Consider the following 54,783-nt stretch of genomic DNA (forward strand, 5'->3'; position numbering starts at 1 on the left):
TCGGGGGCCCGTGGGGGGCTTCGGCGGGGGTCGGGTGGGGCTGCGACGCTCCGCGTCGCTGGTCTGTTGGTTTGTGGAGTTGGGGGTGGGCTTCCGCTTCGGGGGGGTGGGGGTGGTCCATCCCGTCGTATTGGTGGGGGTGAGTGGTGAGTTGGGGGTCGTGGGGTGGGGGGTGCTGTGTCGCTTCGTGGTGATGGTTTGGTGCTTTGGGTGGGTGGGGGTGGTTCGTCCCGTCGTGTTGCTGGGAGTGTGGGGTGGGGTGGCGTGTGCGGCGTTTTTCCTCGCGGTGGGAGCGCCAGCGGGCTACTCGGGTCATCGCTGCCAGCGTCAGGGTGAGGAGCACCATCAGTTGGCCGATGAACACGCCCCAGAACAGGCCCCAGCCCGAGAGGGCTTGACGGGGGGTGTTCGGCCAGGCTCCTGCCAGGTCGTGGGGTTCGCGCATCAGGGCGCTCATCGCCTCGGGGGTGTGGGCGAAGGAGATGCCTTCGGGCCAACTGCCGTGTGCCAGGAGGGCGGAGAGGCCCGTTGAGGACCACACCAGCAGCGCCAGGCCCAGGAGGAACGCGATCAGGCCCAGGAGCAGGGCATCCGGGATGCCCCGTTCGCGGGACGGGTTCTCGTACGGCATCTCAGGCCACCGTCGAGCGTCGGCCCGGGGTCTGCTCGTACTCCTCCTCCAGGTCCAGGTCCAGGTCTGCTGTGTCCGGGCTGGAGGATTCCGTCATCGCCCGGTCGGTGAAGACCAGGGGGCGTTCCGTCTCCGTCACCAGGTGTTTGACCACCTGGACGTTTCCGTTGACGTCCCAGACCGCGATGCCGGGGGTCAGGGTGGGGATGATCTCCACCGCCCAGCGGGGTAGGCCCAGGACCTTGCCCGTCGCTCTCGCCTCGTCCGCTTTCTGGGCGTAGATCGTGCGTGTCGAGGCCATCTTCAGGATCGCCGCCGCCTCCCGCGCCGCCGCGCCGTCCACCACGTCCGAGAGGTGGTGCACCACCGCCACGAACGACAGGCCCAGGCGGCGGCCGAACTTCAGCAGGCGCTGGAAGAGCTGTGCCACGAACGGGGAGTTGATGATGTGCCACGCCTCCTCCACCAGGAAGATGCGCTTGCGGCGGTCCGGGCGGATCCAGGTGTGCTCCAGCCAGACGCCCACGATCGCCATCAGGATCGGCATCGCGATCGAGTTGCGGTCGATGTGCGAGAGGTCGAAGACGATCAGCGGTGCGTCCAGGTCGATGCCGATCGTCGTCGGGCCGTCGAACATGCCGCGCAGGTCGCCGTCCACCAGGCGGTCCAGTACGAGGGCCACGTCCAGGCCCCAGTTGCGTACGTCGTCCGCCTCGACGTTCATCGCCGAGGCCGCCTCCGGGCGGGGATGGCGCAACTGCTCCACGATGTCCATCAGGACCGGTTGGCCGCCCGGCTCCACCGCCTCGGCCACCGAGGCGTGCGCCACCTTCAGGGCGAAGCCCGCCCGTTCGTCCAGTGCGTGGCCCGTGGCCACCTCGATGATCGTGCGCAGGAGCGCCAGCTGGCCCGTCGACGTGATCGACGGGTCCAGGGGGTTGAGTCTGATGCCGCTGTCCAGCGCCGCCATCGGGTCCAGGCGGATCGGGGTGATGCCCAACTGGTGGGCGATCAGCGCCCATTCGCCCACGCCGTCCTCGCCCTGGGCGTCCAGGACCACCACCTGGCGGTCGCGGAAGCGCAGTTGGCGCAGGACGTAGGTCTTCTCCAGGGCCGACTTGCCGTTTCCGGACTCGCCCAGGACCAGCCAGTGCGGCGCCGGCAGCTGCTGGCCGTAGAGCTGGAAGGGGTCGTAGATGTAGCCCTTGCCGCTGTAGACCTCGCGGCCGATGATCACGCCCGAGTCGCCCAGGCCGGGGGCGGCGGTGGGGAGGTAGACCGCCTGCGCCTGGTTGGTCGAGGTGCGGACCGGCAGTCTGCCCGTCTCCACCTTGCCGAAGAGCAGTCCGGTGAACGCCTGGGTGATCGCCTCCAGGGGGCTCTGCGGGCCGATCATCGGCGCAGTCCCGTCGCGAAGGGGAGCGTGTTGACGAAGGCCCGGTGGTGCTCGCGGTCGCACCACTCCAGCTTCAGGTACGACTTCCCCGCCGCCGCCCGGATCGTGCGCTTGTCACGGGCCAGCGTCTCCGGGGAGCGGGAGGAGACCGTGATCCAGCCGACCAGGTTGATGCCCGCCGCACCGCTCGCCAGATCGTCGCCGCGCTGGTCGATGCGCGAGTGGTGCGCCATGTCGCGCGGGTCCACCACCCGGTTCATCTTCGCCGCCCGCGACGCCTCCGCGTCGTCGTTGGTCTTCTCCGTCAGCATCCGCTCGATCGCCAGCTCGGTCGGCTCCAGGTCCATGCAGACCGACACCGTGCGGATCACGTCGGGCGTGTGCACCAGCAGCGGCGCCAGGAAGTTGACTCCCACCGGGGTCATCGGCCACTCCTTCACCCACGCCGTCGCGTGGCACCAGGGCTCCCGCGTCACCGACTCGCGCGTCTTCGCCTGCAGGTACGTCGCCTCCATCGCGTCCAACTCCGCCGGCCAGGCGTTGCGTTCGGTCATCGCCTGGATGTGGTCGATGGGGTGGTCCGGGTCGTACATCGCGTGGATGAGCGAGGACAGGCGCGCCTTGCCCAGCGGCTGGCGCACCCGGATGTCGGCCTCCGCCAGGCGGGCGCAGATGTCGCCCAGCTCGCGCACCATCACCGTGGCGATGCCCTGGTCGCGGTTGAGTCGCCCCGAGGAGGACGCCTTCGCGATGGCCTGCGCCTCCGCGCCCAGCTCGCGGCCGTAGCGCATGCACGCCACCAGATAGGCGCGGTGCTGCTCGGAGGAGGTGGAGACCATCGACTGCAACTGCTCGTAGGACTCCTTCAGCCACTCCGGCGCGCGCTCGTCCCCGCGCTGCGCCACGTCCTTGGCGTGCGCGTCGGGGTCGGCGGGCAGCGTACGGGCCAGCATCTGCAGCCGGGAGACGAAGCCGTCGCCGTTGGCCACGTGCTTGAGCAGCGTGCCGAAGCGGTCGACCAGGGCCTCCTGGTCCTCGCTGTCGCGCAGGCCGACGCCCGGGCCCTCGATCTCGATGGCGGCGGTGACCGTACGGCGGTCGGCGTGCAGCAGCACGGCCACCTCGTCCGGGCCGAAGGGCGCTGTCAGCCAGGTGATCCGGCCGATCCCCGGGGGCGGGCCGACCGCCACCTCGCGGCCGTCGAGGCTGATGCCGGCCTCGGCCACGGAGGAGCGGTACGTGGTGCCCCGGCGCAGGGTGCGCCGGTAACTGCGGTTGATCTCGAACCACTTGTAGAACGTGCGGCCCCGGTAGGGCACGTACACCGCCATCAGCGCCAGCAGCGGGAAGCCCATCAGCGTGACGATGCGCAGGGAGAGCACCGGCACCAGCAGGCCGCCCATCATGCCCAGGAAGGCGCCCGCGATGATCAGCGCGATCTCGCCGGTCTCGCGGTTGCGGCCGACGATCGCGTTGGGCCGGGAGCGGCCGATGAGGTACGTGCGCCGGGACGTGGGGCTGTGCGCTTCGGTGGTCATCGCCGGTCACTTCCTCGGGGGGTTGCTGGGACGGGCCGGCTGGTCGCGCGGGGTGGGGCCGGGGGCGCTGCGGGGGGCGCTCCGTGGGGCGGGAGTACGGGGAGCGGCGGGCTGGTTGCGGGTGCTGTGGGCCGCCACTCCGCCGGAGACCGAGCCGCCGGTCGGTGAACCGCCGCCGCTGTTCGACCCGTTGGAGCTGCCCCGGGAGCTGTGGGTCTTGATGCCCTGGGAGACCAGCGCCGCCGGCGTGGCCATGACGGCCGCCGCCGGGCTCGTACGGGAGGAGGTGCGGCCCTTGCGGGCGGCGGCCACCTCGTCGCCGAAGCCGGGGACGAAGCGGTAGATCATCGCGGAGGCGAAGATGGCGAGCAGGATGATCGCCAGGCCGCTGACCACGGCGGAGAAGGAGTCCGGGCCGTCGTCGGCGGAGAGCGCGCCGGCCAGGCCCAGGACGATCACGATCACCGGTTTGACCAGGATGACCGCGATCATGATGCCCGCCCAGCGGCGGACGTGGTGCCACATGTTCTTGTCGACCAGGCCCGCGTAGACGGCGGTGCCGAGCAGGGCGCCGACGTAGAGCAGGGCGGCGCGGATGACCAGCTCCAGCCAGAGCACGCCGGCGGCGAGGACGGAGACCAGGCTGACGACGATCAGCATGATGGGGCCGCCGCCGATGTCCGTGCCCTTGTCGAGGGCCTTGGAGAAGCCGCCGAAGAAGGTGTCGGTGTCGCCGGCGGTGCCGGAGGCGATCACTTCCGTCACGCCGTCGGTGGCGGCGACGACCGTGTAGAGGATCAGGGGGGTGAAGGCGGAGGCCAGCACGGTCAGCCAGAGGAAGCCGACGGCTTCCGTGAGCGCCTCGGTCAGGGGGACGCCGCGCACGGCGCGTTTGGCCACCGCGAGGAGCCACAGGACGAGGGTGAGGATGGTGGAGGCGGCGAAGACGACGGCGTACTGGCGGAGGAAGGTCGCGTTGGTGAAGTCCACGGTGGTGGTGGAGTTCACGGCGTCGCTGAGCTTGTCGATGGTCCAGGAGGCGGCTTTGGCGCAGCCCTTCGCGAGGGAGGCCAGGGGGTCGAGGGTTTCGCCTACGTCTGAGGTGGGGTTGGCGGGGGTGGACTTCGCGTCGTCGCCGTTTTCGCAGTAGTCCTTCGCCGGTCCGATAAGGAGGTCGCAGGGATTGTCACTGGGCTTCGGACTGGGGGCGGCCACAGCTTGGGTTGCGAGCAGGAGAGCGGCGGCATGGACCCCGGTCAGGGCCGATCCGAAGATCAGAACGTGACGGCGGCTACCTGGCATACGTGAAGCCTCCGAACTCTTCCACAGCCCCGCTGATCTCGGTGTCGGTGGCAGCCGGAACATCCCCAGGAACAGGCGCAGGTCCTTCCTGCTGATTGTCGTCCACGATCTTCCAGTCGGATCCGACGTAGCGGAGATCGAACGTCCACGTCATCCAGTTCGTGCGTACCGGGTCGGTCGAGCCACGCCCTGCCATGCCGATGAGGCCCGTGTACCAGACGGAGACCTTGGCTTTATCGCCGTTGAACTCCAACGTCTTGGTGCCGATGGGGACGGTGCGAGAGATGAAAGTCTTGCCGGAAGGCGGCTTACCGCTCGAGTCCAGACCCATGCGCTGAAGGAAAGCAGCCGAGTAAGCCTTGTCCTGCGCCGACTTGAGCTGTGCGGCTGCATCCGGTGTGTAGAGGGCATCCACGATGCTGTGCCGGGTCGGGGCGTTGAACATGCCTGTACCACCAAGCGCCACCGCGTAGTTCGCGGCGGCGGACTGTGCGCCCTGCTCGGTCTTGGGGAAGCCCGACGGGATACCCCCCGTGCTACCCGTGACCGGCCGCTCGCCCGACGGCGCCGTCGCGTTGCCCTTGCCCGGTGTGTCCGTCCTCGGGCCGGAGTCGTCGCGGTCCTGGTTCGCGAACGCTATCGCCGCGATCAGCAGCACCACGACGCCGACGATCGCGACGACCCCGCGGCCGGGGCCCGTTCCGCCGCCCCGCACAGGCCCGCGGCCCGCGTCGCCCTCGGGGAGGCGGGTGCGCGTCTGACGTCCGCCGCCGTACGCGGCGTCGTGGTTGCCGTAGTCGTCGCCCTGACTCATAAAGTTTCCGCCCCGGCCCCTGTCGGACCTTCCGATATCTCCGGCGTCCCGGCCGTCTCCACCGGGAGGGGCCGCACGGCGGGGATCAAACGGCCATCCCGTACACGATCGTGAAGACCGTGCCGAGCGAACCGATGATGAAGACGCCCGTCAGGCCCGCGACGATGAGGCCCTTGCCCTGCTCCGCGCTGAAGGTGTCGCGCAGGGCCGTCGCGCCGATCCGCTGCTTCGCCGCGCCCCAGATCGCGATGGCGAGGCAGAGCAGGATGGCGACGGCCATGACGACCTCGATCATCACGCGCGCCTCCTGCCCGAGGCTGCCGAACGGGCCCCAGTCGGGGGCGATTCCGCCGATGATGGTGTTGATGTCGCCTTTTTCGGCTGCGATGTTGGCGCTGCCGGTCGCCGGTCCCATGTCTACTCACCGCCCTTGGTGGCGTGCTCTGCGAGCTCCGTCAGGTTGACGTGGCTCAGCCTATCCTCCCCGAAGTCCCGGTCAGGGATGTCGATTTGACGCTATCCGCGTCCACGTCGAGGCGCGGTCGAGACCTTTCCGCGCCGCCTCGGCCATGGTCACTCCCGGTGGACTGCTTGTCACACAGTTGCGCTAACTGTGTGTATCATCGCTGATGACTCTCTGCAATGTTGGAGGCGTCCTGCGCAAGCATGCGCTCTCCCATGCCTGGGTATGATCGGGGTATGACAGTGAACATGACGATGTCCCTGCCGGATGACGTGGCCGAGTTCGTGAGGCAGCAGGGGAACGCCTCCGCGTACACGGCGCGGATACTGCGGCGGGAGATGCTGCGCCAGGCGCTGGCCGAGCGGGATCCCCGGGCGATCGAGGTGACCAAAGCCCTGGTCGGCGAGCCGGACGAGTCGGAGGAAGAGGCGCTGGCGCGCTGGGTCGAGGTGGGTCGCAGGTGAGGCGCGGGCACGTATACGAGATCGTTTTCAAGGGGTCGGCCGCCCACGTGCTGGTCGTCACCAGTGACAACGTCAACGAGCACACCGGGTCGGCCACGTGCGTGATGGTCTATCCCGCCACGGACATCAGCCCGAGCATCGTGGACGTACCGGTCGGGCGGCCGAGTCAGGGCACGGTGATACTGGGCGCCTTCAAGACCTTCTCGCGCCCGGTGTTCGCCGCCGGAACGGACCTGGGGGAGATCGATCCGCGCGCCATGGAGGCCGTCGAGATCGGACTGCGCGCGGTCTTCGACCTCTGACAACGGCTGCTCGGTAGCGCCCTGATGGGGATCCTGCGCTGCCAAGTGCTGAGGTCAGAGGTCTCGGTAGATGTCGCGGCGGTCGCCCACGTGGATGACGTAGATGACGAGTCGGTCGTCGATGACGCGGTAGACGGCGCGGTAGTCGCCGGAGCGGATGCGGTAGAGGCCGGGATGGCCGTTCAGGGGCTTGGCCGCCGGGTTCGGCGCGTAGGGGTCGTCTCCGAGCGTGGCCAGGGCCTGCAGGAGTCGCAGGGCCTCCGGTCGCGGGATGCTTCGCAGGTCCTTCTGCGCGCCGGGGCGGAAGTCGAAGGTGTACTTCACGCCGCGTGGTGCCGATCGTCGGGAGCGGCTTCGCCGACGATCTCGGCGAACATCTCGGACAGGGACAGGCCGGGGGCGCTGGCGTCGTCGGCCGCTTCGGCGGCCAGGGCGCGCTGGGCGAGCTGCTCGTCCTCCCATTCCTCCAGCTTTTCGAGCATGTAGGCGGGGACGAAGGCGCCTACGGACTGGCCGTGCCGGGTGACGACGGTGACGCGTCCCTCGTCTTCGGCGGCGCGGATGACCTGCGCGAGGTGGGCGCGGAAGTCGCGGACGGTCTCGGTGTGCTCCATCACGCAACGGTACAAGGATTGTGTACACATCTTCAAGGAGTGCTCTGACGAGGTGGGCGGGGCGGGGCCGTCCGTGGTGCGACTGGTCGGTGTCACGGGGTTTACCTGCGGGGGACGTAGGGCTTGCGGCGGTCGGTGGGGGAGGGGCGGTCGGCGGCTGCGGTGGTTGCGCGGAGGGCGGCGAGGCTCGCGCGGGCTACGGGGGAGAGGTCGTTGGCGGGGTGCGCCGGCGGCTGAGCGGTGGGGGTCTCGGCTTCGGGGGCTGCGTACGGGTGCGGGGAGCTTGCGGTGCAGTCCGGGCAGGTGCCCGGGTGGGGGCTGTGGAAGGGGCGGCCGCAGGTGCCGCAGGTTTGCACATGGGCGACCGTGGCGCGTGGGGGCGGTTCGGGGAGGGGGAGGGGCAGGTTTTTGAGGCGGTAGGCGAGGAGGCGGGCGGGGCGGAGGAGGGGTCGGGGGAGTCCGTTGGCGAGGAGGCCGGTGAGGTGGTGTTCGTCGACACCGGCCGCGAACCAGGCGGCGACCTGGGGGGCGAGGCTCGCGGCGTCGGCGGCGGTGAGGATCAGGCGCGGGTCGGTGCGGCGTAGCGCGGTGAGGAAGGCCAGGGCTGCCGGGTCGACGGGGGGCGGCGGTCCGGGGGGCTCGGCGGAGGTGGCGACGGCGGCCAGGGTGACAGGGCCGCGGGGGGCGTCGGGCTCGGTGGGAGCCGGGGGGTCGACAGGCTCGGCGGGCTCGGCAGGGGCCGGGGGTGCGGCGGGGGGCTCGTCAGGCTGGGGGCTTGCGAGCGGTGGGTCGGCTTCCTCGGTGTCCACGAGCGCGAGGACCGGGGCGTCGGGGGTGGGGAGGCCGCCGTACGCCTCGGGGACGTTGCGGATGTAGGTGCTGGTGCGGAAGCGGCCGCTGGGGAGGCGCTCGCGGCGGCGTACGAGATAGCCCTCTTCCTCCAGTCTGTGCAGCGCCCGGGCGATGCGGATCTCGCCTTCCTCGAAGTGCTCGCAGAGGGCGTCGATGCTGACGGGCGTGCCGGGAGGGCTGGAGAGCATGTAGGTCGCGATGGCGACCGCGAGTCCGTTGCGCAGGCGTTGGGCGAGGTGGTTGGGGATGATGACGAAGTTCGACCTGACCGGGACGGTCAAGTGGATCACGCCTGCTGTGAGGTTGCTGGGAAAGGGGGCGGGGGCAGTACTAGACTGGTAAGTAGCCATGAGGAAGGGTTCGCTTCCGACTTGGTCAGGCCCCTGCCCGGAGGTTCAGTCCTGGCGGGGGCCGACTTGGTTTCTGGGGTCGGTGCGACCGTATGCCCCGATTCCCGCGCTCTGCAAGCGCGTAGAGGCAGACCACTCGCACGGGTGAGCAGCGGTTTTGCGCGCGAACGCGCGCGTTCGCGTGTGCGGGGTGGGTGGGTGGGTAGTCCTTTCGCCGGTCCTTGGGAGAGTGCCGAGCGCACCGGGACCTGGAAACCCCGCCCCTGGTGGGACCTGGGCGATGTCCTTTTTGTCCCCTCAATATCGGGGGGCTGGAGACCAGTTGGCCCCCGATGTCGCCGAAGTCTGCGCATACCGGCCGCGAGGCGGCGAAACGGCAGCCCCGCTCCCTCCGCTGGCGTCGAATGAGGCGACCTCGTGAACCTAGGTATCCAACCTCCGGGTGCGGGGTGTCTTGAGTTGTACGCAGCGTCGGCCGGGGGCGGCGAGTAGGTGCGTTGCCGAGTTCGACGCCTGGGCTGTATGGCGAAATGGCATGATTTTTGCGAGAGTTGGCGATCGACAGAGGCGATGGGGCCCGTCAGTGGAGAATCTGGCGGCGTGGATCTTTGACCAGTGGACTGGCCGGTTTCCGGAACTGACTGCCGTCAAGGTGTCCGAAACGCCCAAAACGTGGGCGGAGTACCGGCCCGAGGGCTGAGCCCATGCTTGTGGCGCTGCGCCGGATGATGGGCCCAACCCCTCTACCGCGCGGCCAAGTTGGGGAATGATGGCCCCGTGGGCGGGCGGCGTGGTGGTGCGGGGACGTTCTGGCTGGTCGGTGGACTCAGCTCCGGGGCGCTGTTCGGGTTTCTCGGGCTGCTGCTCGTGGGGACCTTCCTCGCCGCCGGGAACGCCGGGCCCGGGGGGCGGACGGTCGATCTGGCCAAGGGGGCGGTGCCGGCCGCGTACCAGTCGCTGGTGTCGCGGTGGGGGAACCTCTGCCCCTCGCTCAACCCGGCGCTGCTGGCCGCGCAGTTGTACCAGGAGAGCGGCTGGAATCCGAAGGCGCGGTCGCCGGCCGAGGCGCAGGGGATAGCGCAGTTCATCCCGGGGACCTGGGCCGCGCACGGGATCGACGGCAACGGCGACGGCAGGCGCGACGTGTGGGATCCGGCCGACGCGATCCCCTCCGCCGCGACGTACGACTGCGCGCTGGCGGGGTACGTCAAGGACGTGCCCGGCGACCGTACGGACAACATGCTCGCGGCCTACAACGCCGGCGCCTACGCGGTGATCAAGTACGGCGGGGTGCCGCCCTACCGCGAGACGCGCAACTACGTGAAGGTCATCCGCGCCCTGGAGCAGAGCTTCGCGCGCCCCACGGGGCGGGTGGCGCCCTCGCGGATCGCGGCGGGGGCGATCCACTACGCGCAGGACAAGCTCGGCACCCCGTACCTGTGGGGCGGCAACGGCACCCCGGAGCACCGCGGGCGTTTCGACTGCTCGGGGCTGACGAAGGCGGCGTACGCCTCGGTCGGTGTGACGCTGCCGCGGGTGGCCAACGACCAGTGGAACGCCGGGCCGCATCCGAAACGGGGCGAACTCCTCCCCGGGGACCTGGTGTTCTTCGCGTACGACCTGGACGACCCGCGCTCGATCCACCACGTCGGCCTCTACGTCGGCGGCGGCTACATGATCAACGCCCCGTACACGGGCGCGGTGATCCGCTTCGACCGCATCGACGCCCCGGACTACATCGGCGCCACCCGCGTCACGGCGGAGGGCGCGGCGGCGCTGCCCGGGCGCTGACGGCGGCCGACCGGGCCCCGGATCGGGACGCTCCGTAAAAGCCCTGGCCCGACCTGCGCGAGCGGGGTCGAACGGCGGGTCACCCTTGGATAACTGATCGGTGATCTTTGGGCAGAGGGCGGAACGCCGTGCCCCGGCACGGCGTTGACTGGGCACAGTTCAGTCCCGGGCCCCGCCCCCGGCGCGGAGACGAGGTACAGATGCAGCCCCCCCACATCCAGTGGGCCGGCGCGCCCCCCAGCGGCACCGACCCCGACGCCTCCGTGTTGCGCTCGGTCAACGGGCTGAGCGGCTCCACCTCCGGCTGGCTGGAGCGCACGCTCGTCGACGCCGCCCAGTTCGGCATCCTCGCCCTGCTCGCCGTGCTGCTCGTCTCCTGCGCGGTGCGGGTGCGGCGCACGCAGCGCGGGGCGCCGGCCGCCGCCGCGATGGGGGCGCTGCTGTGGGCGCCGCTCGCGGCGGCCCTCGCGCTCGCGGTCAACATCCCGATCAAGGGCTTCGTGGGGCGGGAGCGCCCGGCCGCCTCCGACCTCTCGGGCGTCGCGGAGCTGCTGCCCTCCGGCGGCTTCTCCTTCGTCAGCGACCACGCCACGCTCGCCGCCGCGCTGGCGGTCGGCATCTTCGTCGCCCACCGGGGCTTCGGTACGGTCGCGCTGCTGCTGGCCCTGCTGCAGGGTCTGAGCCGGGTCTACCTGGGCGTGCACTACCCGACGGACGTGGTCGGCGGCTTCGCGCTGGGCGCGGCGACGACGCTGCTGCTGGGGGCGCCGGCGATCGGCCGGCTGGGGGCCGCGGCCCGGCGGCTGTCGCTGGTACGGGAGGCGGCGCCGCCGGTCGGGGAAGGCTCGGTCGGGGAGGGGGCGGACACCGGGGAGCGGCCGGTGCTGCCGGCGCAGGCGCGGGCCACGCAGGACGATCTGGCGGCGTAGGCGGGTCGTACAACCGCTCGTACGACCGCTCGCACGGCCGCCCGTACAGCCGCTCGGAGAACCGGCGTCCTACTCGAAGGCCAGGTGCACGACGCCGTACATCGCCGCCGCCACCAGCGCTGCCGCCGGCATGGTGATGAACCAGCCCGCCACGATGTTCTTCGCCACCCCCCAGCGCACCGCCTTCAGCCGCTTCGTGGCGCCGACGCCCATGATCGCCGAGGTGATGACGTGGGTGGTGGAGATGGGCGCGCTGAAGCCGTAGGACGCGGCGTACATGATCGACGCCGCGGTGCTCTCCGCGGCGAAGCCCTGCGGCGGCTGCAGCTCGATGATGCGCCGGCCGAGGGTGCGCATGATGCGCCAGCCGCCCGCGTACGTACCCAGGGAGAGGGTGATCGCGCAGGCGAACTTCACCCACAGCGGGATCTCCGTGCCGTCCTGCACGTCCGCGATGGTCAGCGCCAGGACCACGATGCCCATGGTCTTGGCGGCGTCCTGCAGGCCGTGGCCGAGGGCCATCGCGGCGGCCGAGACGGTCTGCGCGATGCGGAAGCCGCGCTGGGTGCGGTGGGGGTTGGAGTTGCGGAAGAGCCAGAGGATCGCCGTCATCACCAGGTAGCCGCCGACCAGGCCGACGATCGGCGAGATGAACATCGGGATGACGACCTTCTCCACCACGCCCGACCAGATCACCCCGATCCCGCCGGCCAGCGCCGCGCCCACCATGCCGCCGAAGAGGGCGTGCGAGGAGGAGGAGGGCAGGCCGAAGTACCAGGTCACCAGGTTCCAGGTGATCGCGCCGACCAGGGCCGAGAAGAGGATCCACATCCCGTGGTCGCCCTGCGGCGTCTCGATGATCCCCTTGCTGACGGTCTTGGCGACCCCGCTGCCGGCGAAGGCGCCGAGCAGGTTCATCACCGCCGCCATCGCCAGCGCGGCCCGGGGGGTCAGGGCGCGGGTGGAGACGGAGGTGGCGATGGCGTTCGCCGAGTCGTGGAAGCCGTTGGTGTAGGTGAAGCCCAGCGCCACGATGATGGTGAGGACCAGGGAGAACGTGTCCACCGGGGTCAGGACTCCTTGACCGCGATGGTCTCGATCGTGTTGGCGACGTGCTCGAAGGCGTCGGCCGCCTCCTCCAGTACGTCCACGACCTGCTTGAGCTTCATGACCTCGATCGCGTCGTACTTGCCGTTGAAGAGGTGGGCGAGGAGCTTGCGGTGGATCTGGTCCGCCTGGTTCTCCAGCCGGTTCACCTCGATCCAGTACTCCGGAAGGTGGTCGAGGGTACGCAGGTGGGGCATCGCCTCGGCGGTCAGCTCGGCGGCCCGGTGGAGCACCTCGATCTGCTGCTCGACGCCCTTGGGCAGCTCCTCCAGCTGGTAGAGGACGACGAGGTCGACGGCCTCCTCCATGAAGTCCATGATGTCGTCGAGGCCCCCGGCGAGGCGGTAGATGTCCTCGCGGTCGAAGGGCGTGATGAAGGAGGCGTTGAGCTGGTGCAGGATCGCGTGGGTGGCGTCGTCGCCGGCGTGCTCGGCGGCGCGCATCCGCTCGGCGATCTCGGCCCGCGCGGAGGGATCCGCGCCGAGGAGCTCCATCAGCAGCTTCGAGCCGGTCACGAGGTTGTCCGCCGAGGCGGCGAACATGTCGTAGAAGCTCGTCTCCCGGGGGGTCAGACGAAATCTCACAGTGTGGTCCTCGGCTGGCTGCGAGCGGATGCGGTCGTCAGCGATGCTAGGCGCTCGACCCGGGCGCGGCGAACCGGCCCCTGGGGCCGGTAACCTGCGCAACCTTGACGAAACGGGTATTCTATACCCCCAGAGGGTATTTCTCTGGTGTTGATTCTGGAGGCAGGCGGCGATGACCGAGAGTGCGACGACGACAGGGCCGGCGGAGTCGGCCGGGCAGGCGGCGCCCGCCGGGCCGCACGGCTACAGCCACGAGAAGGACCTCCACCTCAAGCGCCTGCGCCGGATCGAGGGGCAGATCCGCGGGCTGCAGCGGATGGTGGAGGAGGACGTCTACTGCATCGACATACTCACCCAGGTCTCCGCCGGTACGAAGGCGCTGCAGTCCTTCGCCCTGCAGCTGCTGCAGGAGCACCTGCGCCACTGCGTGGCGGAGGCGGCGGCCAAGCAGGGCACCGCCTCCGACGAGGTGGACGCGAAGGTGGAGGAGGCCACGGCGGCCATCGCCCGGCTGCTGCGGACGTAGGTGGCGCTCAGCGCTCGCCCGGGCGGCTGCGGGGGAGGGCGCCCGGGGGGTCCGCGACCTTCAGCACCTCGTCGATCTCGTCGGCGGTGAGCCGGTCGTGGGCGGTGTTGCTGGCCGCGATGATGAGGTCACCGCAGAGGTCGATCTCGGCGAGCGCCACATGGTCCTGGACCACTGATCCGCGAGCCACGTGACATCACCCCTTCTAGTCCGATCAGTTCGGGCGGTCGAGCCGTCTGTACGCCACGGGGGGCACCGCTCAGCGTAGGGAGGGCGGTACGGTCCGCGCATGACACGTCCGGACCATTTCCGCCCCCTCCCGCCGGGGGTGTGCGCACGGCCCGGTCGGTCTCAGGAGGCCGCGACCGTCCCCGCGTAGATGTCCGCCGCGCCCGGCAGCCGTACGTCGACGGGGCGGCCGAAGGCGAAGAACTCCGCGGTGGAGGCGACGCCCCCCTGCTGCCCCGGCGGCGGGGTGAAGCGCAGCCGCACCCGGCGCGGCCTGCCCTCCTCGTCGAGGTACGCGTCGAAGGCCACGGTGTCCTGCGCGAAGCCCTCGGCCGCCGCGCGCAGCGCCCCGCGCGCGTACGGCGAGGCGGCCTGGGCGGCGCGCGCCAGGTCCGTCTCGCCCCGGTAGTGCAACACCCGGGCGCCGTCCAGCTCTTGAGCGCCCAGGTACTCCACCCGCTGGGCGCCGCGCAGGAGTTCGGCGGCTGTCCAGGGGTCGGTGGCGCCGTTGCTCAGCAGGTTCCCGTCGCGCAGCCGGGTGGTGTCCAGGCGCAGCCACTTGTCGGAGGGGATGCCGCCGCCGCGGTTCTTCATGTACAGCGTGCCGGGGGCGTGGAGTTCGGTGATGGGGTCGCCCACGGCCTGGGGCAGGACGATCGTCAACTCCCCGCGCCGGTGCGCGTAGTCGAAGCCGCCGCTGCCGCGCACCGTCACCCTGGTGCCGCCGGTGGTCAGCTCCATCGCCGTGCGCGTACGCGAACTCCCCGCCGCGGACAGGGCGTCGGCGCTGCCGCGTACCGCTGCCACCGGGTCGCCGCCGGGGTGCTCGGCGGCGTCCGCCGCGCTGCCCGTGCAGCCCGCCGTACCGAAGAGGAGGAGGGCCGCGACCAGGGGGGCCAGAGGGGTCAGGGGAGACAGGGGAGCCGGCGGGGCCGGGGCGCAGGCGCCCGTGCGCCGGGGCGCTGTGCGCGCCCGCTGCCGCCCTGCCCGCCTGCCGAATCCCACGATGGTGTCGCCTGTCCCGGTCGTCCCCTGCTGCGCCACGACGCAAGCCCCCTGAGTCGTTACGCATCGCATAACGCCGGAAGGGGCGCGCGGTCACGGCGCGGGCGCCGATCGGCCTCGTACGAGAAGCGGCCCCGGTGCGCCCGCTCCCCCCGCGCAGGAGCCGCGCGGTCCGCACCCCGGTACCGTGGAGGGGTGCTGAACCACGGACCGGGAAACCGCCCCGGACGACTCCACGAAGCCCATCAGGAGGCCCGCGCCCGGGCCGCTGCCGCCGCCGGGGAGGGCGGGCACGAGCTGAGCGTGCGCGAGGAGGGCGCGTTCGCCCTGGCCGCGTGCAGCTGCGGCTGGATCGGCCCCGCCCGCCGCGCCCGCTCCAGGGCCCGCGAGGACGCCTGCGCGCACGGGGGCGGCTGAGGTCCGTACTGCGGCGGGACGCGAAAGACGGGACGCGAAAGACGGGACGCGAAAGAGGAGCCCGCCCCCGGGAGGGGGCGGGCTCCGGCGTCCCGCGGCGGCACCGCCAGGAAGCGCCGCGGGACGGGATCGAGGGGGCCGCTGCGAGACGGCCCCAGCGCGGCTAGCCGAAGCGGCCCGAGATGTAGTCCTCCGTCGCCTGCTGCGAGGGGTTGGAGAAGATCCGGTCGGTGTCGTCGATCTCGACCAGCCGGCCCGGCTGCCCGACGCCCGCGAGGTTGAAGAACGCGGTGCGGTCCGAGATCCGCGCCGCCTGCTGCATGTTGTGCGTGACGATGACGATCGTGAAGCGGTCCTTGAGCTTGGCCATCAGGTCCTCGATGGCCAGGGTGGAGATGGGGTCGAGCGCCGAGCAGGGCTCGTCCATCAGCAGCACCTGCGGCTGCACCGCGATGGCGCGCGCGATGCACAGCCGCTGCTGCTGGCCGCCGGAGAGGCCCGAACCGGGCTTGCCGAGGCGGTCCTTGACCTCCTTCCACAGGTTCGCGCCCTTCAGCGACTCCTCCACGACGCCGTCCAGTTCGGACTTCTTCGCGGCGCCGTTGAGCCGCAGGCCGGCCGCGACGTTGTCGTAGATCGACATGGTGGGGAAGGGGTTGGGCCGCTGGAAGACCATGCCGATCACCCGGCGCACGGCCACCGGGTCGACGCCGGGGGCGTAGAGGTCCTCGCCGTCGAGGCGGACCTCGCCCTCGACCCGGCCGCCGGGGGTGACCTCGTGCATGCGGTTGAGCGTGCGCAGGAAGGTCGACTTGCCGCAGCCGGAGGGGCCGATGAAGGCGGTGACGGACTTGGGCTCGATGGACATGCTGATGTCCTCGATCGCCTCGTGGTCGCCGTAGAAGGCCGAGAGGTCCTTGACGTCGATGCGCTTGGCCATGGGGGGTGTCCTTGGGTTTTCGTACGGGCCCGGTGAGCCGCGGTCAGTGCTTGGGCGACTTCCAGCGCGCGATGCCGCGGGCCAGCAGGTTGAGGATCATGACGAAGGCGATCAGGACCAGCGCCGCGCCCCACGCCCGGTCGTAGGAGGGCTCGTTGCCGGCCGCCCACTGCTCGTAGATGTAGAGCGGCAGGGACGCCTGCGCGCCCTCGAAGGGGTCGGCGTTGATGGCGGGGTTGCCGAAGATCAGCAGCAGCAGCGGCGCGGTCTCGCCGGTGACGCGGGCGACGGAGAGCATCACACCGGTGACGATGCCGCCGACGCAGGTGGGCAGCACGATCTTGAGGATCGTCTTCCACTTCGGTACGCCCAACGCGTAGGCCGCCTCGCGCAGTTCGTTGGGGACCAGCTTGAGCATCTCCTCCGTGGAGCGCACCACCGTCGGGATCATCAGGATGGCCAGCGCGATCGAGCCGGCGAAGCCGGAGTAGCCGAAGCCGAAGGTGAGGATCCACAGGCTGAGGACGAAGAGGCCGGCGACGATGGAGGGGATGCCCGTCATCACGTCGACGAAGAAGGTGACGGTCTTCGCCAGCTTCCCGCGCCCGTACTCCACCAGGTAGATCGCCGTGAGCAGCCCCAGCGGCACCGCCATCAGCGTGGCCAGCCCGACCTGCTCCAGGGTGCCGATCAGCGCGGCGTAGACACCGCCGCCGGGGGAGATGGAGGCGACGCCCTTCATGGAGTGGGTGAGGAAGTAGCCGTCGACGACCCCGATGCCGCGCGCGACGGTCTCCCAGAGCAGGGAGGCCAGCGGGACGACCGCGATCAGGAACGCCACCCAGATGAGGGAGGTCGCCAGCCGGTTCACGGCCTGGCGGCGGCCCTCGACGCGGGCGGTGAGCGCGTACATCCCGACGACGTAGAGGACGGCCGCCATCAGGCCCCACTGGAGCTTGTTGTGCACGTGCCCGGCGAGCCCGATGACGACGGCCGCCAGGACCGAGGTGCCGGCGACGGCGGCCGGCGCCCACCTCGGCAGCCGGGGGGCGTGGATGCCCAGGACGTCGGCGCGGTCGGCCGGGCCGGGGACGTGGATGCCGTGGCTCATGCGTCGGCCCCCGAGTACTCCTTGCGGCGGGCGATGATCAGCCGGGCGGCGCCGTTGACCACCAGGGTGATGAGGAAGAGGACCAGACCGGAGGCGATCAGCGCGTCGCGGCCGAACTCGCCGGACTCCTTGAAGGAGGAGGCGATGTTCTGCGCGAAGGTGCCGCCGCCGGGCTCCAGCAGCCGGGCGGAGAGGATCGCGGAGGGCGAGAGCACGGTGGCCACCGCCATCGTCTCGCCCAGCGCCCGGCCCAGGCCCAGCATCGAGGCGGAGATCACGCCGGAGCGGCCGAAGGGCAGCACCGACATCCGGATGACCTCCCAGCGGGTCGCGCCCAGGGCGAGCGCGGCCTCCTGCTGCATGCGGGGGGCCTGGCGGAAGACCTCGCGGGAGACGTTGGTGACGATCGGCAGGATCATGATCGCCAGCAGGATGCCGACGGTCATCAGCGCGCGGGGCGCGGCGCCGTCGTACGACAGGACGACCGTCCAGCCCAGCCAGGAGTCCAGCCACTGGTAGACGCCGGTGAGGTGCGGGACGAGGAAGAGCGCGCCCCACAGGCCGAAGACGATCGAGGGGACGGCGGCGAGCAGGTCGATGGCGTAACTGACCACCCCCGCCAGCTTCCTGGGTGCGTAGAACGTGGTGAACAGCGCGATGGCGATGGCGATCGGCACCGCGATCGCCATGGCGATGACGGAGGAGACCACGGTGCCGAAGGCCAGCACCGCGATACCGAACACCGGCGGGGTGTCGTTGGCGTCCCACTGGAAGGTGGTGAGGAAGTTGCCGTGGTTGTCGGCCAGGGCCAGGGAGGCGCGCCAGGTGAGGAAGGCGGCGATGCCGCCCATGAGGGCGAGGATGGTCAGTCCGGCGCCGCGCGAGAGGCCCAGGAAGAGCCTGTCGCCGAGGCGGCCGGTGCCCTTGGCCCCGGCCAGGGCGGACTTCCCGCCGGCGGGGGGAGGGGGCGCTATGCCGTGCGTGTCGGTGGTCATCGGATGCGGTACTCGAGTTCCGGTCTTGGGTGGAGCCCCGGGCGGGGCTCCGGCGGCGGTGCACCGGATGACGCGGCCGGCCTCACAGGGGGGCCGGCCGCGTCCGGTCGTACGGGTGCGGGCTCAGCGGGCGGGTCGGCGCCCGTACGGGGTGGGGCTGGTGCTCAGGACAGGGACTTCACGGTGCTGCGGACCTTGTCCGCGATGTCGGAGGGGAGTTCGGCGTAGCCGAGGTTCTTCAGCTCCGACTGGCCCTTCTCGCTGGAGGTGTAGGTGAGGAAGGACTTCAGCGCGTCGAGGCTGTCGGACTTGTTGCCCTTGTCGCAGACGACCTCGTAGGTGACCAGGGTGATCGGGTAGGCGCCCTCGGCGGTGGTCTTGTAGTCCAGCTCCAGCGACAGGTCCTTGCCCGTGCCGGTCACCTTGGCGGCGGCGAGCGCCTTGGTGGCGTTCTCCGAGGTGGCCTCGACGGGCGAGGAGGCGCCGGTGTCCAGGGAGACGGCCTTGATGTCGTTGGCGGTGGCGTAGGACAGCTCGAAGTACGAGATCGCGCCGTCGGTCTGCTTGACCTGGGAGGCGACACCGGAGGAGCCGTCGGCGGACTGCCCGCCCTCGACCGGCCACTTCTTGGACGCCTTGTACTTCCAGGCGTCGGGGGCGGCGGCCGAGAGGTACTTGGTGAAGTTGTCGGTGGTGCCCGACTCGTCGGAGCGGCTGATCGGCTGGATCTTCGTGTCCGGCAGGTCGGCGCCCGAGTTGAGCTTCTTGATCGCGTCGTCGTTCCAGGTGGTGATCCTGCCGTCGAAGATCTTGGCCAGGGTGTCGGCGTCCAGGACCAGCTTGTCGACGCCCTTGACGTTGTAGCCGACCGCGATCGGGCCGCCGAGCATCGGCAGGTCGATCGCCTGGCCGTCCTTGCAGACCTTCTTGGACTTCTCGACCTCGTCCGACGTCAGCGCCGTGTCGGTGCCGGCGAAGGCCGTGTTGCCCTGCAGGAAGGTCTGGATACCGGCGCCGGAGCCCGTGGCCTGGTAGTTGACCGTGACGTCCTTGCAGGCCGCCTGGAAGTCGTTGACCCACTTGTCGACGGCGTTCTTCTGGGCGGAGGAGCCGGAGCCGCGCAGCTCGCCCTTGCCGGCGCACTTGATGTCCTGCGAGGCCGCCGTGTCGGACGCGCTCGTCCCCGTCGCCGATCCGGTGCTCGAACCGCTGCCGCTGTTGTCGTCGGAGCCGCAGGCGCCCAGCGTGAGGGCGCCGGAGACGGCCAGGGCACACAGGGCGGCGAGGCGGGTGTTGCGCTTGAGCTTCACGGGGGCTCCTTTAAGCGAGGGGTGGCGGGCTCTTTCGTCCAGCAAGCGGGATCCGCCCGCTGCCCGCCTGGTGTGACCGTGCGGTACGACCGAAATTAGGCAATTGGAGTGAAGCGGGACTCCAGGAAAAGTGAACCGAAAGTGAACCTGCACGGAACGGTCATCTCCGGTTCACCCGGCCCGGCCCCGCCGGCCCGCCGCCCACCGGTCGTCCGCCGCCGATCCGGCACCCCGCGCAGGTCGGCGGGCGGCGGTCCCCGCCGAAGCGCTCCCAAAACGCCCGCCGCCCCGTACGGTGAATCCATGACGAGCATCGGCGGTGCGGAGATGGTCGACTGGAACCTCGCGGTGGCGACCGCGACCCGGCTGGTGCGTCCCGGCCCGGAGGTGGGCCGGGACGAGGCGCGCGCCATCGTCGCCGAGCTGCGCGAGCACGCCCGTTCCGCCGAGGAGCATGTCCGCGGCTACACGCGGATGTTCGGCGAGGACGCCGATGGCGCGGCCGCCCCCCACGACACCCCCGTGCTGGTGGTGGACCGCCCCGGCTGGGTCCGCGCCAACGTCGCGGGCTTCCGCGCGGTGCTCACCCCGCTGCTGGAGAAGATGCAGGAGCGGCGCAGCGCCCTGCCCGGCGGCGCGGTGCTGGGCGCCGTGGGCGGCAAGGTGACCGGCGTGGAGCTGGGCATGCTGCTCTCCTTCCTCGCCACCCGGGTCCTGGGCCAGTACGAGACCTTCGCGCCGCCGAGCTTCGACCTCCCGGCCGGCACGAGCGCCGGCCGGCTGCTGCTCGTCGCGCCGAACATCGTGCACGTGGAGCGTGAACTCGACGTCGACCCGCACGACTTCAGGCTCTGGGTCTGCCTGCACGAGGAGACCCACCGCACCCAGTTCACCGCCGTGCCCTGGCTGCGCGACCACCTGGAGAGCGAGATCCACGCCTTCCTCGCCGAGACCGACGTCGACCCCTCGACCCTGCTGGAGCGGCTGCACGAGGCCGGCCAGTCGATGACCGGGGGGCGCGCCTCCGGGGAGGACGGGGAGGGCTCAGCGGCCGAGAGCCGCTCGCTGGTCGAGGTGGTCCAGACGCCCGCGCAGCGCGAGATCCTCGGCCGGCTGACGGCGGTGATGTCGCTGCTGGAGGGGCACGCGGACTACGTGATGGACGGCGTCGGGCCCGAGGTGGTGCCCTCCGTCGGGGAGATCCGGGAGAAGTTCCAGCAGCGTCGCGCCAAGGGCGCCGGGCGGCTGGACCAGGCGCTGCGCCGCCTCCTGGGCCTGGACGCCAAACTGCGGCAGTACCGCGACGGCGAGCGCTTCGTACGGCACGTCGTGGACCGGGTCGGCATGGCGGGCTTCAACCGGGTGTGGACCTCGCCGAACACGCTCCCCACCAAGGTGGAGATCGCCAAACCGGCGGACTGGATCGCGCGGGTGCACGGTGACGCGGGGAACTGACGTTCACACCACCGGTCGCGACCGGGCGGCCGGGGGCCTTTCGTAGGCTCTAGCTGGGAGATCCCGGCGGCGAGGGTGTCGCGCCGGACGGTTCACCCGTCCGAGGGAGCGTGGGGGAGGTCGTCCGCATGCCATCCTCGTATGTCGGCTCTCCTCTGTCACCATCGAGCCACGCTCAGTGACTGAGGCTCATCGGTCGGCTCGACCTCTTGTGAAAGAAGTGAAAGCCATGGGTCCCCATCCAGCGGTCGCCGCGATACGTCTGGCAGTTCGCCGCGCCCTCAGCGACATCCTCACCGGGCTTCCCTCCCCCCGCAGCAGTGCCGCCCCCGAAGCCCCCGGCGCCCCCGAAGCACACCGCGCCCCCGACGCCCCCGACACGCAGGCCCCCCTCGTGCTGGTCGCCTGCTCCGGCGGCGCCGACTCCATGGCGCTCGCCTCCGCCCTCGCCTTCGAGGCCCCCCGCCGCGGCGTGCGCGCCGGCGGCGTGACCGTCGACCACGGCCTGCAGGCCGGCTCCGACCGCCGCGCCGCCGAGGTCGTCGAGCGGCTGACGGCCATGGGTCTGGCCCCGGTGGAGTCCGTCCGCGTGGCCATCGGCCGCGCCGGCGGCCCCGAGGCCGCCGCCCGCGACGCGCGCTACGCCGCCCTGGACGAGGCCGCCGAGCGCCTGGGCGCCGCCGCCGTCCTCCTCGGCCACACCCGCGACGACCAGGCCGAGACGGTGCTGCTGGGCCTCGCCCGCGGCTCGGGGACGCGCTCGCTGTCCGGGATGGCCGCCGCCTCCGGCCGCGGCGGGCGCTACCGCCGGCCGTTCCTGGAGGTCGACCGGCAGGTGGCCCGCAAGGCGTGCATGGTGCAGTCGCTGCCCGTCTGGGACGACCCGCACAACACCGACCCCGCCTACACCCGCTCGCGGGTGCGCCACGAGGCGCTGCCGATCCTGGAGAAGGCCCTGGGCAAGGGCGTCGTGGAGGCCCTCGCCCGTACGGCCCAGCTCTCCCGCGACGACGCCGACGCCCTCGACGCCTGGGCGGCGGGCGTGGAGCGCACCGTGCGCGACGAGGCCGGCCGGCTGGAGGTCGCCAAGCTCTCCCCGCTGCCCGCCGCCGTACGCCGCCGGATCCTGCGCTCCTCGCTGCTGGCGGCCGGCGCACCGGCCGGTTCGCTCTTCGCCCGGCACATCGAGGAGGTCGACAAGCTGATCACCGGCTGGCACGGCCAGGGCGCCATCAATCTCCCCGGCCGGGTGGAGGCGCGGCGCCAGGATGGCAGACTGGTCATCCAGCAGCGTGCCGCGCCGCTCGGCTGACGCCCGTACGACCAGGGACTTCCCTGCGACGGGTCCTCGACGGGGCCGGGCGGGGAGCGCGGCGGACGGCTCCGACGGGGCCGCTGCGGACACGACCGAGCCCACTTCGTAGACAGGGATCCTGGTGGACCAGAAGGACATGGGAGCCGACCTTCAGTCGGTGCTCATCACCAAGGAAGAGATCGACGCCAAACTCGCCGAGCTGGCCGCGAAGATCGACGCCGAGTACGCGGGCAAGGACCTGCTCCTCGTCGGAGTGCTCAAGGGCGCCGTGATGGTGATGGCGGACCTGGCCCGTGCGCTGTCCACCCCGGCGACGATGGACTGGATGGCCGTCTCCTCCTACGGGGCCGGCACGCAGTCCTCCGGTGTGGTGCGCATCCTCAAGGACCTCGACACCGACATCAAGGGCAAGCACGTCCTGATCGTCGAGGACATCATCGACTCCGGCCTCACGCTCTCCTGGCTGCTGTCCAACCTGGGCTCGCGCGAGCCCGCCTCGCTGAAGGTGTGCACGCTGCTGCGCAAGCCCGACGCGGCGAAGGTCGCCATCGACGTGGACTGGGTCGGCTTCGACATCCCCAACGAGTTCGTCGTCGGCTACGGGCTGGACTACGCGGAGAAGTACCGCAACCTGCCGTTCGTGGGCACCCTCGCGCCGCACGTCTACGGCGGCTGAGGCGCCGCGGCGGGCGGGCCGCGGGCCGGCCGCGGTCTGGCAGAGGCGGGGAACGCAATGCCGGTGTCCACCGTTGGAGCAGGGGAGGGCCGCAGCGTTCGCCGCCCTCTCACCCGGCGGGTGACAATTCCGGTGTACCGTCGAAAGCTCAGGACCAAGTCATACACGTATGCACGGTCGGCCCGTAGGGGCCCGCAGGCCGTGCCTCATGGTGGGCAGGAGGAACGGGGCGCTCGCGCGCCCCGTGGATGGACGTGAAGCGATACTTCCGTGGGCCAGTGATGTGGATCATTCTGGCCGTCCTCGCCGTGGTCCTGTTGATCGAACTCGTGGGCTCCTCCGAGGGCTACAAGTCAGTCGACACCGCAGAGGTCGTCTCGGCGATCCAGCAGGACAAGGTCAAGTCGGCCGAGCTGACCACCGGTAACGACAAGACGGTCAAGGTCCAGCTCTCCGGCGACAACAAGATCGACAAGAGTTCCAAGGTCCAGGCGAACTACATCGACAGCCAGGGCGCGAGCCTCGCGACCCTGCTGCAGAAGAAGTTCGACGAGGGCAAGATCGACGAGGGCTACTCGGTCAAGCCGACCAAGGACAACCCCTTCCTCAGCATTCTGCTCAGCCTGCTTCCCTTCGTGCTCATCGTCCTGGTCTTCCTCTTCCTGATGAACCAGATGCAGGGCGGCGGCTCCCGGGTGATGAACTTCGGGAAGTCCAAGGCCAAGCTGATCACCAAGGACACCCCCAAGACGACGTTCTCCGACGTGGCGGGCGCCGACGAGGCGGTCGAGGAGCTCCAGGAGATCAAGGAGTTCCTGCAGGAGCCGGCGAAGTTCCAGGCCGTCGGCGCCAAGATCCCCAAGGGTGTGCTGCTCTACGGCCCGCCCGGCACGGGCAAGACGCTGCTCGCCCGGGCCGTCGCCGGCGAGGCCGGCGTGCCGTTCTACTCGATCTCCGGCTCGGACTTCGTGGAGATGTTCGTCGGTGTCGGCGCCTCCCGGGTGCGCGACCTCTTCGAGCAGGCCAAGGCCAACGCCCCGGCGATCGTCTTCGTCGACGAGATCGACGCGGTCGGCCGCCACCGCGGCGCCGGCATGGGCGGTGGGCACGACGAGCGCGAGCAGACCCTCAACCAGCTGCTGGTCGAGATGGACGGCTTCGACGTCAAGGGCGGCGTGATCCTCATCGCCGCGACCAACCGCCCCGACATCCTGGACCCGGCGCTGCTGCGCCCGGGCCGCTTCGACCGCCAGATCGCGGTGGAGTCCCCGGACATGCAGGGCCGGCTGGAGATCCTGAAGGTCCACCAGAAGGGCAAGCCCATCGCGCCCGACGTCGACCTCAAGGCCGTCGCCAAGCGCACCCCGGGCTTCACCGGCGCGGACCTGTCGAACGTCCTCAACGAGGCCGCCCTGCTGACGGCCCGCGGCGACAAGAAGCTGATCGACAACAAGGCGCTGGACGAGGCCATCGACCGCGTCGTCGCCGGTCCGCAGAAGCGCTCGCGCATCATGTCGGAGAAGGAGAAGAAGATCACCGCGTACCACGAGGGCGGACACGCCCTGGTCGCGGCGGCCTCCCCCAACGCCGACCCGGTGCACAAGGTGACGATCCTCTCCCGCGGCCGCGCCCTGGGCTACACCATGGTGCTGCCGGACGAGGACAAGTACTCCACCACCCGCAACCAGATGCTCGACACCCTCGCCTACATGATGGGCGGCCGGGCGGCCGAGGAGCTGGTCTTCCACGACCCCACCACGGGCGCCTCGAACGACATCGAGAAGGCGACCAAGACCGCCCGCGCGATGGTCACGCAGTACGGCATGACCGAGCGGCTCGGCGCGATCAAGTTCGGCGCCGACGCCTCCGAGCCCTTCCTGGGCAAGGAGATGGCGCACCAGCGCGACTACTCCGAGGAGGTCGCCGCGCTGGTGGACGAGGAGGTCAAGAAGCTCATCGAGACCGCGCACAACGAGGCGTGGGAGATCCTCGTCGAGAACCGCGACATCCTCGACAACCTGGTCCTGGAGCTCCTGGAGAAGGAGACCCTCAACAAGGAGCAGATCGCCGAGGTCTTCAAGGACATCGTCAAGCGCCCGGCCCGCCCGGCGTGGACGGGCTCCTCGCGGCGCACCCCCTCCACCCGCCCGCCGGTGATCTCGCGCAAGGAGCTGAGCCAGACCAACGGCCGGCTCACCCCGCTCGCGGGGGAGGCCAACGGCAACCCGCCGGCGGAGCTGCCCTCGGGCGGCGACGGCGCCGCGGACGGCGACCCGGGCGAGAAGGGCCTGTAGGGGCTCTCCCCGGTCGCACTGGCCGAAGGCCCGGGGCCGCACTTCCCGCACGGGGGGTGCGGCCCCGGGCCTTTTCCGTACGGGGCGGGCAGCGGGGGCGGGGTGCTTGGGTCCGTCGCTGGACGGGCGCGATCCGTGGGCGCGTACGAAAATGGTGCGGGACGGAACAGCGGTGGCGCGGGCATCCTCCCGGGCCGCCGGCCGCGACACCGACTTCTCCCGGGAGGACCCCTGTGAGCAAGCACCGCGACGTGTGGCCCGCGCTGGTCTACGACACGCTGGCGCCGATGATCCAGTACGTGAACCGGCTGGTGCAGATCGGCAGCAAGTACACCCTCGACGAGCCCTTCGAGCCCGGCTGGGGCGCCATCGTGCTGGAGGTCACCCCGCGCGGGCTGCGCACCCCCGTCTACCGGCTGGACGGGCACACCTTCACGGTGCACTACCGGCTGCTCGACAACGACGTGGTCATCGAGTCGGACAACGGCAGCCGCACCCTGCCGCTGCGCACCGGCACGGTCGCCGTCTTCTACGCGGACTTCGTGGCCGCGGTGGAGGAGCTGGGCATCGACCCGCCGAAGTCCTCGCTGATCTGCGAGATCCCCGGCTCCGTACCGCGCTTCGAGGACGACAAGCTGCAGCGCAGCTGGGACCCGGAGGCGGCGCGGACGATGTGGGAGGGCTACGACCTGGTCGCCGGCGCGCTGGAGCAGTGGCAGGCGCCCTTCCTGGGCCACCGGCCGCCGGTCGGCGTGATGTGGGGCGGCTTCGACCTCTCCGCCACCCGCCACCGCCCCGTCCCCACCACCCCCGTGGCCGGCCGGCCCGCCTTCCTGCAGAACGGCGAGCTGTACGAGTACGTCTCGGTGGGCTTCTCGCTGGGTGACGCCGCGCACAAGGGCGCCTACCTCTACGCGTACATCTGGCCGCAGCCCGACGGGCTCGAAGGCCGCGAGTGGGGCGTGGCGGGCGCGAACTGGATCGAGAAGGAGGGCCTGGTCGTGCTGCCGTGGAACGCCCTGCGCGCCACGGACGACCCGCACGCCGCCGTGGTCGACTTCGGCAACGCCGTCTACGAGGCGGCGGTGGCGACCGCGGGCTGGCCCGCGAACCTGATCGGTCCGGTCTGCGACGGCTGGCACATGTCGACCACGCATCCGACGGGTCACCCCCGCTGAGCGGTCCCTTCGTGCGTCCCGGCCGTCGTGCGGCGGCCGGGACGGGGCACGAGGCACCCGGAATGCGTGCTTCCCGGGTCAGGTTCTAGCCTGGGAGGCCGCGGTCCGGTTCGTACACGTGCCGAGGAGACCGTCCGGGAACAGGAACGAGGCAGGCACCATGGTGGATCCGGTGACGCTGGACGGCGCGAGTGCCGTCGGTGAGTTCGACGAGAAGCGGGCCGAGAGCGCCGTACGCGAACTGCTCATCGCGGTGGGCGAGGACCCGGAGCGCGAGGGCCTGCGGGAGACGCCGGCGCGGGTGGCGCGCGCCTACCGGGAGATATTCGCGGGTCTGCGGCAGCAGCCGCAGGACGTGCTGACCACCACCTTCGACCTCGGGCACGACGAGATGATCGTGGTCAAGGACATCGAGCTGGTCAGCATGTGCGAGCACCACCTGCTGCCCTTCCACGGCGTCGCGCACGTCGGCTACATCCCGGCCGAGAGCGGCAAGATCACCGGGCTGTCCAAGCTGGCCCGGCTGGTGGACGTCTTCGCCCGCCGCCCGCAGGTGCAGGAGCGGCTGACCACGCAGATCGCGGACAGCCTGATGGAGATCCTGGACGCGCGCGGGGCGATCGTCGTGATCGAGGCGGAGCACATGTGCATGTCGGTGCGCGGCATCCGCAAGCCGGGCGCCAAGACGACGACCTCGGCCGTGCGGGGGCAGCTGCGCGACGCGACGACGCGGGCCGAGGCGATGAGCCTGATCCTCAACTGACGCGCTGAAGACCGGACTTCGCGGTCTATCCCGGTACGGAGTCCAGGCGTACGTCCGCGCGGCGTACGGCCTGGGCGTCCGACTCGATCGAGCGGCGCAGGGCCTCGTGCAGCCGGGCCGGGGTGAGGATGCCGCGGAAGTGGCCGGAGGTCTCGTCGACCACGGCGATCCAGCCGGCGTCGTACTGCAGCATCGCGGCGAACGCCTGCTTCAGCGAGGCGCCCACCGGCAGCCACGCCTCCATCCGGCGGGCGTGGGCGCGGACCTCGCCGCCGTCCGGGGCCGCCGCCAGGGAGTCGGCGGCCACCCAGCCGTGCAGGACGTCCGCGTCGTCCAGCACCACCGCCCAGCGGGCGCCTTGGGCGCGCAGCCGGGCGGCGGCGTCGGCGGCCGGGTCGTCGAGGTGGACGACGAGGGGGCGCTCCAGGTCGTCCTCCTCGATCGCGGTCACCGACAGGCGCTTCAGGCCGCGGTCGGCGCCGACGAAGTCCGCCACGTACGCACTGGCGGGGGCGCCCAGGACCTCGGTGGGCGGGGCGAACTGCTCGATCACGCCGTCGCCGAAGACCGCGATGCGGTCGCCGAGGAGGACGGCCTCCTCGATGTCGTGGGTGACGAAGAGCACGGTCTTGCGCACGGCCGCCTGGAGCTTCAGGAACTCGCTCTGCAGGCGCTCGCGCACCACCGGGTCGACCGCGCCGAAGGGCTCGTCCATCAGCAGCACCGGCGGGTCGGCGGCCAGCGCGCGGGCGACGCCGACGCGCTGGCGCTGGCCGCCGCTGAGCTGGTCGGGGTAGCGGTCGCCGTAGACGCAAGGGTCCAGGCCGACCAGGTCCAGCAGCTCGCGGGCGCGCTCGCGGCGCCGGGCCCTGGGCCAGCCGAGCAGGTGGGGGACGGTGGCGGTGTTCTCCAGCACGGTGCGGTGCGGGAAGAGGCCGGTGGACTGGATGACGTACCCGATGCGGCGGCGCAGCTCGACCGGGTCGCCGGCCATGACGTCCTCGCCGTCGACGAGGATGCGGCCCTCGCTCGGCTCGATGAGGCGGTTGACCATCTTCATCGTGGTGGTCTTGCCGCAGCCGGACGGCCCCACGAGGGTGACCAGCTCGCCCGCGGCGACCTCGAAGGTGAGGTCCCGCACGGCCGTGGTGCCGCCGGGGTAGCGCTTGGTCACGTGCTCGAATCGGATCATGCTGCTCCATCGTCGCGTCGCCGGCTCCGTGGTGGGCTGTTCCCGTGGGGAACCATGAAGCCTGTATTACCGCTGTGCTCCACCGTAACCGGCTTGTCAGTGGTGGCGGATAGGGTCGTGGGCGACGGGAGGACAGTGAGCCACACCACTGGCCGAGGACGGTTCGCGGGGGCGGACCCGGGGGAGGAGGGCTGGGATGGAGAGTGGGAACTGCCTGGTCGCGAACGACTGGATCTGCGGCGAGTATCTGCGCACGCGGAGCCAGGAGATCACCGACGCGACGGTGCAACACCTGTGGATAACCGGGGTGTCGGTGCTGCTCGGCGTTCTTGTCGCCTTTCCGCTCACGCTGCTCGCGCGCCGCTTCCGGGCCGCGCGCGGGCCGGTCTTCGGGCTGACGACGCTGCTCTACACGGTTCCTTCGCTGGCGATGTTCTCGCTGCTGCTGCCCGTGTTCGGTATATCCCCGGCGGTGGTCGTCACGGGGCTGGTGCTGTATTCGCTGACGATCCTGGTGCGCAACTTCCTGGCGGGCCTGGACTCCGTGCCCGAGGACGTGCGCGAGTCGGCGCGGGGCATGGGGTACGGGCCGGTGCGGCTGCTGGTGCGGGTCGAGCTGCCGCTCGCGCTGCCCGCCGTGCTGGCCGGCCTGCGGATCGCCACGGTCTCCACCATCGCGCTCACCACGATCGGCTCGATCATCGACTACGGGGGGCTGGGCAATCTCATCGAGTCGGGCCGCGCCTCCAACTTCCGGGCCGAAGTGCTCACCGCCTCCGTCATCTGCGTGCTGCTCGCTTTCGCCGCGGACGCCGTGCTGCTGCTCATAGGCCGCCTCCTCACGCCGTGGAAGCGGGCGCGCGCGGCGGAGGGGGTCTGAGATGGACGCGGTCACCGGGGCCTGGGAGTGGCTGGCCGACGGCGCCAACTGGACGGGCCCGGACGGTGCTTGGACCCGGCTGCTGGAGCACCTGTACCTGAGCGGGGTCAGCCTCGCCGCGGCCTGCGCGCTCGCGCTGCCGCTCGCGATCTGGCTGGGGCACCTGGGCCGCGGCGGGGCGCTCGCCGTCAACGTGGCCAACATCGGCCGTGCGGTCCCGACCTTCGCCGTGCTCTCCCTGCTGTACGTCACGCCGCTGCGGACGGCCGGTGAGCTGCCGGTCGTCATCGCCCTGGTGCTCTTCGCGATCCCGCCGCTGATGGCCAACGCCTACGTCGGGATGCGCGAGGCCGACCGCGACGTGGTGGACGCCGCGCGCGGGATGGGCATGTCCGGCGGGCAGCGGCTGCTGCGGGTCGAACTCCCGCTGGCCTTCCCGCTGATCATCACCGGGGTGCGTTCGGCCGCCGTGCAGGTGGTGGCCACCGCCACCCTGGCGGCGATCCCCGGCGGCGGCGGGCTGGGCCGCATCATCACCGCCGGCTTCCGCACCTACGACACCCCGAAGGTGGTCGCTGGCGCGCTGCTGGTCGCGGCGCTGGCACTGCTGGTCGAGGGCTCGCTCGTGGCCGTTCAGCGCCTGCTCGACCCGATGCGGCGCCGGACGCGGCCTCGGGCACGTCGGGCCGCGGACCTCCCGGGGTCAGCCGGGCCGGTGCGGGCTTCGCAGGCCGACACCCTTGTTCGTACAGCTGATTGACTGGATGGAGTTACCTGATGTTGAAGAAGCGGATCCGCCTGGCAGGTGCCGCCCTGGCCGCCCTCGTGCTGCCCGTGGCGCTGGCCGGCTGCGGTGGGGACAGCCTGGAGAAGTCCGGGGGCGGCGGGGACGGCAAGGGCGGGGGCAAGACCCTCGTCGTCGGGGCGGCGGGCTTCACCGAGGCGCAGGTGATGGCGGAGCTGTACGCGCAGGTGCTCAAGGACGCGGGCTTCAGCGCCTCCGTCAAGAAGCTCACCAACCGCGAGCTGTACGAGCCGGAGTTGGAGAAGGGCGGCATCGACGTCGTCCCGGAGTACGCGGCGACCCTCGCGGAGTTCCTCAACGCCAAGGTCAACGGCCCCGAGGCGCCCGAGAAGGCGCCCGTCGCCTCCAACGACGCCGCCGCGACCGTCGCGGCGCTGCGCAAGCTCGCCGGGCCGCGCGGCCTGACCGTGCTGGACGCGGGGGACGCCGTCGACCAGAACGCCTTCGCCGTGAGCAGGGAGTTCGCGGACAAGCACGGCCTCAAGACGCTCTCCGACCTCGGCGCCGCCAAGCTGAAGGTCAAGCTCGCCGCCGGTGACGAGTGCCCGCAGCGCCCCTTCTGCGAGCCGGGGCTGGAGAAGACCTACAAGATCGACATCACCGCCGTGGACCCCAAGGGCGTCGGCACCCCCGAGGCCAAGCAGGCGGTGCAGGACGGCGTCGACCAGCTGGTGCTGACCACCACCACCGACGCCACGCTGGAGCAGTACGGCCTGGTGCTGCTGGCGGACGACAAGGGGCTGCAGAACGCCGACAACATCGTCCCCGTGCTCAACACCAAGGAGGCGAGCGACCCCAAGGTGGCGGCCGCGCTGGGCACGTTGACCTCCACGCTCACCACCGAGGACCTCATCGGGCTGAACCGGAAGGTCGACGCCGACCGGGAGAAGCCCGCCGACGTCGCCACGGCGTATCTGGAGGAGAAGGGACTTCTCGGCGCTGAATAGCCGATTGGGGGCAGGGATGGGTAACCAGCGGGAAACGATCTCGAAAGCAGGTCCCCGTATAGCACATCCGAGCGGTATCTTTCCGCCCATGTCACGTGGACGCCACCGCTTCTCCTCCCCCGCGCACCGGCTGCTCGCGCCGTCGCTGCTCGCGATCTGCGCGTTCTCCTGCGCTGCCGCCGCCTTGTTCGTACGGGACGGCGAGGCGGCGGTGCTCAGGGCGCTGGTCGTGGTGGCCGCGGTCGCGGCGGTCGCGGGTGCGAGCCTGCTGCGCGTCCTGGACCGCGTGGCCTCCCTGAAGCTCAAGGAGGCCGTCGGTGCCCGCATCCGCGAGGAGCTGGAGCACGAGGAGGCCGTGGCGCGGCTGGAGGCCGAGCAGGAGGCCGAGCTGACGGAGAGCCGCGACATCCGCAAGGCCGTGGAGCAGCGACTGCGCACGGCCACCGCTGAGTTGGAGCGGATGCGCTCGGAGCACGCGGCGCTGCTGCGCCGGTACGCCACCGCCGAGACGGAGCGGGCCGGCGTGCTGGAGAGCCGCCGGCTGCTGGAGCTGGAGACCCGCAAGCAGCCGATCGCGCTCCCGGCCGCCTCCGCGGACCGCTTTCCCACCGGGGCGCCCACTCCGGCGGCTTACCTGCGGGCCTCGGTGGCGCTCAGCAGCCTTGCCGGCCGGGCGGCCGAGGGGGAGCGCGGGCGGGCCGGGGAGGACTTCGACTACTTCGGCTCCGGTCGGGCGCACGGGCCGGCGCAGAGCGCCCCGCACCTGCCGGCGGCGCAGGGGGGCCGTCCGCTGCCGGGCACCCCGTGGTCCACGCCGAATCCGCCGGCCCCCGGGACGCTCGTACCTCCGGCACGCCCCGAGGGGGCGGGCCCGGCGGACGGCGACCCTCCGGTCGTGAGCGCGGCCGTGCAGCGCCGCCCGCAGGGCGCGATCAGCCGGGTGATCGACCTGGCGGTGTCCTGAACGGCGGGGCATGAACGGCGGGCGCAGAAGGGCGACTTGAGGCCGCCCGCCGGCTATGTGCCGCCTCTCTGTCGCCTCCCTGTCGCCTACTTGTCGATGTCCCCGACCACGAAGAACATCGACCCCAGGATCGCCACCATGTCGGCGACCAGCGTCCCCGGCAGCACCCGGGTGAGCGCCTGGATGTTGTTGAAGGACGCGGTGCGCAGCTTCAGCCGGTACGGGGTCTTCTCGCCCGTCGACACCAGGTAGTAGCCGTTGATGCCCAGCGGGTTCTCGCCCCAGGTGTAGGTGTGGCCCTCGGGCGCCTTGACGACCTTGGGCAGCCGCACGTTGACCGGGCCGGGCGCCAGCTCCGCCAGCCGGTCCAGGCAGGCCAGGACGAGCGCCAGGGAGTTGTGGGTCTGCTCCAGCAGCACCTCGAAGCGCGCCAGGCAGTCGCCCTCCTTGCGGACGGCGACCTTCAGTACGTCCTGCAGCTGCGGGTACGCCAGGTACGGGTCGTCGCGACGCAGGTCGAAGTCGACGGCGGAGGCGCGGGCGATCGGCCCGCTGATCCCGTACTCGTACACCAGCGGGGTGGCCAGGACGCCGACGCCGCGGGTGCGGGCGCGGAAGATGTCGTTGCCGAGGACCAGGTCGTCGTAGACGCCCATCCGCCCCGCGACGGCGTTGACGACCGCGCGGGCGCGGCCCGTCCAGCCGGCCGGGAGGTCCTCCTTGATGCCGCCGATGCGGTTGAACATGTAGTGCATCCGCCCGCCGGTGGCCTCCTCCATCAGGGCCTGGAGGTCCTCGCGCTCGCGGAAGGCATGGAAGATCGGGGTGATGCCGCCCAGTTCGAGGGGGTAGGAGCCGAGGAACATCAGGTGGTTGAGGACCCGGTTCAGCTCGGCGAAGAGCGTGCGGATCCACACCGCGCGCACGGGCACCTCCATGCCGAGCATCCGCTCCACGGCCATCACGACGCCCAGTTCGTTGGAGAACGCCGAGAGCCAGTCGTGGCGGTTGGCGAGCATCACGATCTGCCGGTAGTCGCGCACCTCGAAGAGCTTCTCCGCCCCCCGGTGCATGTACCCGATCACGGGCTCGGCGGAGACGATCCGCTCCCCGTCCAGGACGAGCCTCAACCGCAGCACGCCGTGGGTGGAAGGGTGCTGCGGACCGATGTTGAGCACCATGTCGGTGGCCTCACCGGCACCACCGACGCCGACCGTCGTCGTCTCCGTCATGCGGCCCAGTGTGCCAGGGGCCCGCGGGGCGGTGACCGGCGCACCGGCCGCCGTCTACCGCAGGTCGTCGTCATCCGGCAGCCGGCACACGCGCTCCAGGAGGAACGCCGCCGCGATCACCAGCCACCCCGCCGCCGCGGCCAGCCCCGCGTACAGCACCTGCTGCCCGCGCCCGGCGACCCCGTCGATGAGCAGGAAGACCGCGCACCCGCCGTACAGCCCCGCCACCAGCGCGGCGACGTACGCACTGGCCTGCCCGAGCACCACCGCCCGCGCCGCCATCAGCGGGTCGACGCCCTTGGCGCCCGCCTCCCGCTCGCGCTGGGCGGCCAGCCGGGCCCGCAGCGAGAGCGCGGTGGCCAGGAGCACCGTGGCGATCAGCGCCAGCACCACCGGCGCGGCGACCGGCACGCCGGGCAGCGTCCCCAGCTGGCTCCACAGCCGGGCGACCGCCCAGCCCAGCACCCCGGCCACGGCGAACAGCCCGGCCAGCACCCCGATCCTCATCTGCCCCACGCCGCCTCGCGCCCTTCGCCCGCCGAATCCGATACCGACCGCCGTCACTCCGGCAGCCGCAGCTCCAGATCGGGCCGCGGCGCCACACCCTCGTCGCCGACGACCCGGAGCAGCTCCGCGACCGGCCCGTGGCCGGGCAGCTCCGCCGCCGGCTCCACGTCGTACCACGGTACGAGCACGAAGGCGCGCTCATGCGCGCGCGGGTGCGGCAGCGTGAGCTGCGGATCGTCGGAGACGACGCCCTGGTAGGCCACGATGTCCACGTCCAGCGTCCGCGGCGCCCAGCGCTCCTCGCGCACCCGCTCGAACGCCTCCTCGATCGCGCCGGCGCGCTCCAGCATCGAGGACGGCGGGAGGGTGGTCTTCACCACGACGACCGCGTTGAAGTACGAGGGCTGGCTGCCCGGCTCGACGCCCCACGGCTGCGTCTCGTACACCGGGGAGACGGCCTTGACCCGCACGCCCGGGGTGTCCTCCAGCGCGTCGACCGCGCCCTGCAGGGTCTCCAGCCTGTTGCCCAGGCTGCTGCCGAGGGACAGGACGGCCCGTTTCGGGTTGTGCAGGGTGGCGTCGGCCGCGTCCACCTGCTGGACGACGGAGAGGGGCACGGGCTGCACGGTCGGGTCGCTGCGGTTCATGCGCATCCTCGGGTGGTGGCGGGTGGGGGGACGGGGTGCGGGCGTCAGCCCTGGCGGCCGCGGGTGATCGTGATGGTCACGTCGTCGAACGGGACCGTGATGGGCGCGTCCGGCTTGTGGACGACGACCGTCACCTCGTGCACCGCCCCGTGCTTCAGGCACTGCGCGGCGATGCGCTCGGCCAGGGTCTCGATGAGGTCGACGGGCTCGCCCTCGACGACGGCCACGACCTCCTCGGCGACCACGCCGTAGTGCACGGTCCGCGCGAGGTCGTCACCGGCCGCCGCGGGGCGGCTGTCCAGGGACAGCTCGACGTCCACGACGAAGGTCTGACCCTCCTCGCGCTCGTGCGCGAAGACGCCGTGGTGCCCTCTGGCTCTGAGCCCGTGCAGGGCGACCTTGTCCATCGTGTGCGGCCGGACCTTTCCTCGGGAATGAACGCGCTCGAACCAGCGGGCGAACATTCGGCTTGTACGCGAGGCTACCCGCAGGCGCTGACAGCCCCCCGGGGAGTGACCTCGGCGGCGCTTACCCCGTACGGGCCTGCGGCACCCCTACCCCGGCGGAGGACGACCCGAACGGACGCACCGGTACGGGCGGAGGGCGATCGTCCGCCCGGGGTCAGCGGCCGTCCGCGACATCCTCCAGGGCGCGCGCGACACGGACCGCGTCCGCCGAGGCCCGTACCTCGTGGACGCGCACCGCCCAGGCCCCGGCCCGCGCCGCCAGCGCGGTGACGGCCGCCGTCGCGGCGTCGCGCTCGCGGGCGGGCGGGGGCGCCGCCCCGCCGTCGCCGAGGACGCGGCCCAGGAAGCGCTTGCGGGAGGCCGCGACCAGCAGCGGGCGGCCCAGCGCGGCGCGCAGCCGGTCCAGGCCGGCGACCAGCGCGAGGTCGTGCTCGGCCCGCTTGGCGAACCCCAGGCCCGGGTCCACGACGATCCGCTCCGGCGCGATGCCGCCCGCGACGGCCGCCTCGACGCTGCGGGCCAGCTCCGCGGTGACCTCCGCGACGGTGTCGCCGTAGACGGCGCGGTCGTTCATGTCGACGGACTGCCCGCGCCAGTGCATGACGACGAACGGGACCTCGGCCTGCGCCACCACGCGGATCATGTCGGCGTCCGCGCGGCCGCCGGAGACGTCGTTGACCAGGGCGGCCCCGGCCTCGACGGCGCGGGCGGCGACGCGGGCGCGCATGGTGTCGACGGAGACGGTGAGCCCGGCCTGTGCCAGCCCGCGCACCACGGGGATGACGCGGCGCAGCTCCTCCGCCTCGTCCACGCGCACGGCGCCCGGGCGGGTGGACTCCCCGCCGACGTCCACCAGGTCGGCGCCGTGCGCGGCGAGGTGCAGGCCGTGCTTGACCGCCGTCCGGGGCTCGAACCACAGGCCGCCGTCGGAGAACGAGTCGGGGGTGACGTTCACCACGCCCATCACCGCGCAGCGGTTCCATGCGGGCAGTCCGGTCACCTGGCCACGTACGTCGTTCATGCCGCCAGGGTATGCGGGCACCCCGGCGGGCGCGCCGCTCAGGCGGGGGCCGCGAGGGCCGGCGGCAGGGGCGCCGAGACCGCCTCGGCCAGCCACGTGAAGGCGCCCAGGCCCGCGGGGTCGAGGAGCTCGGCCGCCTGGGAGGCGCGGGACAGGGCCCGTACGTACTCCGCCGGATCCGCGGACGCCAGCGCCAGCGGCGGCCGGGCGGCGCTCACCCCCAGGGCCCGCAGGGCCTCGCGCTGCGGCAGCAGCCGCGCGCCCGGGCCGGCGCAGGCGTCCAGGGCCACGTGGGCGGTGAGGTCGCAGCCGCCGTCGGGGACGGGCGCCACCTCGCGGCCGGCGCGAAAGCCGGTGAGGGTGCCGTACGGGGGCCGGCCGGCGCGGGTGTGCGCGTAGTCGACCGCCACCGCGAGACCCCGGTCCAGGGCGCCGCGCGCCGCCGCCCACGCCGCGTCGCGGGGGGCGCCCAGCTCCACGCGCTCGCCGGGGGCGGCGGCGGGCCACCAGCGCGCCGCCCACGTCGCGTCCGCCTCCGTCAGCGCCGCGCCGGGCCGCTCCCGGCCGTCGGGGGCGACCTCGACGTAGCGCAGGGTGCCGTCGCCGCCGGCCTCCGCGAGGTCCAGGGGTACGTTGTCCAGCCACTCGTTGGCGAAGAGCAGCCCGGTGACCCCGGCCGGGAGCGACGCCCGCCAGTCGATCCGGGGGTCCAGGCCGGGCGGGCGGTCGGCCAGCTCCACGGCGTACGGGCGGACGGTGCCGGGGCCCTCGTACAGCTCCAGCACCGCGGTCAGCAGCTCGCCGCGTCCGGCGCCCACGTCCACCAGGTCGATCGAGGCGGGCGAGCCCAGCCCCTCGGCGACCTGCCGCAGCAGGGCCGCCACGGCCCGCGCGAAGAGCGGCGAGGCGTGGACGGAGGTGCGGAAGTGGCCGGCCGGGCCGGGGCCGGGACGGCGGTAGAAGCCGTCGGGCCCGTAGAGCGCGCGGTGCGCCGCCGCGCCCCATCGCTGCCACTGGTCACCGGTCACGGGGACAGGGTAGGGGGAGGGGGCCCCGCGTCGTACGGGGCGTCCAACCTGAGCAGTACACGTATCGCCCAGGGATCGGCCCCCCGGCGGACTCTGCGGGAGCCTCCCCGTGCCTACCCTGGGTGACGTGCAACGCGTATACGATTTCCTGCGGCGCCACCCGACGCTGGTGGACAGCTTCTGGGCCCTGTGCCTGGGGCTGATGTCCAGCATGTTCTTCGTTGCGCTGACCATCCACCCCCAGCAGAGCGGCGGCGAGCACATCCCGCGCGGCGACCTGCAGATCGGCGTCGCCGCCGCCATCGCCCTCGGGTACTGCGCCACCGTCGCCCTGCGCCGCCGCTGGCCCAGCGCGATGGTCGTCACCGTCACGGTGCTCGGACTGCTGCAGCTCGCCTTCGACACCTGGTGGTCGCCGGCGAACTTCGCGATGCTCATCGTCATCTTCACCGCCGCCGCCCGCGACGTGACCTGGGCCTCGCGCTGGGCGCTGATCGGCGGCGCCCTCGCCCCCACCATCGCGGAGCTGCGCTGGCCCGAGCGCGGCCAGAGCCTCGCGGGCATGATCGCCTCGGTGGTCTTCATGACGGTGGCGTTCCTGATGGCCTGGGTGCTGGGCGACTCGATGCGCACCCGCCGCGCCTACTACGCGCAGCTGGAGGAGCGCGCCCACCGGCTGGAGCGGGAGCGCGAGGCGCAGTCGCGGATCGCGGTGGCCGCCGAGCGCGCCCGTATCGCCCGCGAACTGCACGACGTGGTCGCGCACAACGTCTCCGTCATGGTCGTCCAGGCCGACGGCGCCGCCTACGTCCTGGACACCGCCCCCGACCAGGCCAAGGCCGCCCTGACGACCATCTCCGCCACCGGCCGCCAGGCCCTCACCGAGATGCGCAGGCTGCTGGGCGTGCTGCGGACCGACGAGCGCGGCAAGGGCGCCCCCGGCAGCGCGGCGTACGTCCCCCAGCCCGGCGTCGAGCAGCTCACCGAGCTGGTGGAGCAGGTCCGCGGCGCCGGTCTGACGGTCGACTTCACGGTCGAGGGCACGCCCTGCGAGCTGCCCAGCAGCGTGGAGCTGACCGCGTACCGGATCGTCCAGGAGGCGCTGACCAACACCCGCAAGCACGGCGGCCCGCAGGCCGGGGCGACGGTGCGGCTGACGTACGGCGAGGACGGCGTGCAACTGCTGGTCGAGGACGACGGCCGCGGCGCGGGCCGCGAACTGTACGAGGAGGGCGGCGAGGACGGCCAGGGCCACGGCCTGATCGGCATGCGCGAGCGCGTCGGCATGGTCGGCGGCGTCCTGGACGCGGGCCCGCGCCCAGGCGGCGGCTTCCGGGTCACCGCGCTGCTGCCACTGCCGTGGGCGGCCTGAGAGCCGGCCGCCCTTACCCAGCAGGATGTTCCGCCCGGGGTGTCAGCCCCCACCCAGCAGGACATTCCGCCCGGGGTGCCAGCCCCCCACCCAGCGACTACTTTGCGCCGTATGTACCTGCTCCTCGGCAGCGGCGCCTTCCTCACCCTCTTCGCGCTCAGCATGCGCAAAGAACGCCGCCGCTTCCGCAACGCCGTCTTCCTGGGCCTGGCCCTCTCGCTGCTCACGCTCTACGCCCTGGTGCTGCTGGACGAGCGCGGCGGCGGCTGGAGCGCACTGGTGGGCTGGACGGTCCTGCTGCTCCCGCTGGCGGCCTCGCTCCTCCTGGCCGTCGGACTGATCGCCAACGGGATCACCGTGGTACGCCGCGAGGGCCGCTCCCTGGGCCACCTGCTCTCCCTGCTGGCCGGAGTGCTGATCATCGGCGCCCTCGCCCTCCTGGGCGCCGCGCTCCTGGCCCGCGAGGTGGCACTGACGGCGACCGCGGTGGCAGTGGCCCTGCTCCTGGGCTACTTCGCCTTCCTCTTCACCAGTTTCGTCCTCTACGGCGTCCTGTACGGCAACTTCCCCACCCGCCAGGACGCCCAGAGCGTCATCGTGCTGGGCTCCGGCCTGGCGGGCGGCGAACGGGTGACCCCGCTGCTCGCGGCCAGGCTGGAGCGCGGCCGGACGGCGTTCGACGCGCTGAAGCCGCCCGACGGCGAACCGGTCCTGGTGGTCTCCGGCGGCCGGGGCGGCGACGAGCGGATCTCCGAGGCCCGCGCGATGGCCGACTACCTGCGCGCCCGCGGCTTCCCCGGCGACCGCCTGCTGCTGGAGGACGCCTCGCGCAACACGTACGAGAACCTGGAGCTGAGCCGCCGCCTGCTGGACGAGAAGGGCTTCCCGGGCCCGAGCCTGGTCGTCACCAACAACTTCCACGCCCTGCGCGCCGCGCTCCTCTCCCGCCGGCTCGGCCTGAAGGCGCAGGTGCTGAGCGCGCCGACGGCCGCGTACTACTGGCCGACCGCGGTGATGCGCGAGTTCCTGGCCTTCCTCTCCCTGCACAGGAAGGCCAACCTCGCGGTCTGCGTGGCGATCGTCGGCGCGGTGGCGCTCTCCGCGTGGGCGACGGGCTGACCGCCGCCTCTCCGCCCACAGAGGTACGCGGCCCCTCCCCGGGGCTGATGCCCGCGGCTGCGCGACGTCCGTACCCTGACCGGTATGGGAGACAGCGCGGACCGGATCAGAGTGATGCTCGTAGACGACCAGGCGCTGCTGCGCACGGGCTTCCGCATGGTGCTGGCGGCCCAGCCCGACATGGAGGTCGTCGCCGAGGCGGGGGACGGCGTCCAGGCGCTGGAGGTGCTGCGCACCACCCCGGTGGACGTGGTGCTGATGGACGTACGGATGCCGCGCATGGACGGCGTGGAGGCGACCCGCCAGATCTGCGCAGGGGGCGACGACGCCCCGAAGGTGCTCATCCTGACCACGTTCGACCTGGACGAGTACGCCTTCTCGGCCCTGCGCGTGGGCGCCAGCGGCTTCATGCTCAAGGACGTCCCCCCGGACGAACTGCTGACGGCGATCCGCGCGGTCCACCGCGGCGACGCGGTGGTGGCCCCCTCCACCACCCGCCGCCTCCTGGACCGCTTCGCGGCGATCATGCCGGCCACCACAGGCGAAAAGGCGCACCCGGGCCTGTCCCGCCTCACGGACCGCGAACACGAGGTCCTCCTCCTGGTGGCGCAGGGCCTGTCGAACGGCGAGATCGCCACCCGACTGGTCCTCTCCGAGGCAACGGTCAAAACCCACGTAGGCCGCATCCTGACCAAACTGGGCCTGCGCGACAGAGTCCAAGCAGTAGTCCTAGCCTACGAAACGGGCCTGGTCCGAGCCGGAGGCTGACCCCACCCCAAGAACGCACACCGAGCGCACCCGCACCCGCCCACCCGTGGGAGGGGCCCGGAGCGACGACTCCGAAAAGACGCACCGCAACGCAGGCCCCCGACAGAGCAGCAAATCGACCGATGGCAAGTCAATCCCTATGGCTTTTCGGAGTTGTCGCGGAGAGGCCCCGCCCCACAAGCACGAAGCCCCCGCCCCAGCGACGCGAAGCACCCCGCCCCACGGAAGCGCGAACGCGAAGAGACCCCACCCCCGATGCGCGAGGCGACCTCGCCCACACCCAGCACCCCTCCACCCCCTCGCGTACGATTGACGAGAAGTCCGGTACCCCAGAGGACTGGAACGGAAGGCCCCCGTGACCCCCACCCCGCCACCCCCCCCGGACGCCCCCGGCGAAAAGCCCGCGCGCCTGCGCGTAGGCGTCATCGGCGCCGGCCGGGTGGGCCCCGCCCTGGCGGCCTCGCTGGAGCTGGCCGGCCACCACCCGGTCGCGATCAGCGCGGTCTCCGCCGCCTCACGCGCCCGCGCGGAGACGCTGCTCCCCGACGCGGAGATCACGGACCCGGCCACCGTGCTGGCCCGCGCCGACCTGGTGCTGCTGACCGTCCCCGACGACGTGCTCCCCGGCCTGGTGGACGGCCTGGCGACCACCGGCGCGTTCCGCCCCGGCCAGCTGCTCGTCCACACCTCGGGGCGGTACGGCGCGGCGGTGCTGGCCCCCGCGGTCCGCGCCGGCGCACTGCCGCTGGCCCTGCATCCGGCGATGACCTTCACCGGGACCGCCGTGGACGTACAGCGCCTGGCCGGCTGCGCCTTCGGCGTCACGGCGCCCGAGGAGCTGCGCCCCGCCGCCGAGGCGCTGGTGGTGGAGATGGGCGGCGAGCCGGAGTGGATCGCGGAGGAGGCCCGCCCGCTCTACCACGCGGCGCTGGCCCTGGGCGCGAACCACCTGGTCACGCTGGTCGCGCAGGCCAGGGAGCTGCTGGAGAAGGCCGGCGTGCAGGCCCCCGAGCGGGTCCTGGGCCCGCTGCTGGGCGCGGCGCTGGACAACGCCCTGCGCAGCGGCGACGCGGCGCTGACCGGCCCGGTGGCCAGGGGGGACGCCGGGACGGTACGGGCGCACATCGAGCAGCTGCGCACCCACGCCCCGGGCGCGGTGGCCGGCTATCTGGCGATGGCGCGCGCCACCGCCGACCGGGCGCTGGCGGCCGGCCTGCTCAAGCCGGAGCTGGCCGAGGACCTGCTGGACGTCCTCGCGGACGGAGCCCGCCGGTGACGTACGAAGCCGGAACCGAAGCCGGGACCCACGAAGCCGAGAGGCCCCCGATGCCACCCGCCCCCGCCCTGGCCCGCACGGAGCGGGAGTACGCGGCCGCACGGTCCGCCCGCAGCGGCGAACTGGCCGTCGTGATGACCATGGGCGCCCTGCACGAGGGCCACGCCTCCCTGATCCGCGCCGCCCGCGACCGGGTGAAGAACGGCCGCGTCGCGGTCACGGTCTTCGTCAACCCGCTCCAGTTCGGCGCGGGCGAGGACCTGGAGCGCTACCCGCGCACGCTGGAGGCGGACCTGAGGCTGGCGGCGGAGGCCGGCGCCGACGTGGTCTACGCCCCGGCCGTCGAGGAGGTCTACCCGGGCGGCGAGCCGCAGGTGCGGATCACCGCGGGCCCGATGGGCGAGCGGCTGGAGGGCGCCTCCCGCCCAGGCCACTTCGACGGCATGCTCACCGTCGTCGCCAAGCTCCTCCACCTCACCGCGCCCGATGTCGCGTTCTACGGGGAGAAGGACGCCCAGCAGCTCGCGCTCATCCGCCGGATGGTCCGCGACCTGAACTTCCCCGTGGAGATCGTCGGCGCCCCCACCGTACGGGAGGACGACGGCCTCGCCCTCTCCTCCCGCAACCGCTACCTCGCCCCCGCCGAGCGCACCACCGCCCTGGCCCTCTCCCGGGCGCTCTTCGCGGGCCGCGAGGCGCTGACGACGGCGGACGGCGGTACGGGAGCCACCCCGGCGGCGGTACGGGCAGCGGCCCGCGCCGTGCTGGCGGAGGCGGCCCGCCTCGACCCCCCGCCGGCCCTGGACTACCTCGCGCTGGTCGACCCGGCGGACTTCACGGAGATCGCCGGGGACCACACGGGCGAGGCGGTGCTGGCGGTGGCGGCGAAGGTGGGCGCCACCCGGCTCATCGACAACGTCCGCCTGACGTTTCCCGGCCCACCCGCCCCACCCACCCCCGACACCCACGCCGGAGGCCCCGCATGACCGGTACCGGTATACGCCTCACCGCCCCCGCCCCCGGCTGGTCCATCGAGGCCGACGTGGTCGTCGTCGGCTCCGGGGTGGCCGGTCTCACCGCCGCGCTGCGCTGCGGCGCCGCGGGGCTGCGTACCGTCGTGGTCACCAAGGCGCACCTCGACGACGGCTCCACCCGCTGGGCCCAGGGCGGCATCGCCGCGGCCCTGGGCGAGGGCGACACCCCCGAGCAGCACCTGGCCGACACCCTGGTCGCGGGCGCCGGGCTCTGCGACGAGAAGGCCGTGGGCCTGCTGGTCACGGAGGGCCCCGAGGCGGTGCGGCGGCTCATCGCCGCCGGCGCCCACTTCGACGAGGACGCCGCCGGCGCGATCGCCCTCACCCGCGAGGGCGGCCACCACCGCCGCCGGATCGCCCACGCGGGCGGCGACGCGACGGGCGCGGAGATCTCCCGCGCCCTGGTCGAGGCGGTCCGCGAGGCCGGTATCGCGACGTTCGAGAACGCCCTGGTCCTCGACCTGCTCAAGGACGGGGCGGGCCGCACGGCGGGCGTCACGCTGCACATGATGGGCCAGGGCGCCCGCGACGGCGTCGGCGCGGTGCACGCCCCCGCCGTCGTGCTGGCGACCGGCGGCATGGGCCAGGTCTTCTCCGCCACCACCAACCCGGCCGTCTCCACCGGCGACGGCGTCGCCCTCGCACTGCGAGCCGGGGCGGAGGTCTCGGACCTGGAGTTCGTCCAGTTCCACCCCACGGTCCTGCACCTGGGTCCCGACGCGCAGGGCCAGCAGCCGCTGGTCTCCGAGGCGGTACGGGGCGAGGGGGCGTACCTGGTCGACGCGGCCGGCGAGCGCTTCATGCTCGGGCAGCACGAGCTGGCCGAGCTGGCGCCCCGCGACATCGTCGCCAAGGCGATCATGCGGCGGATGCGCGAGCAGGACGCGGAGCACATGTACCTCGACGCCCGCCACTTCGGCGCGGAGATGTGGGCCACCCGCTTCCCCACGATCCTCGCCGCCTGCCGCGACCACGGCATCGACCCGGTCACCGAGCCGATCCCGGTCTCCCCGGCCGCGCACTACGCCTCCGGCGGGGTGCGCACCGACCTGCGCGGCCGCACCACCGTCCCCGGCCTGTACGCCTGCGGCGAGACGGCCTGCACGGGGGTGCACGGCGCCAACCGCCTGGCGTCGAACTCCCTGCTGGAGGGCCTGGTCTTCGCGGAGCGCATCGCGGAGGACGTGGTGGTGGGCGGTATCGCGGGAGCCGAAGCCGAAGCCGAAGCCGAAGCCCAAGCCGAAGCCGAAGCCGAAGCCGAAGCCGAAGCCGAAGCCGAAGCCGAAGCCGAAGCAGCGGCAGAAGCAGAAGCCGGAACCAAAGCCCCCCCACCCCCCACCCTCCCCGGCGACCGCCTCCTCCCCCCCGAGGCCCGCGCCGCGATCCAGCGGACCATGACCCGGGGCGCCGGCGTCCTCCGCAGCAGATCGAGCCTCGCCACCGCCACCGCGGAACTGGAGCACCTGCGCCGCGAGCCCGAGCGCACCCTCGCAGCCACCGCCCTGACCACCCCCGGCCTCCCCTGCGTGGAGACCTGGGAGGCCGCCAACCTGCTGCTCGTCGCCCGCGTCCTGGCCGCCACCGCGACCCGCCGCGAGGAGACCCGCGGCTGCCACTGGCGCGAGGACCACCCCGACAGCGACGAGGCGCAGCGCCACCACCTCCTCGTCACCCTCGCCCCGGACGGCTCGCTGCGGATGACCGCCACCGAGTCGACGGCGTTCCCGCCCACCAGGCCCGAGACGCCCGAGACACAGCTCGCCGCCCCCGCCCGCCCGCACGCCGCCGCCACCCAGGAGTCCCAGTGACCACGCCCACGCCCGACCGCCCCCAGCCCGTAGAACTGACCCTGCTGCCCCTGGGCGGCCGACCCGGCACCGACGACGACGGCGGAGGCTGCGGCGCCGCCTGCGGCTGCGGGACGGACGCCGGCGAGGTCTACGAGCACCACCCCCTGGAGTGCGGCCTCGACCCCGACCTCGCCCAGCTCCTCGCCGACGCCGGCCTGGACCCCGTCCAGGTCGAGGACATCGCCCACCTCGCCATCGAGGAGGACCTCGACAACGGCGTGGACGTCACCACCGTGGCGACGATCCCCGAGGACGCGGTCTGCACCGGCGAGTTCACCGCCCGCGAGGACGGCGTCGTCGCCGGCCTGCACATCGCCGAGGCCGTGCTCTCCGTGGTCTGCACCGACGAACTGGAGGTCGACCGGCACGTCGAGGACGGCGACCGCGTCACCGCCGGCCAGGTCCTGCTGACGGTCCGCACCCGCACCCGCGACCTGCTCACCGGCGAGCGCAGCGCCCTCAACCTCCTGTGCCGCCTCTCGGGCATCGCCACCGCCACCCGCCGCTGGGCCGACGCCCTGGAGGGCACGGGCGCGCAGGTCCGCGACACCCGCAAGACCACCCCGGGCCTGCGCGCCCTGGAGAAGTACGCGGTACGGGCCGGGGGCGGCGTCAACCACCGCATGTCCCTCTCCGACGCGGCCCTCGTCAAGGACAACCACGTGCTCGCTGCCGGCGGCGTCGCCGAGGCGTTCAAGCTGGTCCGCGACGAGTTCCCCGACCTCCCCGTCGAGGTCGAGGTCGACACCCTGCACCAGGTCCGCGAGGCCCTCGACGCGGGCGCCGACCTCATCCTGCTGGACAACCTCACCCCGGCGGAGACCGCCGAGGCCGTCGCCCTGGCCCGTACGCACGCCGGGGACGGCGCGATCCTGGAGTCCTCCGGCCGCCTCACTCTGGACAACGCCCGCGCCTACGCCGAGACGGGCGTGGACTACCTCGCGGTCGGCGCCCTCACCCACTCCGCGCCGATCCTGGACATCGGCCTGGACCTCGTCGCGGAGGCCCCCGAGGCCCCCGAGGGAGAGGGCGCAGAAGCCGTAGGGGAGCACGCCTGATGCTGCTGACCATCGACGTCGGCAACACCCACACCGTCCTGGGCCTCTTCGACGGTGAGGAGATCGTCGAGCACTGGCGCGTCTCCACCGACCCCCGCCGCACCGCCGACGAGCTGGCCGTACTCCTCCAGGGCCTGATGGGCATGCACCCGCTGCTCGGCGAGGAGCTGGGCGACAACATCGAGGGCATCGCGATCTGCTCGACCGTGCCCTCGGTCCTGCAGGAGCTGCGCGAGGTCACCCGCCGCTACTACGGCGACGTGCCCTCCGTGCTGGTCGAGCCGGGCGTGAAGACCGGCGTGCCGGTGCTGATGGACAACCCCAAGGAGGTCGGCGCGGACCGGGTCATCAACGCCCGCGCCGCCGTCGAGCTGTACGGCGGCCCGTGCGTCGTCGTCGACTTCGGTACGGCCACGACCTTCGACGCGATCAGTGCCCGCGGGGAGTACGTGGGCGGGGTGATCGCCCCGGGCATCGAGATCTCCACCGAGGCCCTGGGCGTACGGGGTGCGCAGCTCAGCCGGATCGAGATCGCCCGCCCCCGCAGCGTCATCGGCAAGACCACGGTCGAGGCGATGCAGTCCGGCATCCTCTACGGCTTCGCGGGCCAGGTCGACGGCATCGTCAACCGGATGGCCGTGGAGCTGGCGGACGATCCGGACGACGTCACGGTCATCGCCACCGGCGGCCTGGCCCCGATGATGCTGGCGGACTCCACGGTCATCGACGAGCACGAGCCCTGGCTCACCCTGATCGGCCTGCGCCTGGTCTACGAAAGGAATGTGGCTCGACCGGGGAAGTGAATACGGGCAGGCCGGGTGGGTGGGTTCGGCCGAGTGGCAGCCGGGGTGGGACGGGGGCGGGGCAGGGTAGCGGTTCGGGGGTGCGACCCGCCCGGAGGCGGACAGGTGAGCGCGCGCCTCACGCGCGATCACCCCGTAGGGGCCTAAAGTCGGATTATGCCGACGCCATACGGTCTGCGAGGCGGTCTGATCTTCGGTCCGGAGGGGCTGTCCATGCCCCGCCGGTGCGAGAGCCTGGCGGCGCGGGGCGCGGCTGAGAGGTTGTCGGGTGATTCCGCCCGCACGTGACGTCGCGCGCGGGCGTCCGCTCATCGCACTTCCGGGAGGTCGTATGTCCGAGGAGACGACGCAGCAGCCGGCCCCGAGCAGGGGCCCCCAGTCGCCGGCGGTGCCCGTCGGGCCGGGCGGACCGGGCCGCCGCCCCGTCCCCACCCCGTCCGAGGTCTTCCCCCCGGGGCACCGCCGCGACCACCGCCCCCCGGCGGACCACACGCTCACCGAGGCCCGTACGGCCTGAGCCCGCGCACTCCCCGCACCCCCGACCGCAGCGCCCCGGACGACGCCCCCGCCGACCGGGGCGCTGCCCTGTCCGGCGTACGCTGGGAGCCATGGACTACGTATCCGCAGTGGTGCCCCCCGCCGTGATGGCGGTCTTCTTCACCTTCCTCATCATGCGGATCGTGAAGAGCCAGGGCGGCCCGAACAAGGCCAAGGAAGACGCCGCCGTCGACCAGGCGCACGCCGCCGCCGCGCAGGCCGGCGCACTGCGGCAGAAGAGCCTGGATTCCTAGCCGCCTTCCCGGAAGTCCTTCCGGAAGTCCCCCCGGGAAGTCCCCCGGGCGCCCGTATCGGCGCGCTTTCCCCGACGGCTTGGGTATCGTGCACACGTGGTCCGCCCTTTGGGAGAGCTCGAAGACGCCGTCATGACGCGGGTGTGGCAGTGGAACCGCCCCGTCACGGTCCGGGAAGTGCTGGAGGATCTCCAGCAGGACCGTTCCCTCGCCTATACGACGGTCATGACCGTCATGGACAACCTCCACACAAAGGGCTGGCTCCGGCGCAGTACGGAGGGCCGCGCTTATCGATATGAGGCGGTGTCCACCCGGCCCGCCTACTCGGCGGCGCTGATGAACGAGGCGTGGGCCGCCAGCGGATACGCGGCGGGGGCGCTCGTGGCCTTCTTCGGCATGATGTCCGCGGAACAGCGCGAGGCGCTGCGCGACGCCATGCGCGTCGTGTCCACCGACACCCCCGACGCGGCTCCCGCCCCCGCCTCCGGTAATGCCGGCGGACCCGCCGCCGAGGGCCCCGCGGACGGTTCGCCGCCTCCCGGGCGATAACGTCCGGTCATGAGTGAGACCGCTCCCCGCTATTCCCCCTCGGTGACCGTCCGCAGAGCCCGCACGACCGATGTCGCGGTGCTGCGCCGGCTGCTCGACGAGTACGCGCGCCGGAGCATTCTGCTCGACAAGCCCACGGTGACCCTCTACGAGGACATCCAGGAGTTCTGGGTGGCCGAGCGGGACGAGGACGGGCAGGTCGTCGGCTGCGGGGCGCTGCACGTGATGTGGGAGGACCTCGCCGAGGTGCGCACCCTGGCGGTGGACCCCGGCGCCCGGCAGGGCGGCGTCGGCCACCTGCTGCTGGACAAGCTGCTGCAGACGGCGCGCTGGCTGGGCGTGCGCCGTATTTTCTGCCTGACGTTCGAGGTGGACTTCTTCGCGAAGCACGGCTTCACCGAGATCGGTGAGACCCCGGTGGATACGGATGTCTACGGCGAGCTGCTGCGTTCGTATGACGAGGGCGTCGCGGAGTTCCTGGGGCTGGAGCGCGTGAAGCCGAACACCCTGGGTAACACTCGGATGCTGCTGCAACTCTATTGACCGGTGGCGATTGCCGCAGCAGATCACCGGAACCCGGTGCGCTATGTCCGAATCGCACGCATTTTGCGGGCAATCCCGTGCCGGGTTCTGCGCCAGGGTTTGTGTTTTTCCCGAAAAGGCGCTTTGCTTTCGCCAGTACTCGTTGTTTTCGATGAAAGGGAAGCCCCGTGGCACAGAAGGTTCAGGTCCTTCTTGTCGATGACCTCGACGGCGGCGAGGCGGACGAGACCGTGACGTTCGCGCTTGACGGCAAGAGCTATGAGATCGACCTCACCACCGCCAACGCCGAGAAGCTGCGCAGTGCGCTGGAGCCGTTCACGGCGAAGGGCCGGCGTACGGGTGGGCGCGCCGCCGGGCGCAAGGTCCGTGCCGCTGCCGGCGGGAGTGAGGACACCGCGAAGATTCGCGCCTGGGCCAAGGAGAACGGCCAGGACGTGAATGACCGAGGCCGGGTCCCCGCCGCCGTGCGCGAGGCGTACAACAAGGCACACGGCCTCGGATAACGCGTTGTGCGCGCCGGGTCCGGAATGCGGACGGCCCGGCGGGAGCGCGACGTGGCGATGCGGCAGTGGCGTGGGGCGTATTCGAGCCTTCCCCGGCGGAAACCGGGAGGGGGTCAGGATGCGCCCCCGCGCATTTCCCGTTCCCGGTCCGGTACGGGGCCCGGTCGCGCGGACGCGAAGAGCCGCGACCGGTGGCAGGCGGTGGCGGCGGCGCTGACCAGCCGCACGAGATCGGGCGCGCCCGCTGCCCCGGCCGACGTCGCGCCCGCGCCGCCCGCCGGCCCCAGCGTGAGCGCGGGCAGCCGGCGCAGGGCGTCCGGCGTGGGAGGCCGCAGCCAGACGGCGCCGGTGAACTCGCCCGGCCGCGCCGCTCCCGCCCGCAGCTCCAGGGGCAGCTCCCCCCACTCCAGCCAGCGCAGCAGGCCGGGCAGCTCCGCGGCGGACTCGGGCGCCAGCAGGAAGCACACGCTGCGCGTCGCCCGCGCCCACCGGCCGGCGGTCAGCGCCACCGGCCCGGTGCGCAGCCGCCGCCCCAGCACCGCGAAGCCCGCAGCCGCCGGCATCCGCAGCACATCGCAGTCGCCGGGCCCGAACCCGACGCCGGCGGCCGCGTCCAGCGGCTCGCGCTGCCGGGGGACGGCGGCCAGGGGGTCGGCAGCCGGGGGATCGACGGCCGGGAGGCCGCCGGGAGGTCGGCCGGCGGTCGGCGGGGGCGCTCCGGGAGCGTGGGGCATAGCGCTCTCAGCGAACAACGCGGGCGTGCTGCGGGCGGCGTGCCTCATGTCAGACCCAACTGCCCGGGCCCTTCGGCGGTTACGTACCGCAGGCGGGCGGACGCGCTGAGTCCGCCCGGTCGTCCCGAGGGGCGGACGCCTGTTCGCCCGTAGCGCAGGGAAGCCGGGCGGAAATCGCATGGAGACGGGTCCCCGAAGGGTAGAACTTCCTCGTGGGAGCGGTACGTCCACGGTGTCTCCGGGAGTGGCGTTCGCCATCGGCGTAGCGGCAATGAGCGTATTCACCTGGCCTGCGGGAACATCATTCCGCACCATCAGGTTGGAGCAGGTGTCGGCGGTTACGGCGCTGGAGACTCCGGGAGTCTTCGGGAGTAAGCGTCCGGGTGTCGGCAGTTGGAATGAGCGGTCCCCGCTTGCGGGACTAAGCTGCGGAAGGACAGGGAGGGGACCGACCCCTTACTGCCTGACCGCTCTGAGGAGCGATAACGATGTTCGAGAGGTTCACCGACCGCGCGCGGCGGGTTGTCGTCCTGGCCCAAGAAGAGGCCCGGATGCTCAACCACAACTACATCGGCACCGAGCACATCCTTCTGGGTCTGATCCACGAGGGTGAGGGTGTCGCCGCTAAGGCCCTGGAGAGCCTCGGGATTTCGCTCGAGGCGGTTCGCCAGCAGGTCGAGGAGATCATCGGCCAGGGCCAGCAGGCCCCGTCCGGTCACATCCCCTTCACCCCCCGGGCCAAGAAGGTGCTGGAGCTCTCGCTGCGCGAGGCCCTTCAGCTCGGCCACAACTACATCGGCACCGAGCACATCCTGCTCGGCCTGATCCGCGAGGGCGAGGGCGTCGCCGCCCAGGTCCTCGTGAAGCTGGGCGCCGACCTCAACCGGGTCCGCCAGCAGGTCATCCAGCTGCTCTCCGGATACCAGGGCAAGGAGGCCGCCACCGCCGGCGGCCCGGCCGAGGGCACGCCCTCGACCTCGCTCGTCCTGGACCAGTTCGGCCGCAACCTCACGCAGGCCGCGCGCGAATCCAAGCTCGACCCGGTCATCGGGCGCGAGAAGGAGATCGAGCGCGTGATGCAGGTCCTCTCGCGCCGTACGAAGAACAACCCGGTGCTGATCGGTGAGCCCGGTGTCGGCAAGACGGCCGTCGTCGAGGGCCTGGCCCAGGCGATCGTCAAGGGCGAGGTGCCCGAGACCCTCAAGGACAAGCACCTCTACACCCTCGACCTGGGCGCCCTGGTCGCCGGCTCGCGCTACCGCGGTGACTTCGAGGAGCGCCTGAAGAAGGTCCTCAAGGAGATCCGCACCCGCGGCGACATCATCCTGTTCATCGACGAGCTGCACACGCTCGTCGGCGCGGGTGCCGCCGAGGGCGCGATCGACGCCGCCTCGATCCTCAAGCCGATGCTGGCGCGGGGCGAGCTGCAGACCATCGGCGCCACCACGCTGGACGAGTACCGCAAGCACCTGGAGAAGGACGCCGCGCTGGAGCGCCGCTTCCAGCCGATCCAGGTCGCCGAGCCCTCGCTGCAGCACACCATCGAGATCCTCAAGGGTCTGCGCGACCGCTACGAGGCGCACCACCGGGTGTCCATCACGGACTCCGCGCTGGTCGCCGCCGCCACGCTCGCCGACCGCTACATCTCCGACCGCTTCCTCCCCGACAAGGCGATCGACCTGATCGACGAGGCCGGCTCCCGGATGCGTATCCGCCGGATGACCGCCCCGCCGGACCTGCGCGAGTTCGACGAGAAGATCGCCGACGTGCGCCGGGAGAAGGAGTCGGCCATCGACTCCCAGGACTTCGAGCTCGCCGCGGGCCTGCGCGACAAGGAGAAGCAGCTCCTCGCCGCGAAGACCAAGCGGGAGAAGGAGTGGAAGGCCGGCGACATGGACGTCGTCGCCGAGGTGGACGAGGAGCTGATCGCCGAGGTCCTGGCCACGGCCACGGGCATCCCGGTCTTCAAGCTCACCGAGGAGGAGTCCTCGCGTCTGCTGCGCATGGAGGACGAGCTCCACAAGCGGGTCATCGGCCAGAAGGACGCCATCAAGGCGCTCTCCCAGGCGATCCGCCGTACCCGCGCCGGTCTGAAGGACCCCAAGCGCCCGGGTGGCTCGTTCATCTTCGCGGGCCCCTCGGGTGTCGGTAAGACGGAGCTGTCCAAGACGCTCGCCGAGTTCCTCTTCGGGGACGAGGACGCGCTGATCCAGCTCGACATGTCGGAGTTCTCCGAGAAGCACACGGTCTCGCGCCTCTTCGGCTCGCCCCCCGGCTACGTGGGGTACGAGGAGGGCGGGCAGCTGACGGAGAAGGTGCGCCGCAAGCCATTCTCGGTCGTCCTGTTCGACGAGGTCGAGAAGGCCCACCCGGACATCTTCAACTCGCTGCTGCAGATCCTGGAGGACGGCCGCCTGACCGACTCCCAGGGCCGGGTCGTGGACTTCAAGAACACGATCATCATCATGACCACCAACCTCGGCACCCGGGACATCTCCAAGGGCTTCAACCTCGGCTTCGCCGCCGCGGGCGACGTCAAGACCGGGTACGACCGGATGAAGGTCAAGGTGGCGGAGGAGCTCAAGCAGCACTTCCGGCCCGAGTTCCTGAACCGCGTCGACGACATCGTGGTGTTCCACCAGCTCACGCGGGAGGACATCATCGAGATCGTGGACCTGCGGCTCAACGAGCTGGACAACCGGCTCAAGGACCGGGACATGGGCATCGAGCTCTCCACCGAGGCCAAGAGCCTGCTGGCCAAGAAGGGCTTCGACCCGGTCATGGGTGCCCGTCCCCTGCGCCGCGCGGTGCAGCGGGAGATCGAGGACACCCTCTCCGAGAAGATCCTCTTCGGCGAGCTGCGCCCCGGCCACATCGTGGTCGTGGACGTGGAGGGTGAGGGCGACGCCGCCAAGTTCACCTTCCGCGGCGAGGAGAAGTCGACGCTGCCCGACGCCCCGCCGGTCGCCGCCGCCGGCGGCCCGGGGCCGAACCTGACCAAGGAGGCGTAAGCCTCCGGCAGGACAGCTGACGAAGGGCGCCTTCCCCGGTGGGGGAGGCGCCCTTCGGCGTGTGCGGGGGGCTCTTCCGGCGGCGGGGCCCCGTACCCGTACGGGAGGTGCCGCGGGCCGGGTCGCTCAGAAGTCGTCCACCGAGGACGGGCCCCAGGTCTTGCCGTCGTAGTAGTACGCCGGACGGTCCTTCACCCCGATCGTGCGGAACGGGCGGCCGTGGTCGTCGATGCGGATCGTGCCCTCGCGGTCGCCGCTGCTCCAGACCAGCTCCAGGTACCAGCTGACGTCGCGGCTGACGCTGCCCGCGTCCACGCTCAGCACCTGCGGCTCGTCGGCGGAGATCTTGTACGGGAAGTCGGAGGACACCTTGCTCCCGTCGTCCGCCATCCCCGCGACCGGCTTGGGCCGGGGCTCGGCGGCCTCCAGGTCCACGGCGAAGGAGGCCGGCTCCAGCATGCCGCCGCAGCCGGAGCCCGGGGTGTAGACGTTGCCGGGGGGAGCCGGGCGCTTGCCGACGACGTGGACGTAGAGGGCGTGCAGCACCACGGTCTGCGCGCTGTCGCCCTGCGCGGTGAGCTGCAGGCGCAGGCGGTCGGCGGGGACGCCGCCCAGGACGGAGGCCCAGGCGCCGGCCTGCTGGGTGGTGGGCGGGGGCGGCACCTCGGCGGGCGGCTTGTCCATCAGGAACCACTGGTCGCAGGGGCTGTCCCAGTTGTTCGACAGGACGTTGACGTGCAGGGGGGCGGGGCCGCCGGTCTTCTTGGGGGTCTTGGTGGGCGGCGGGCTGCCGGGCCGGCCGGTGGAGGGCGCGGGGCCCGGGGTCGCGGGCGGGGGCGAGGTGGCGGCCCGCGAGGAGGCCGAGCCGTGCGGCTGTACGCCGTTCTCGGCCGCGGTCGGATCGGCGCTCGCAGCCGTACGGGGCCCCGGATCGCCGTCGGAGGCCAGCGCGGCGACGCCGGCGCTCCCGGCGACGACGGCCGCGACGGCGGCGGCGATCAGGACGAGGCGGCGCGGGCGCCGGCCGGGGGCGGTCGCGCGATCTGTGTCCGAGGTGAGCAGGTCGCCCACGGGGGCGAGCTGCGGGGTGTGGTCGGCAGTGGGGGGAGCGGGGGGCTGCGGGTCGGGCGTGCGGGGGGCGGGAGCCTGCGCCGGCTCCGATGCTGACTCTTCCACCGGTGCTGCCTCCACCGGGGCCGCCTCCGCCGTTCCCTCGCCGCGGCGCTCCGCGTCCGCGAGGAGCCAGGCGCGGTGCAGCGCCACCAGCTCCTCGGGGGTCGCGCCGCAGACGCGGGCGAAGCGCTCGACGGGGGCGTAGTCGGCGGGGACGGCGGCGCCGTTGCAGTAGCGGTGCAGCGTCGAGGTGCTGACGTGCAGGCGCTTGGCGAGCATGCCGTAGCTGCGCCCGGAGCGCTCCTTCAGCTCGCGCAGCCGTGCCGCGAAGTCCTCGGTGTGCGTTGCCACGCTGCTCTCCCCGTCGTTCCGCCCGGCCGCGGGCATTCCACCCCGGCGTTCCAGGCGGTGGTGTTTCCGCAGGTCAGGACCGTAAGAAACGTTCCAGCCTCCCCCCTGGTCCGTAAATTGTGGCACGTGGGACGGAAGCGGCCGCAGGGTGGCGTCATCAACCGATCAAGGGCGGTGGCGACACCGGCCGATCACGACGAGGGAACCCACATGACCACGAAGTCCGCACTCGCCTCCGCAGCCGTCCTCGCCCTGGGCGCTCTGACGCTGACCGCCTGCGGTTCGGCCGACGCCCAGTCCCCCGCGGCGAAGAGCACGGCCGCCTCCCCGGCCGCCTCCAAGCCGGCCGAGGCGCCGGCCGCCACCGACGGCGGCGCGCAGGACAGCGGCACGGGCACCACCGGCACCACGGCGGGCACCACCGGGAGCGCGGGTACGACGACGGGCAGCACCGGCGGTACGGGTACGAAGAGCGGCGGCACCACGACGGGCACCACCGGCACCGCGACCGGCTCCGGGGACGCCACCAGCGACAGCTACGCCTACCGCCACCCCTGCGCCGGCGCCCAGATCACCGTGCGCGTCTCCACCCGCTCCGGACACCCGACGCAGCGCGTGATCGCCGTCCGCAACACGGGTGCGAAGTCCTGCGGCCTCAGCTACTACCCCCTGGTCTCCATCGGCAGCTCCGACGCCCAGGAGCGCAGCGGCAACATCACCCCGCTCATCCCCGGCGGCCTCGGCGGCGCCCCGGCCTATGCGCTGTACGCCGGGCAGACCGCGTACGCCGTGCTGGACCTCGACCCCGAGGGGGGCGCCTCCGGCGCCGGTCTCGACGAGCTGAACGTGCTCGCCGACGGGGAGCACC

At 72.2% G+C, this 54,783-nt stretch carries 57 protein-coding genes and 1 pseudogene (1 of these 58 only partly in view); 32 read left to right on the top strand and 26 right to left on the bottom strand.

Annotation, left to right across the window (positions count from 1 at the left end):
• From ACFQLX_RS15290 to ACFQLX_RS15315, 6 genes and pseudogenes are all read right to left on the bottom strand, one after another.
• Positions 1-631: pseudogene (locus ACFQLX_RS15290) on the bottom strand (type VI secretion protein); the annotation flags it as partial.
• 1 nt (position 632) lies between these two features.
• Entirely contained in the window at positions 633-2,027 is a 1,395-nt protein-coding gene (locus ACFQLX_RS15295) for an ATP-binding protein (RefSeq protein WP_386415310.1), read from the bottom strand.
• Positions 2,024-3,565, bottom strand: coding sequence for an SCO6880 family protein (locus ACFQLX_RS15300; protein ID WP_386415313.1), 1,542 nt, complete (start codon positions 3,563-3,565; stop codon positions 2,024-2,026). Before ACFQLX_RS15300 ends, ACFQLX_RS15295 begins: the two co-directional genes overlap by 4 nt.
• A 6-nt stretch (positions 3,566-3,571) precedes the next feature.
• The gene (locus ACFQLX_RS15305) at positions 3,572-4,867 is read right to left on the bottom strand and encodes a hypothetical protein (RefSeq protein ID WP_386415314.1); all 1,296 of its coding nucleotides are present in this window, start codon (positions 4,865-4,867) and stop codon (positions 3,572-3,574) included.
• Positions 4,857-5,681, bottom strand: coding sequence for a hypothetical protein (locus ACFQLX_RS15310; protein ID WP_386415316.1), 825 nt, complete (start codon positions 5,679-5,681; stop codon positions 4,857-4,859). Before ACFQLX_RS15310 ends, ACFQLX_RS15305 begins: the two co-directional genes overlap by 11 nt.
• Before the next feature lie 85 nt (positions 5,682-5,766).
• Positions 5,767-6,096, bottom strand: a complete 330-nt coding sequence (locus ACFQLX_RS15315; protein ID WP_386415319.1) for a hypothetical protein — start codon at positions 6,094-6,096, stop codon at positions 5,767-5,769.
• Positions 6,097-6,380: 284 nt separating this feature from the next.
• Here ACFQLX_RS15315 and ACFQLX_RS15320 point away from each other — a divergent pair, with 284 nt between their 5' ends.
• The gene (locus tag ACFQLX_RS15320) at positions 6,381-6,608 is read left to right on the top strand and encodes a hypothetical protein (protein ID WP_386415321.1); all 228 of its coding nucleotides are present in this window, start codon (positions 6,381-6,383) and stop codon (positions 6,606-6,608) included.
• The gene (locus tag ACFQLX_RS15325; RefSeq protein WP_386415323.1) at positions 6,605-6,910 is read left to right on the top strand and encodes a hypothetical protein; all 306 of its coding nucleotides are present in this window, start codon (positions 6,605-6,607) and stop codon (positions 6,908-6,910) included. The genes ACFQLX_RS15320 and ACFQLX_RS15325 overlap by 4 nt, the downstream gene beginning before the upstream one ends.
• A gap of 54 nt (positions 6,911-6,964) precedes the next feature.
• On the opposite strand, the gene ACFQLX_RS15330 is transcribed toward ACFQLX_RS15325, so the two are convergent.
• The 3 genes from ACFQLX_RS15330 to ACFQLX_RS15340 all read right to left on the bottom strand — a co-directional run bounded on the left by ACFQLX_RS15330 (position 6,965) and on the right by ACFQLX_RS15340 (position 8,666).
• Positions 6,965-7,234: a type II toxin-antitoxin system RelE family toxin gene (locus tag ACFQLX_RS15330; protein WP_386415324.1), complete on the bottom strand. Its 270-nt coding sequence runs from the start codon at positions 7,232-7,234 to the stop codon at positions 6,965-6,967.
• Entirely contained in the window at positions 7,231-7,524 is a 294-nt protein-coding gene (locus tag ACFQLX_RS15335; RefSeq protein WP_386415326.1) for a type II toxin-antitoxin system Phd/YefM family antitoxin, read from the bottom strand. Before ACFQLX_RS15335 ends, ACFQLX_RS15330 begins: the two co-directional genes overlap by 4 nt.
• A gap of 101 nt (positions 7,525-7,625) precedes the next feature.
• Complete coding sequence (locus ACFQLX_RS15340) at positions 7,626-8,666, bottom strand: hypothetical protein (protein ID WP_386415329.1); 1,041 nt, start codon at positions 8,664-8,666, stop codon at positions 7,626-7,628.
• Positions 8,667-9,261: 595 nt separating this feature from the next.
• On the opposite strand from ACFQLX_RS15340, the gene ACFQLX_RS15345 reads away from it, so the two are divergent.
• The 3 genes from ACFQLX_RS15345 (at position 9,262) to ACFQLX_RS15355 (ending at position 11,446) form a co-directional block, all read left to right on the top strand.
• Positions 9,262-9,426 carry a 6-pyruvoyl trahydropterin synthase family protein gene (locus tag ACFQLX_RS15345; RefSeq protein ID WP_386415331.1) on the top strand — a complete coding sequence of 55 codons (165 nt, stop codon included), beginning with the start codon at positions 9,262-9,264 and terminating at the stop codon, positions 9,424-9,426.
• Positions 9,427-9,539: 113 nt separating this feature from the next.
• Positions 9,540-10,517 (top strand): C40 family peptidase, encoded by a 978-nt coding sequence (locus ACFQLX_RS15350; RefSeq protein ID WP_386415531.1) that lies wholly within the window; start codon positions 9,540-9,542, stop codon positions 10,515-10,517.
• Positions 10,518-10,717: 200 nt separating this feature from the next.
• Positions 10,718-11,446 (top strand): phosphatase PAP2 family protein, encoded by a 729-nt coding sequence (locus ACFQLX_RS15355; protein ID WP_386415334.1) that lies wholly within the window; start codon positions 10,718-10,720, stop codon positions 11,444-11,446.
• A 69-nt stretch (positions 11,447-11,515) separates the two neighbouring features.
• Here the strand turns inward: ACFQLX_RS15355 and ACFQLX_RS15360 are convergent, their stop codons facing one another.
• Together ACFQLX_RS15360 and ACFQLX_RS15365 are read right to left on the bottom strand one after the other, a co-directional pair.
• On the bottom strand, positions 11,516-12,511 hold the full coding sequence (locus tag ACFQLX_RS15360; protein WP_386415337.1) for an inorganic phosphate transporter: 996 nt from the start codon (positions 12,509-12,511) through the stop codon (positions 11,516-11,518).
• 5 nt (positions 12,512-12,516) lie between these two features.
• Positions 12,517-13,137 carry a DUF47 domain-containing protein gene (locus ACFQLX_RS15365; RefSeq protein ID WP_386415340.1) on the bottom strand — a complete coding sequence of 207 codons (621 nt, stop codon included), beginning with the start codon at positions 13,135-13,137 and terminating at the stop codon, positions 12,517-12,519.
• 172 nt (positions 13,138-13,309) lie between these two features.
• On the opposite strand from ACFQLX_RS15365, the gene ACFQLX_RS15370 reads away from it, so the two are divergent.
• Positions 13,310-13,663 (top strand): metal-sensitive transcriptional regulator, encoded by a 354-nt coding sequence (locus ACFQLX_RS15370; protein ID WP_386415342.1) that lies wholly within the window; start codon positions 13,310-13,312, stop codon positions 13,661-13,663.
• 7 nt (positions 13,664-13,670) lie between these two features.
• Here ACFQLX_RS15370 and ACFQLX_RS15375 read toward each other — a convergent pair whose 3' ends face one another.
• Complete coding sequence (locus tag ACFQLX_RS15375; protein WP_386415345.1) at positions 13,671-13,853, bottom strand: hypothetical protein; 183 nt, start codon at positions 13,851-13,853, stop codon at positions 13,671-13,673.
• A gap of 161 nt (positions 13,854-14,014) precedes the next feature.
• The gene (locus tag ACFQLX_RS15380; protein ID WP_386415347.1) at positions 14,015-14,935 is read right to left on the bottom strand and encodes an SCO4651 family lipoprotein; all 921 of its coding nucleotides are present in this window, start codon (positions 14,933-14,935) and stop codon (positions 14,015-14,017) included.
• A gap of 156 nt (positions 14,936-15,091) precedes the next feature.
• Here ACFQLX_RS15380 and ACFQLX_RS15385 point away from each other — a divergent pair, with 156 nt between their 5' ends.
• Positions 15,092-15,313, top strand: coding sequence for a hypothetical protein (locus ACFQLX_RS15385; protein WP_386415349.1), 222 nt, complete (start codon positions 15,092-15,094; stop codon positions 15,311-15,313).
• A 163-nt stretch (positions 15,314-15,476) separates the two neighbouring features.
• Here ACFQLX_RS15385 and pstB read toward each other — a convergent pair whose 3' ends face one another.
• The 4 genes from pstB to pstS all read right to left on the bottom strand — a co-directional run bounded on the left by pstB (position 15,477) and on the right by pstS (position 19,669).
• On the bottom strand, positions 15,477-16,253 hold the full coding sequence (pstB, locus tag ACFQLX_RS15390) for a phosphate ABC transporter ATP-binding protein PstB (protein WP_386415351.1): 777 nt from the start codon (positions 16,251-16,253) through the stop codon (positions 15,477-15,479).
• A gap of 43 nt (positions 16,254-16,296) precedes the next feature.
• Entirely contained in the window at positions 16,297-17,364 is a 1,068-nt protein-coding gene (pstA, locus tag ACFQLX_RS15395) for a phosphate ABC transporter permease PstA (RefSeq protein ID WP_386415354.1), read from the bottom strand.
• Positions 17,361-18,359, bottom strand: coding sequence for a phosphate ABC transporter permease subunit PstC (gene pstC / locus ACFQLX_RS15400; protein ID WP_386415357.1), 999 nt, complete (start codon positions 18,357-18,359; stop codon positions 17,361-17,363). The genes pstA and pstC overlap by 4 nt, the downstream gene beginning before the upstream one ends.
• Before the next feature lie 164 nt (positions 18,360-18,523).
• Positions 18,524-19,669, bottom strand: coding sequence for a phosphate ABC transporter substrate-binding protein PstS (gene pstS, locus ACFQLX_RS15405; protein WP_386415360.1), 1,146 nt, complete (start codon positions 19,667-19,669; stop codon positions 18,524-18,526).
• A gap of 303 nt (positions 19,670-19,972) precedes the next feature.
• On the opposite strand from pstS, the gene ACFQLX_RS15410 reads away from it, so the two are divergent.
• The 6 genes from ACFQLX_RS15410 (at position 19,973) to folE (ending at position 27,350) form a co-directional block, all read left to right on the top strand.
• Positions 19,973-21,124 (top strand): zinc-dependent metalloprotease, encoded by a 1,152-nt coding sequence (locus tag ACFQLX_RS15410; RefSeq protein ID WP_386415362.1) that lies wholly within the window; start codon positions 19,973-19,975, stop codon positions 21,122-21,124.
• Between the two features lie 229 nt (positions 21,125-21,353).
• Positions 21,354-22,436: a tRNA lysidine(34) synthetase TilS gene (tilS, locus tag ACFQLX_RS15415; RefSeq protein WP_386415364.1), complete on the top strand. Its 1,083-nt coding sequence runs from the start codon at positions 21,354-21,356 to the stop codon at positions 22,434-22,436.
• 139 nt (positions 22,437-22,575) lie between these two features.
• Positions 22,576-23,115 carry a hypoxanthine phosphoribosyltransferase gene (hpt, locus tag ACFQLX_RS15420; RefSeq protein ID WP_386415533.1) on the top strand — a complete coding sequence of 180 codons (540 nt, stop codon included), beginning with the start codon at positions 22,576-22,578 and terminating at the stop codon, positions 23,113-23,115.
• A 248-nt stretch (positions 23,116-23,363) separates the two neighbouring features.
• A complete protein-coding gene (gene ftsH, locus ACFQLX_RS15425) occupies positions 23,364-25,409 on the top strand; it encodes an ATP-dependent zinc metalloprotease FtsH (RefSeq protein WP_386415367.1) in 2,046 nt (681 codons plus the stop codon).
• Between the two features lie 233 nt (positions 25,410-25,642).
• Positions 25,643-26,587 (top strand): DUF5996 family protein, encoded by a 945-nt coding sequence (locus ACFQLX_RS15430; RefSeq protein ID WP_386415369.1) that lies wholly within the window; start codon positions 25,643-25,645, stop codon positions 26,585-26,587.
• Positions 26,588-26,747: 160 nt separating this feature from the next.
• Complete coding sequence (folE, locus tag ACFQLX_RS15435) at positions 26,748-27,350, top strand: GTP cyclohydrolase I FolE (protein ID WP_386415372.1); 603 nt, start codon at positions 26,748-26,750, stop codon at positions 27,348-27,350.
• A 25-nt stretch (positions 27,351-27,375) separates the two neighbouring features.
• Here folE and ACFQLX_RS15440 read toward each other — a convergent pair whose 3' ends face one another.
• Positions 27,376-28,542 carry an ABC transporter ATP-binding protein gene (locus ACFQLX_RS15440; RefSeq protein ID WP_386415374.1) on the bottom strand — a complete coding sequence of 389 codons (1,167 nt, stop codon included), beginning with the start codon at positions 28,540-28,542 and terminating at the stop codon, positions 27,376-27,378.
• Positions 28,543-28,738: 196 nt separating this feature from the next.
• Between ACFQLX_RS15440 and ACFQLX_RS15445 the strand changes: the two genes are divergently transcribed.
• From ACFQLX_RS15445 to ACFQLX_RS15460, 4 genes are all read left to right on the top strand, one after another.
• Positions 28,739-29,422, top strand: coding sequence for an ABC transporter permease (locus tag ACFQLX_RS15445; protein ID WP_386415377.1), 684 nt, complete (start codon positions 28,739-28,741; stop codon positions 29,420-29,422).
• Between the two features lies 1 nt (position 29,423).
• Complete coding sequence (locus ACFQLX_RS15450) at positions 29,424-30,182, top strand: ABC transporter permease (protein WP_386415379.1); 759 nt, start codon at positions 29,424-29,426, stop codon at positions 30,180-30,182.
• Between the two features lie 17 nt (positions 30,183-30,199).
• Positions 30,200-31,174 (top strand): ABC transporter substrate-binding protein, encoded by a 975-nt coding sequence (locus tag ACFQLX_RS15455; RefSeq protein WP_386415382.1) that lies wholly within the window; start codon positions 30,200-30,202, stop codon positions 31,172-31,174.
• An 88-nt stretch (positions 31,175-31,262) separates the two neighbouring features.
• Positions 31,263-32,138: a hypothetical protein gene (locus ACFQLX_RS15460; RefSeq protein WP_386415384.1), complete on the top strand. Its 876-nt coding sequence runs from the start codon at positions 31,263-31,265 to the stop codon at positions 32,136-32,138.
• A gap of 86 nt (positions 32,139-32,224) precedes the next feature.
• On the opposite strand, the gene ACFQLX_RS15465 is transcribed toward ACFQLX_RS15460, so the two are convergent.
• The 6 genes from ACFQLX_RS15465 to ACFQLX_RS15490 form a co-directional block, all read right to left on the bottom strand.
• Entirely contained in the window at positions 32,225-33,370 is a 1,146-nt protein-coding gene (locus tag ACFQLX_RS15465; protein WP_386415387.1) for an NADH-quinone oxidoreductase subunit D, read from the bottom strand.
• Between the two features lie 54 nt (positions 33,371-33,424).
• A complete protein-coding gene (locus ACFQLX_RS15470; protein WP_386415536.1) occupies positions 33,425-33,877 on the bottom strand; it encodes a DUF3180 domain-containing protein in 453 nt (150 codons plus the stop codon).
• Positions 33,878-33,930: 53 nt separating this feature from the next.
• A complete protein-coding gene (folK, locus tag ACFQLX_RS15475) occupies positions 33,931-34,530 on the bottom strand; it encodes a 2-amino-4-hydroxy-6-hydroxymethyldihydropteridine diphosphokinase (protein WP_386415390.1) in 600 nt (199 codons plus the stop codon).
• Positions 34,531-34,568: 38 nt separating this feature from the next.
• Positions 34,569-34,931 (bottom strand): dihydroneopterin aldolase, encoded by a 363-nt coding sequence (folB, locus tag ACFQLX_RS15480; RefSeq protein ID WP_386415392.1) that lies wholly within the window; start codon positions 34,929-34,931, stop codon positions 34,569-34,571.
• Positions 34,932-35,145: 214 nt separating this feature from the next.
• Positions 35,146-36,012, bottom strand: a complete 867-nt coding sequence (gene folP / locus ACFQLX_RS15485) for a dihydropteroate synthase (RefSeq protein ID WP_386415395.1) — start codon at positions 36,010-36,012, stop codon at positions 35,146-35,148.
• A 38-nt stretch (positions 36,013-36,050) separates the two neighbouring features.
• Positions 36,051-37,040 (bottom strand): SAM-dependent methyltransferase, encoded by a 990-nt coding sequence (locus tag ACFQLX_RS15490; protein WP_386415397.1) that lies wholly within the window; start codon positions 37,038-37,040, stop codon positions 36,051-36,053.
• 127 nt (positions 37,041-37,167) lie between these two features.
• Between ACFQLX_RS15490 and ACFQLX_RS15495 the strand changes: the two genes are divergently transcribed.
• The 13 genes from ACFQLX_RS15495 (at position 37,168) to ACFQLX_RS15555 (ending at position 48,706) form a co-directional block, all read left to right on the top strand.
• On the top strand, positions 37,168-38,412 hold the full coding sequence (locus ACFQLX_RS15495) for a sensor histidine kinase (protein WP_386415400.1): 1,245 nt from the start codon (positions 37,168-37,170) through the stop codon (positions 38,410-38,412).
• A gap of 111 nt (positions 38,413-38,523) precedes the next feature.
• On the top strand, positions 38,524-39,531 hold the full coding sequence (locus tag ACFQLX_RS15500; protein WP_386415402.1) for a YdcF family protein: 1,008 nt from the start codon (positions 38,524-38,526) through the stop codon (positions 39,529-39,531).
• 84 nt (positions 39,532-39,615) lie between these two features.
• Positions 39,616-40,299 (top strand): response regulator, encoded by a 684-nt coding sequence (locus ACFQLX_RS15505; RefSeq protein WP_386415404.1) that lies wholly within the window; start codon positions 39,616-39,618, stop codon positions 40,297-40,299.
• Positions 40,300-40,654: 355 nt separating this feature from the next.
• On the top strand, positions 40,655-41,575 hold the full coding sequence (locus ACFQLX_RS15510) for a Rossmann-like and DUF2520 domain-containing protein (RefSeq protein ID WP_386415406.1): 921 nt from the start codon (positions 40,655-40,657) through the stop codon (positions 41,573-41,575).
• 50 nt (positions 41,576-41,625) lie between these two features.
• Entirely contained in the window at positions 41,626-42,561 is a 936-nt protein-coding gene (panC, locus tag ACFQLX_RS15515; protein WP_386415409.1) for a pantoate--beta-alanine ligase, read from the top strand.
• Positions 42,558-44,417: an L-aspartate oxidase gene (locus ACFQLX_RS15520; RefSeq protein WP_386415411.1), complete on the top strand. Its 1,860-nt coding sequence runs from the start codon at positions 42,558-42,560 to the stop codon at positions 44,415-44,417. Before panC ends, ACFQLX_RS15520 begins: the two co-directional genes overlap by 4 nt.
• Positions 44,414-45,517 carry a carboxylating nicotinate-nucleotide diphosphorylase gene (gene nadC / locus ACFQLX_RS15525; RefSeq protein ID WP_386415414.1) on the top strand — a complete coding sequence of 368 codons (1,104 nt, stop codon included), beginning with the start codon at positions 44,414-44,416 and terminating at the stop codon, positions 45,515-45,517. Before ACFQLX_RS15520 ends, nadC begins: the two co-directional genes overlap by 4 nt.
• Positions 45,517-46,320: a type III pantothenate kinase gene (locus ACFQLX_RS15530; RefSeq protein WP_386415417.1), complete on the top strand. Its 804-nt coding sequence runs from the start codon at positions 45,517-45,519 to the stop codon at positions 46,318-46,320. Before nadC ends, ACFQLX_RS15530 begins: the two co-directional genes overlap by 1 nt.
• A 331-nt stretch (positions 46,321-46,651) precedes the next feature.
• Complete coding sequence (locus ACFQLX_RS15535) at positions 46,652-46,837, top strand: hypothetical protein (protein ID WP_386415420.1); 186 nt, start codon at positions 46,652-46,654, stop codon at positions 46,835-46,837.
• A 91-nt stretch (positions 46,838-46,928) separates the two neighbouring features.
• Positions 46,929-47,111 carry a hypothetical protein gene (locus ACFQLX_RS15540; RefSeq protein ID WP_386415423.1) on the top strand — a complete coding sequence of 61 codons (183 nt, stop codon included), beginning with the start codon at positions 46,929-46,931 and terminating at the stop codon, positions 47,109-47,111.
• Between the two features lie 96 nt (positions 47,112-47,207).
• Positions 47,208-47,660 carry a BlaI/MecI/CopY family transcriptional regulator gene (locus ACFQLX_RS15545; protein ID WP_386415425.1) on the top strand — a complete coding sequence of 151 codons (453 nt, stop codon included), beginning with the start codon at positions 47,208-47,210 and terminating at the stop codon, positions 47,658-47,660.
• 9 nt (positions 47,661-47,669) lie between these two features.
• Positions 47,670-48,203, top strand: a complete 534-nt coding sequence (locus tag ACFQLX_RS15550) for an amino-acid N-acetyltransferase (protein WP_386415428.1) — start codon at positions 47,670-47,672, stop codon at positions 48,201-48,203.
• 167 nt (positions 48,204-48,370) lie between these two features.
• Positions 48,371-48,706, top strand: a complete 336-nt coding sequence (locus tag ACFQLX_RS15555) for a histone-like nucleoid-structuring protein Lsr2 (RefSeq protein ID WP_386415431.1) — start codon at positions 48,371-48,373, stop codon at positions 48,704-48,706.
• A 113-nt stretch (positions 48,707-48,819) separates the two neighbouring features.
• Here the strand turns inward: ACFQLX_RS15555 and ACFQLX_RS15560 are convergent, their stop codons facing one another.
• Positions 48,820-49,440: a hypothetical protein gene (locus tag ACFQLX_RS15560; protein ID WP_386415433.1), complete on the bottom strand. Its 621-nt coding sequence runs from the start codon at positions 49,438-49,440 to the stop codon at positions 48,820-48,822.
• Between the two features lie 488 nt (positions 49,441-49,928).
• On the opposite strand from ACFQLX_RS15560, the gene ACFQLX_RS15565 reads away from it, so the two are divergent.
• On the top strand, positions 49,929-52,451 hold the full coding sequence (locus tag ACFQLX_RS15565; protein WP_386415436.1) for an ATP-dependent Clp protease ATP-binding subunit: 2,523 nt from the start codon (positions 49,929-49,931) through the stop codon (positions 52,449-52,451).
• A gap of 126 nt (positions 52,452-52,577) precedes the next feature.
• On the opposite strand, the gene ACFQLX_RS15570 is transcribed toward ACFQLX_RS15565, so the two are convergent.
• The gene (locus ACFQLX_RS15570; RefSeq protein WP_386415438.1) at positions 52,578-53,915 is read right to left on the bottom strand and encodes a helix-turn-helix domain-containing protein; all 1,338 of its coding nucleotides are present in this window, start codon (positions 53,913-53,915) and stop codon (positions 52,578-52,580) included.
• Positions 53,916-54,125: 210 nt separating this feature from the next.
• Here ACFQLX_RS15570 and ACFQLX_RS15575 point away from each other — a divergent pair, with 210 nt between their 5' ends.
• Positions 54,126-54,783: the 5' portion of a DUF4232 domain-containing protein gene (locus ACFQLX_RS15575; RefSeq protein WP_386415441.1), read on the top strand. The gene runs 131 nt beyond the window's last position; only the first 658 of its 789 coding nucleotides appear in the window; the start codon lies at positions 54,126-54,128; its stop codon lies beyond the right edge, outside the window.

Source organism: Streptomyces polyrhachis, assembly GCF_042663125.1.
Taxonomy (GTDB): domain Bacteria; phylum Actinomycetota; class Actinomycetes; order Streptomycetales; family Streptomycetaceae; genus Streptomyces; species Streptomyces polyrhachii.

Excerpts from the sequence above, each read along its gene's own strand:
- ACFQLX_RS15295 (WP_386415310.1), bottom strand. The coding sequence starts at position 2,027 with ATGATCGGCCCGCAGAGCCCCCTGGAGGCGATCACCCAGGCGTTCACC.
- ACFQLX_RS15300 (WP_386415313.1), bottom strand. The coding sequence starts at position 3,565 with ATGACCACCGAAGCGCACAGCCCCACGTCCCGGCGCACGTACCTCATC.
- ACFQLX_RS15305 (WP_386415314.1), bottom strand. The coding sequence starts at position 4,867 with ATGCCAGGTAGCCGCCGTCACGTTCTGATCTTCGGATCGGCCCTGACC.
- ACFQLX_RS15310 (WP_386415316.1), bottom strand. The coding sequence starts at position 5,681 with ATGAGTCAGGGCGACGACTACGGCAACCACGACGCCGCGTACGGCGGC.
- ACFQLX_RS15315 (WP_386415319.1), bottom strand. The coding sequence starts at position 6,096 with ATGGGACCGGCGACCGGCAGCGCCAACATCGCAGCCGAAAAAGGCGAC.
- ACFQLX_RS15320 (WP_386415321.1), top strand. The coding sequence starts at position 6,381 with ATGACAGTGAACATGACGATGTCCCTGCCGGATGACGTGGCCGAGTTC.
- ACFQLX_RS15335 (WP_386415326.1), bottom strand. The coding sequence starts at position 7,524 with ATGGAGCACACCGAGACCGTCCGCGACTTCCGCGCCCACCTCGCGCAG.
- ACFQLX_RS15345 (WP_386415331.1), top strand. The coding sequence starts at position 9,262 with ATGATTTTTGCGAGAGTTGGCGATCGACAGAGGCGATGGGGCCCGTCA.
- ACFQLX_RS15355 (WP_386415334.1), top strand. The coding sequence starts at position 10,718 with ATGCAGCCCCCCCACATCCAGTGGGCCGGCGCGCCCCCCAGCGGCACC.
- ACFQLX_RS15370 (WP_386415342.1), top strand. The coding sequence starts at position 13,310 with ATGACCGAGAGTGCGACGACGACAGGGCCGGCGGAGTCGGCCGGGCAG.
- pstB (WP_386415351.1), bottom strand. The coding sequence starts at position 16,253 with ATGGCCAAGCGCATCGACGTCAAGGACCTCTCGGCCTTCTACGGCGAC.
- pstA (WP_386415354.1), bottom strand. The coding sequence starts at position 17,364 with ATGAGCCACGGCATCCACGTCCCCGGCCCGGCCGACCGCGCCGACGTC.
- pstC (WP_386415357.1), bottom strand. The coding sequence starts at position 18,359 with ATGACCACCGACACGCACGGCATAGCGCCCCCTCCCCCCGCCGGCGGG.
- ACFQLX_RS15410 (WP_386415362.1), top strand. The coding sequence starts at position 19,973 with ATGACGAGCATCGGCGGTGCGGAGATGGTCGACTGGAACCTCGCGGTG.
- tilS (WP_386415364.1), top strand. The coding sequence starts at position 21,354 with ATGGGTCCCCATCCAGCGGTCGCCGCGATACGTCTGGCAGTTCGCCGC.
- hpt (WP_386415533.1), top strand. The coding sequence starts at position 22,576 with ATGGGAGCCGACCTTCAGTCGGTGCTCATCACCAAGGAAGAGATCGAC.
- ftsH (WP_386415367.1), top strand. The coding sequence starts at position 23,364 with ATGGACGTGAAGCGATACTTCCGTGGGCCAGTGATGTGGATCATTCTG.
- folE (WP_386415372.1), top strand. The coding sequence starts at position 26,748 with ATGGTGGATCCGGTGACGCTGGACGGCGCGAGTGCCGTCGGTGAGTTC.
- ACFQLX_RS15440 (WP_386415374.1), bottom strand. The coding sequence starts at position 28,542 with ATGATCCGATTCGAGCACGTGACCAAGCGCTACCCCGGCGGCACCACG.
- ACFQLX_RS15445 (WP_386415377.1), top strand. The coding sequence starts at position 28,739 with ATGGAGAGTGGGAACTGCCTGGTCGCGAACGACTGGATCTGCGGCGAG.
- ACFQLX_RS15450 (WP_386415379.1), top strand. The coding sequence starts at position 29,424 with ATGGACGCGGTCACCGGGGCCTGGGAGTGGCTGGCCGACGGCGCCAAC.
- ACFQLX_RS15455 (WP_386415382.1), top strand. The coding sequence starts at position 30,200 with ATGTTGAAGAAGCGGATCCGCCTGGCAGGTGCCGCCCTGGCCGCCCTC.
- ACFQLX_RS15460 (WP_386415384.1), top strand. The coding sequence starts at position 31,263 with ATGTCACGTGGACGCCACCGCTTCTCCTCCCCCGCGCACCGGCTGCTC.
- ACFQLX_RS15465 (WP_386415387.1), bottom strand. The coding sequence starts at position 33,370 with ATGACGGAGACGACGACGGTCGGCGTCGGTGGTGCCGGTGAGGCCACC.
- ACFQLX_RS15470 (WP_386415536.1), bottom strand. The coding sequence starts at position 33,877 with ATGAGGATCGGGGTGCTGGCCGGGCTGTTCGCCGTGGCCGGGGTGCTG.
- folK (WP_386415390.1), bottom strand. The coding sequence starts at position 34,530 with ATGCGCATGAACCGCAGCGACCCGACCGTGCAGCCCGTGCCCCTCTCC.
- folB (WP_386415392.1), bottom strand. The coding sequence starts at position 34,931 with ATGGACAAGGTCGCCCTGCACGGGCTCAGAGCCAGAGGGCACCACGGC.
- folP (WP_386415395.1), bottom strand. The coding sequence starts at position 36,012 with ATGAACGACGTACGTGGCCAGGTGACCGGACTGCCCGCATGGAACCGC.
- ACFQLX_RS15500 (WP_386415402.1), top strand. The coding sequence starts at position 38,524 with ATGTACCTGCTCCTCGGCAGCGGCGCCTTCCTCACCCTCTTCGCGCTC.
- ACFQLX_RS15505 (WP_386415404.1), top strand. The coding sequence starts at position 39,616 with ATGGGAGACAGCGCGGACCGGATCAGAGTGATGCTCGTAGACGACCAG.
- panC (WP_386415409.1), top strand. The coding sequence starts at position 41,626 with ATGCCACCCGCCCCCGCCCTGGCCCGCACGGAGCGGGAGTACGCGGCC.
- ACFQLX_RS15520 (WP_386415411.1), top strand. The coding sequence starts at position 42,558 with ATGACCGGTACCGGTATACGCCTCACCGCCCCCGCCCCCGGCTGGTCC.
- ACFQLX_RS15530 (WP_386415417.1), top strand. The coding sequence starts at position 45,517 with ATGCTGCTGACCATCGACGTCGGCAACACCCACACCGTCCTGGGCCTC.
- ACFQLX_RS15535 (WP_386415420.1), top strand. The coding sequence starts at position 46,652 with ATGTCCGAGGAGACGACGCAGCAGCCGGCCCCGAGCAGGGGCCCCCAG.
- ACFQLX_RS15540 (WP_386415423.1), top strand. The coding sequence starts at position 46,929 with ATGGACTACGTATCCGCAGTGGTGCCCCCCGCCGTGATGGCGGTCTTC.
- ACFQLX_RS15550 (WP_386415428.1), top strand. The coding sequence starts at position 47,670 with ATGAGTGAGACCGCTCCCCGCTATTCCCCCTCGGTGACCGTCCGCAGA.
- ACFQLX_RS15560 (WP_386415433.1), bottom strand. The coding sequence starts at position 49,440 with ATGCCCCACGCTCCCGGAGCGCCCCCGCCGACCGCCGGCCGACCTCCC.
- ACFQLX_RS15565 (WP_386415436.1), top strand. The coding sequence starts at position 49,929 with ATGTTCGAGAGGTTCACCGACCGCGCGCGGCGGGTTGTCGTCCTGGCC.